This is a genomic window from Streptomyces sp. NPDC048481 (assembly GCF_043200075.1).
Lineage (GTDB): Bacteria > Actinomycetota > Actinomycetes > Streptomycetales > Streptomycetaceae > Streptomyces.
Window position 1 is genome coordinate 228,842 of record NZ_JBICXC010000011.1, and the last position, 52,487, is coordinate 281,328.

Consider the following 52,487-nt stretch of genomic DNA (forward strand, 5'->3'; position numbering starts at 1 on the left):
GACGACGGTGGTGCGGGAGAGGTCGTAGCGGCGGAAGTGCGCGGCCAGCTCCCGGTGGGCGTGCAGATGGTCCACCGGCATCGAGAAGAAGCCGTGCACCTGCGGCGAGTGCAGCGTCATGGTGAGGACGCGGTGGACGCCCGCCGCCGCCATCAGGTCGGCGACCAGCCGTCCGCCCAGCGAGATGCGGGGGGCGTCCTTCTTGTCGGAGCGCGCGTAGGAATAGTGCGGCATGACGACGGTGATCCGGCCGGCCGACGCCCCGCGGGCCGCGTCGCACATCAGCAGCAGCTCCACCAGATGCTCCTGAACGGGCCGGACCAGGGGCTGCACGAGGAAGACGTCGCGTTCCCGGCAGTTGGCCTGGAGCTGGACCTCCAGGCAGTCGTTGGCGAACCTGCTGAGGCGGGTGGGGCTCAGGGGCACGCCCAGGTGGGCGCAGACCTCGGCCGCGAGTTCGGGGTGGGCGCTGCCGCTGAACACGGAGATGTCTCGCACGGTCGGCTCCTCGCTGATCACGTCCGGCCGGGGGCGGGACCTCTCATGCTACGGACCACGTCCGATTTGCCCACCCGCGGGAACGCCGGGAGGCTCCCCACGCCCTCCTGCCCCGGCCGGCCGGCCTGCCCGGCCGCCCGGCGGGCGCCGCCGGGCGACGCCGCCGCACCGCCGTGTCACAGCACCTCAACAAGGCTGCCTGACACGGGGATTGGCGGGAATGCGGTCAGGAGGAAGAGAGGACCGTCCGCATGACGACTTCGATCGAGCCCACCAAGGAGACCAAGCCCGCCCGGCGTCCGCGCGGCCGTATGCCCGGCTGGGCCAAGGCGCTCACCGCCGTCGTGGTCGTGCTCGTCGTGATGTTCGCGGGGATCCGGCTGAGCCTGCTGCCGGGGCTGCGCGACTTCTTCGGCACCGAGACCCACGACCGCTCGGGCCCCACCCTGCTCCAGTCCATCCAGGACATGAGCCGCTACAACGCCGCGTCCGGCAACTTCCAGGTCGTCGTGGACCTGGAGAAGGACGCCAAGTACCTGCCCGACGCGATCCGCGGCACCCGCACCCTGTACGTCGGGGCGGGCACCGTCGACGCCTACGTCGACCTCGGTAAGGTCGGCGACAAGGACGTGACGGTGAACGGCGACCGCACCTCCGCCACGCTGCGGCTGCCGCACGCCCGGCTCGGCAAGCCGGCTCTCGACCCCGACCGCTCCTACGCCGTGTCCAAGCAGCGCGGTCTGCTCGACCGCCTCGGGGACCTCTTCTCCGACAACCCCGGCGGCGAGCAGGCCGTGCAGAAACTGGCGGTCAAGCACATCGGGGACGCGGCGAAGGACAGCGAGCTGACCGCGCGCGCCGAGTCGAACACCACCGGCATGCTCCAGGGACTGCTGCGATCCCTCGGTTTCACGGAGGTGAAGGTGTCCTACGGCTCCTGACGCCCGGGCCGCGGCGGGGCCCCAGCGGGCGCGTTCGGGACCCGTCCGGCCGCATCCCCGGACCGTTCGGGGGTAACCGCCCAACGACTTTTGGAAGTTGAAGACTGGAGGACCGCATGGCCCGTGCAGCGCTACGTCCGCTCACCACGTTCCGTCTGCGCACCGCCAAGCCCGCCGCGGGCGAGTCCGGGCCCGCCAGGGCCGACACGGCCGGGCGGGCGCCCACGGGCCGCGGGGCCTGGCGGGCGCGGAAGGCCGCGCGGGCCGAGAAGGCCGGGGAACGGGAGCCCGCGCGCCCCGAGCACCGGCCCCTGCCGTTCCCGCTCCGGCTGCTCGCGATGCTGGTGGCGTTCGCCTTCATGGTGGCGTTCGCCGTCGTCCTCGCCCGGATCACCCTGGAGCCCTCGCCCGCGTCGACGGCGCTGGTGCACTCCAACCTGCGCCCCGGCGACTCGCTGCGGGCCTATCTGGACCAGCCGGCGCTGCGCGACGCGGTGAAGCAGATCGGCGGGAACGTGCTGCTCGGCGTGCCCTTCGGGGTGCTGGTGCCGGTCGTCGCGCCCCGGGCGCGCGGGCTGGTGCGCGTGCTGCTGCTGACCGCCGCCGTCATGCTGCTCGTCGAGTTCGCCCAGGGCGCGCTGGTGACCGGCCGCGCCTTCGACATCGACGACGTCATCCTCAACACCACGGGCGCCCTGATCGGCTATCTGCTCCTGGGGCGCAGGGTGAGCCGCGCGGTGCACGCGCGCAGGCAGCGCGCCTGAGGACGGCCCGGGAGGGCGGCGGGGAGGGCGTCCGGGGCGGCGCCGGGCGGGCCGCTCAGTGCGGTCGCCAGGTGTACCGGTCGCCGCCCACCCAGCGGACGGCGTCCGGGTCGTCGAGGTCGTGGACCGTGATGCCGTAGGCGGCGGCGATCTCGAGGACGTCGGTCACGTCCCTCGCCTCGCCGACCACCTCTCCGTCGATCTCCACGATGCGGAACGGCGCCGGGCCCGGCTGCACCCCGAGCACCATGATCCGCGGCCGGGAGATGCGGAAGCCTGCGATTTCGGTCATGACATAGAGGGTAGAGCCGAACTGGCCGGGATGAATCACCATGATTCGGCACATCACGGTTCCCCCCGGAGCGCGATCGGCGCCGCTCGTCGTGCGGCCGGGAGGCCGGTGGGGAACTCTGGAGCCAGGAGGTGGCGATGGATCCCGTCGAGGCGCTGGACCGGATCGCCTTCCTGCTGGAACGGTCCCTGGCCCCGACCTACCGCGTACGGGCCTTCCGGACCGCGGCGCGGGTGCTGGCCGGACTGTCCGCGGCGGAGGTCGAGCAGCGGGCGGCGGCCGGGACGCTGGAGTCGCTGAAGGGCGTGGGTCCCAAGACCGCGCAGGCGGCACGCGAGGCCCTGGCCGGCCGGACACCCTCCTACCTGGAGAAACTTCAGGAGGAGGCGGGCGGCCCGCTGACCGACGGGGCGGGCTCGCGGCTGCGGGCCCTGCTGCGCGGCGACTGCCATCTGCACTCCGACTGGTCCGACGGCGGGAGCCCCATCGAGGAGATGGGGCGCGCGGCCGCGGAACTCGGCCACGAGTGGGCCGTGCTCACCGATCACTCACCGCGCCTGACGGTGGCGAGCGGGCTGTCCCCCGAACGGCTGCGCCGCCAGCTGGACGTGGTCGAGGAGCTCAACGCCTCCTGGGCGCCCTTCCGGCTGCTGACCGGCATCGAGTGCGACATCCTCGACGACGGGTCGCTGGACCAGGAGCCCGAGCTGCTGGAACGCCTCGACGTGGTCGTGGTGTCCGTGCACTCCAAGCTGCGGATGGAGTCGCGGGCGATGACGCGGCGCATGGTGAACGCCGTGCGCGACCCGCACGCCGACGTTCTCGGCCACTGCACCGGACGGCTGGTGACCGGACGCGGCCGGCCCGAGTCGGCGTTCGACGCGGACGAGGTGTTCGCGGCGTGCGCCGCATCGGGCACCGCCGTGGAGATCAACAGCCGGCCCGAGCGGCTCGACCCGCCGCGCCGGCTGCTGCGCCGGGCCGTCGAGGCGGGCACGCTCTTCTCCATCGACACCGACGCCCACGCGCCCGGCCAGCTGGACTGGCAGATCCTGGGCTGTGCGCGGGCCGAGGAGTGCGAGGTGCCCGAGGAGCGGATCGTGAACGCCTGGCCGGCGGACGACCTGCTGGCCTGGACGCGGGAGGGCCGGACGCCGGCGTGCGTGACCGGCCCGTGAGGTGGTACCCGCGGGAATCGCTCAGGGGTACGCGCCCGTGCCCGGGAACGGAGAGAGGACTCACATGACACGCGCCGCCGTGTTCGACGTCGACGGCACCCTCGTCGACACCAACCACCTGCACGTCGTCACCTGGTGGGAGGCCTTCCGGCAGGCGGGCCACCGGGTGCCGATGCACGCCGTGCACCGGGCCGTCGGGCTCGGGTCCGACGACCTGGTCGCGCGTCTGCTCGGCGACGACCGGGACAAGGACGAGGACGCCGCGCTGAGTGACGCCCACACGGTCCTCTACGCGCAGTACTTCGACCGGCTGCCGGCGCTGCGGGACGCCGGATCCCTGCTGCGCCGGCTGCACGAGGACGGCTGGACGGTCGTGCTCGCCACCTCCGCGAGCGGGCCCGAGCTGTCGGCCCTGCGCGCCGCCATCGACGCCGACGACGTCATCGCCGCGACGGCCAGCGCGGACGACGTGGAGGAGGGCAAGCCCGCGCCGGAACCGGTGCGCCACGCGCTCGAGCTGGCCGGCGCCCCTGCCGAGCGGGCCGTGTTCGTCGGCGACACCGTGTGGGACATGCAGGCCGGCCGCCGGGCCGGGGTGCGCTGCGTGGGCCTGCTCAGCGGCGGCATCCCGCGGGCCGACCTGCTGGAGGCGGGCGCGGAGGCGGTCTACGACGACCCGGCCGACCTCCTGGCCTCCCTGTCGTCGAGCCCGCTGGCGTGAGGTGACGGAGGTCACCCCATGACCTGCGGAACGGGGGAACACGCAAAGGTAGTTACCCGTTGAACCAACCGTGGGTGTGGACGGGACAGTGTCCCCGGGCCTCACCTTCTGCCCACAGGGACGATCGTCCGGCTGAAGCCCTGTGGAGCGTCTCGCCGAGAGGCGACCGCCGTCCGCACCCACGCACAGACCGCCCCGACCGTGATTCCCCCGTCCGGTCGGGGCTTCCCTCTGTCCGGCCGCGCCCGCCGCTCACGGCAGCCCGGGCCGGTCGCGGCGCGCAGCGCGCGGCGCGCGGCGCGCGGCGCGCGGCGCGCGGCGCGCGGCGCGCACTTGACTTCGAGCGCACTCCACTTCGTAGCGTCGTCGGCATGAGCACTGCACAGCACAAGATCGGTTCCGGATTCGACGCCCACAGCACCGCCGACGACGTCCTCGCCGGCATCGACCTCGGCGGAAAGCTCGCGATCGTCACCGGCGGCTACTCCGGACTGGGACTGGAGACCACCCGCTCGCTGACCAAGGCCGGCGCACGCGTCGTCGTCCCCGCCCGCCGCCCGGACGCGGCGCGCGAGGCCGTCGCGGGACTCGACGGCGTCGAGGTGGACGAGCTGGACCTCGCCGACCTGGACAGCGTGCGCGGCTTCGCCGACCGCTTCCTCGCCTCCGGCCGCGCCGTCGACCTGTTCATCGGCAACGCCGGCGTCATGGCCTGCCCCGAGACCCGCGTCGGTCCCGGCTGGGAGGCCCAGTTCGCCACCAACCACCTGGGCCACTTCGCGCTCGTCAACCGGCTGTGGCCGGCGATCGAGCCCGGCGGGGCCCGCGTGGTCTCGGTGTCCTCCCGCGGCCACCACTTCTCCGGCATGCGCTGGGACGACGTCCACTGGCAGCGCGGCTACGACAAGTGGGAGGCGTACGGCCAGGCCAAGACCGCCAACGCGCTCTTCGCCCTCCACCTCGACCGGCTCGGCCGCGACCACGGCGTGCGGGCCTTCTCGCTGCACCCGGGCGGGATCATCACGCCGCTCCAGCGCCACCTGCCCAAGGCGGAGATGGTGGAGCGCGGCTGGATCGACGAGGACGGCAACGTGATCAGCCAGCCCGGATTCAAGACCCCCGAGCAGGGTGCGGCCACCCAGGTCTGGGCGGCGACCTCGCCGCAGCTGGCGGGCCTGGGCGGCCTCTACCTGGAGGACTGCGACGTCGCCGAGCCCGCCGTCGACGCAGACGTCCGCTCGGGCGTCAGGGACTGGGCGACGGACCCCGGGCAGGCCGCGCGGCTGTGGGAGCTGTCCGCCGAACTGACGGGCGTGAACGCCTTCCCCGCCCAGCCCTCCCGGGCGTAGTCCGCCGCCCCGCTCCCCCGCCGGACGCTCACGTGCCCGACGCGAACGTGCGCAGGTCGGCGGTGAGCCGGTCGGCGTGGGTCGCGAAGAGGCCGTGGCCGGCGTTCTCGTACACCTTCAGGGTGGAGTCCGGGGCGAGGGCGGCGGCCCGGCGACCGGTCAGCTCGATCGGGCCGGAGGTGTCGTGGGTGCCGTGCACGACGAGCACCGGCAGGTCCAGCGCGGCCAGCTCCGGCGCGACGTCGAGGCCGGCGATCAGCTCGCCGATGGCGACGCCGGCCCGCGCCGTGGAGCCGTGACAGCGACGGATCATGGTCTCGACGTACGCGTCGGAGAGGTCGTTGCCCGGGCGGTCCAGCGCGAAGAAGGCGCGGGCGCCGTCGGCGAAGAACGCGGAGCGGTCGCGCCGGAAGGCTTCGACGCCGTCCAGCAGCAGCCGCGGGTCGACTCCACCTGGGTGGTTCGCCGCCCTCGCGGGGCCGGGCGTCATGCCGGCGACCAGCGCGAGCCGGGCCACCCGCCCGGCGCCGTGCCGGGTCAGGCAGCGGACCGCCTCGGCCGCCCCGACGGAGTGCCCGACCAGGGTCGCCTCCCGCAGGTCCAGGTGGTCCAGGAGGCCTTGGACGTCGTCGGCGAGGCTGTCGAGGTCGAAGCCGCCCCAGGTGTCGTCGGAGCGGCCGTGACCGCGCCGGTCGAAGCCCACGCAGCGAAACCCCTCCTCCGCCAGCGGGAGCATCTGGTACTCCCACATCTCGGACCCGAAGTACAGGCTGTTCACGAAGACGATCACCGGTCCGTCGGCCGGTCCGTGGTCGACGTGGTGCAGCCGGGCGCCGTCGACGGGGCTCGTGAAGTACGGCATGGACGTCCTCCTGCGATGCGTGCGGTGTGCGGGGCCGCGCGGCGTGAGCGGCGCCCGGTGACGTCGTCCATGCTCGCGACGCGCCCGGCGGGCGTCGATTACCCCGGGGGTCATGCGCCGGGGGCGGCGGCCGCGTGCGCCGGTGCGGGCCGGGTACTCGGTCGGCTCCCCCAGGACCCGAGAGGAGCCGATGGTGAGCAGCGCAACGGGCAGCAGGATCGTGGTCACGGGCGCCACCGGCAACGTCGGCACGAGTGTGGTGCGGCGTCTGGCGGACGATCCGGACGTCGCCTCGGTCCACGGGCTGGCGCGGCGGATCCCGGACCGGCCGCCGTCCGGCACCGAGTGGACGGCCGTCGATCTGGCCTCGCCACGGCTGGATCTCGCGGCGCTGTTCCGGGGCGCCGACGCGGTGGTGCATCTGGCGTGGGCGTTCCAGCCCACGCACGAGCCGGCGACGACCTGGCGGACGAACGTCCTCGGCAGCCTGCGCGTCTTCGACGCGGTGGCCGCCGCACGGGTGCCCGTCCTGGTGCACGCGTCGTCGGTGGGCGCCTACTCGCCGGGCCCGAAGGACCGGCCGGTGGACGAGTCCTGGCCGACGCACGGCTGGCCGGACGCCGCGTACTGCCGGGAGAAGGCCTATCTGGAGCGCGTGCTGGACACCTTCGAGCGTGACCGGCCGCAGACGCGCGTGGTGCGGATGCGGCCCGCGTTCCTGTTCAAGCGGGAGTCGGCGAGCGAACAGCGGCGCATCTTCGGCGGCAGGTTCCTGCCCGGCCCGCTCGCCCGGCCCGAACTGCTGCCCTGCCTGCCGGACGTCCCCGGTCTGCGCATGCAGGCGCTGCACACCGACGACGCCGCCGAGGCCGTCCGCCTGGCCCTGCGCACGGAGGTGCGCGGAGCGTTCAACCTGGCCGCGGAGCCGGCCGTGGACGTGCGGCTGCTCGGTGAGATGTTCGGCGCCCGCCCGGTGCGGCTGCCCCGCGCGGCGGCGCGCACGGCGCTCGCCGCGGCCTGGAACCTGCGCCTCGTGCCCGCCTCGCCCCACCTCTTCGACGCCGTCCTGCGGCTGCCCCTGATGGACTGCACCCGGGCCCGCGTGGAACTCGGCTGGCGCCCGGAGCACACGGCCCCCGAGGTGCTGGAGGAGTTCCTCCTCGGGCTGCGCGAGGGAGCGGGCGCGCCGACGGCCCCCCTCCACGGCGGCAAGGCGAGCTGACCGCGAGCACGGCGGCGGGCCGGCGAACCGGGGTGGCACGGTCGTCCGGCCCGCCCGCCGCCCCGGGCGTCAGGCGTCCCGGGCCGCCGGTGCGTTCCCGCGCCGGCGTTGCGGTTCCACCGTGTACTTCGGGTCCTCTGCCGAGGCGATGCCCGCCATGACGGCGGCGAGGCGCCGGTGACCCGGCACGGTCGCGGCCGCCGCGCCGGCCACGGTCAGCAGGCGACCGGTCCGCAGCAGGGCGCCGGCGCAACCTCGCGCCGGGTCTCGGCCACGGCTCCCCGACGCGGTGGGCGGGCGTGTTCTCGTGCGCCGGGGCTACCGCGAGGACCAGGCCGGACGCGGCGGCGACCGCCGACGCGGAAACAGGTACGGCAGTTCACGGTACGCGCCGTGCCAGGCCGGCAGGCGGTGTCCGCGGCCGGGACGGAGGTGCACGTGGTGAGCCGGGGCCGAGACCCGCGGCGGGCCGCCGTCGCCGCGGCCCCGAGCCGGAACCCCGCCATGCCGGCTCCTTCGAGGGTCAGGCGGTGGGCTCTTCGGGCTCAGGGTCGTCCGACTGGCCGTCGCCCGCGTGGGGGGCGCCCTTCGGGCCCGTCCCGGCCTCGTCGGTGTCGGGGACGTCCTGGGCGGCCCCCTGGTCCTTCCCGGACTCCCCCGACTGCTCGGGCTCGGCGACGTCCCACCGGTCGCCGCCCCCGTCGGCCTGCTGGTCCGGCAGGTCGCGCGGGACCGGGGCTCCGTTGCCGCCGGGGCCCTCCAGTCGCTGTTCCGCCACGACGTCCTCCTCTCGCGGTCGCACCGCGCCGGACGCGGGCGACGTCACCGGACGACGTTCGTCCGGGCGACTCGCGAGTACCTCCCGCACGCGCGCCGAAACGCCGGACGGCCGGACCGCGCCCCTGCGCCGGGCGCGGTCCGGCCGTCCGGGGGCGGGTTCAGCGGGGGGCGCGGTCCTCCAGGACCGTGCGCCAGGCGGGCGCCGGGCCCGCGGGGGCGGGCTCGGGGCGCCGGCCGCCGCGGCCGAAGAAGTCGGCGAGCGGCAGGATCGCCGCCCCCACGGTGACCGCGTCCGGGCCGAGCCGGCCCAGTTCGACGGTGACCTTCTGGGCGGGGTGGCGCAGCGCGTACGCGGTGGCGTGGCGGCGCACGGCGGGCAGGAAGCGGGCGCCCAGTTGCAGGCCGGCCCAGCCGCCGATGAGGATGCGCTCCGGCTGGAAGAGGTTGATCAGGTCGGAGAGACCGGCGCCCAGGTACTCGGCGGTCTCCTCCAGGACGGCGAGCGCGACGGGGTCCGCCGACCGGCCGGCGCCGGGGGCCACTCCGTCCCCGGGGGCCGTTGCGTCGCCTGCGGGCCGGGCGTCGTGGCCGGTTCCGTCGCCGTCCGGCGCGGGCGGGGGGTAGGCGGCGGTGAGCATCGCGGTCAGCGCGGTCTCCTCGTCGACGCCCTCGGGGGGCCGGCCCCCCTGCTCCCGCCAGCGCTCCAGCAGCGCTTCCGCGCCCGCGTACGCCTCCAGACAGCCCAGGGCTCCGCAGCGGCAGCGGCGGCCCCGCACCCGGACCGTCAGATGGCCCCACTCGACCGCCCGGCCGTGCTCCACCTCCGGGGTGACCAGACAGGCGCCGACGCCGGAGCCGAAGAGGACGACGACCGCGCTGTGCGCGCCGCGGCCGCCGCCGAACCACATCTCGGCCTGCCCGAGCGTCTTGGCGCCGTTGTCGATGAAGTACGCGACGCTCTCCGGCAGCAGGGCGCTCTCGCGCAGCAGCGCCTCCAGCGGGACGGCGTCCCAGCCGATGGTCTGGCCGTGCACGACGGCGCCGCGCTCGGGGGTGTGCTCGACGATGCCCGGAACGCCGATGCCGATCCCGAGAAGGTGCTCGGCGGCGACCCCGGCGCTCGCGAGCACCTCGGCGACGCCGTCGCGGACATGGCCGACGATCCCGTCGACCTCGTACCGGCTCTGCTCCAACGGTCTTTCGGCGCGGGCGAGTTCGGTGAGCGTGAGGTCGAACAGCTCGATGCGCACCCGGGTCTCGCCGATGTCGACGCCGATCATGTGGCCGCTGCCGGGGGCCACGCGCAGCAGGATGCGGGGGCGGCCGCCGTCGGAGTCGACGCTGCCGGCCTCCTCCACCAGTCCGTCGGCGATCAGATCGGCGACGACGTTGCTGATCGATCCGGAGCTGAGACCGGTGGCCGGCCCCAGCTCGAATCGGCTGAGGGGCCCGTCGAAGTAGAGCCGTTGCAGTACGGCCGTACGGTTGGCCCGCCTCAGGTCGCGTACCGTGCGCCCGTTCCGCCCCGTCATGTCGCTCCCCTCCGAGCCCTGCCCGACCTGCAAGATACCTCTGCGGAAGGGCCCGCGCGACATTCTCCAACCCTTAGTTCACGCTATGAGCTAAGAGCGCCCCGCATCGGCGATCTCGTCCAGCGCCGCGATCGGCTCCGGGGAGACCCGCTCCCGCAGCCGGCGCAGGTCCTCGGGCCCGCGCCCAGGAGTCCGTCATGCACCCCTCCCCTGTTCCGGTCGACCGCGCCGTGCACACGCCCCGCGCCTGCCCGCCCTCGACGCACCGGCCGCACACGCACGACCCGTCGGGCGCTCTCGGACGCGGTCACCGCGCGGCGGCGGTGGTACGCCGCCGGAACAGACTACGGAACGCGCCCCCGCAAGCCGTGCCCTACCGGCGCCCCGCGCACCCGCCCCTCGGGGGGCCGTCGGCGTCCCGTCGGTCGCGGTGCGGCCGGCTCTACGCGCCGGGGAGAGCCGCACGCGCCCGGCCGTCGTCCCCGGCCGGCGACGAGGGGCGCGCGTCCGTCTCCGCCCCCGCCGGGATGGCGCCGCCCGGCGCGCCCCGCACGGGCAGCCCCCGCGCTTCCCGCACCCCCCGCACGGGCTCGGCCGTGCCGGCTCCGGGCGCGCTCCGCGCGGCGACGTGCCGAATCGCCGCCCACGCCCGGGACGGCATCGCGCGCTCGTCGAAATCCACTGGCTTCCCCCCGCTTCGGCTACCTACCCTAGGTGAAAACCTAGAGCCCCTAGGCTGACTTTCGGAGCCGACCCGGATCGCCCGTGGGACCGCCCGCGGACCCCCTCGGACCACCCGTCGGCCCGTCGGCCCGCCCTCGTCAGGAGAGACTGCCATGAAGCCGCTCGACGAACGTTCCATCCGCCGTTCCTTCGTCAACTGTTCCAAGGGGGAGGCCGCGCGGATGACCGTCCCGCGCGATCTCGACCGGACGCCGTGGGACGACCTGGACTTCCTCGGCTGGCGTGATCCCGGCGCGCCCGACCGCAGCTGCCTCGTCGTCGAGCGGGACGGCGCTCTCGTGGGCGTCGCCCTGCGCTTCCCGTCCGCGCGGCGCACGCTCACACACCGCAGCATGTGCTCCCTGTGCCTGACCACCCACCCCGGTGGCGGGGTCTCGCTGATGACCGCGCGCAAGGCGGGCGCCGCGGGCCGGGAGGGCAACTCGGTGGGGCTGTACATGTGCACCGATCTCGCGTGTTCCCTCTATCTGCGCGGCCGGAAGCCGCTGGAGCCGGGCGCCCGCTTCGAGGAGAGCCTGACGCTGGAGGAGCAGATCGCCCGCACGACGGACAACCTGTCGGCCTTCCTCGACAGGCTCTACGCCTGACCGGCCCTCGGCGGCGGCCCGGCCCCGGCGGCCATACGGGGCATCACGACCCGTCGCAGGCGGTCGCGGGACAGAAGGGACGTTCGAGGCCGCCGAGGAAGGGGAACGGGTCTGGGGATGCAAGAAGTACGTCAGCGTGCGGCGCCGCTCGTGCGGCTGGTGCGGCGCCATCGGGAACCCGTCGTCCTCCAGGCTCTGCGGTCGGCCGCCGCGGCCTCGCTCGCCTATGTCATCGCACTGCGCCTGAGCCCCGAGGCGCTGCCGCTCACCGCGCCGCTGACGGCGCTGCTGGTCGTCCAGGTCACCCTGTACGCGACGCTCACCAACGGCGTCCGCCGGGTGACCGCGGTGGTCGCCGGTGTCGTCGTCGCCATCGTCTTCAGCCTGCTGGTCGGCCTGACCTGGTGGAGCCTCGGCCTGCTGATCGTGGCCTCGCTGGGAGTGGGACACCTGGTGCGGGTCGACGAGTACGTCCCGGAGGTGGCGATCAGCGCCATGCTGGTGCTGGGCGTCACCACCGTCGGGGACACGGCGTGGGCACGGGTGGTGGAGACGCTGATCGGCGCGGTCGTCGGGCTCGGCTGCAATCTGCTGCTGCCGCCGCCGGTGTGGGTGGAGGAGGCCGGCGAGTCCATCGAAGGGCTGGCCAGGCGGCTGCGGCAGCTGATGCTGCGCATCGGCGAGGAGGCCGCGGGCCGCACCCCGGCCGCACAGGCGGCGGCGCGGCTGCACGAGGCCCGGCGGCTGGACCACGACATCGTCGAGGTGGACGCGGCCCTGCGGCAGGCCGAGGAGAGCCTCAGGCTCAATCCCCGCGTCCGGGAGGGGCTGCTGCACCGCGTGGTGCTGCGCACCGGCCTGGACACGCTGGAGATCTGCACGGTCGTGCTGCGGGTGCTCGCCCGGTCCCTCACCGACCTCGCCAAGGAGCGCGAGCCGCACCCGCTGTTCCCGCCCGCGACCGGCGAGGTCGTCGAGCAGGTGCTGTCCGAGATGGCCGACGCGGTGGTCAGCTTCGCGGTGCTGGTGACCACGCACGTCAGCCTGAACGCGGACGCCGCCGAGGCCCGCCTCACCGCCGAGCTGCGGCAGGCCGCCACGACCCGCGACAAGCTCGCCCAGCTGCTGCTGGAGCAGCTCCAGCACGACGCCCGCCAGTGGCAGCTGCACGGCGCCGTGCTGACCGAGGTCACCCGCATCATCGACGAACTGGACACCGAGCACCGGTCCCAACGGCTGCTGGAGGAACTGGACCGCAACAGCCAGGAGCAGCGTGAGCGCCGGCCTTGGCTGTACCGGCTCAGGAGGCGGCTGCGGGAGCCGGGCCGCCTGCGCCGCAAGCGGTCCGAGGCCCGCCGCAGCGCCGGGTGACGCGGAGGCCGCTTTTGCGCGCACCGGCCGGTCCGGGTCAAGGTGGCTGTCACGGCGGAGGCGTACGACGACCTGAGGTGCGGGCATGGACAGTGGGACGGGCGCGGCGCGGCGGGGGTCCCCCGGCCCGCCGGGAGACGGCCGGCGGGAACGCTGGACGAGGCGCCGCTTCGTCGGAGCCGTCGGCGCGATCGGCGCCGTCGCCGCGGGACCGGCACTGGCCGGGTGCGGCGGCGACGGGGACGGCGGTCGGGCCGCCTCCGAGGAGGCGCGGCGGGGCGCGCCGCCCCGGCAGCCGCCGTCGTCCGCCGCGCCGCGGGCCTCGTCCGACCCCTCGCCGGGCCCGTCCGGGGTCCGTCCGCTGTACCTGGGCACGTACACCTCCACGGCGGGCGGCGGGAAGGGCATCGGCGTCGCCGCGTACGACGGCGCGTCGGGGCGGATCATCGGCAAGGGGACGATCACCGGGGTGCCGGACCCGTCCTACCTGGCGGTGCATCCGGACGGCGCGACCCTGTACGCGGCGAACGAACGCGAGCGGGGCGCGGTGACGGCGGTGCGGCTGTCGGACGGCAAGGTGCTGGGCAGCCGGGCCACCGGCGGGGCCGCCACCTGCCATCTGTCGGTCCATCCCGGCGGGCGGTGGCTGCTGAGCGCGGACTTCGGCTCGGGCACCGTGGCCGTGCACCCGATCGAGGCCTCGGGAGCCGTCGGCGAGCGCGCCGACCTGGTCCGGCACAGCCGCCCGGCGCCCCGGCCGGGCCAGCGGGGACCGCACGCCCACCAGGTCGTCACCGCTGCGGACGGCCGGCACGTCCTGGCCGTCGACTTCGGCACGGACACCGTGTACAGCTACCGGCTGGACGACAGGACGGGCGTCCTCACCGAGGTCGCCCAGGCGCACACCCGGACGGGTGCCGGTCCGCGTCACCTCACGTTCCATCCCGGCGGCCGGCACGCCTACCTGGCGAACGAGGCCGACGACACGGTGACGGTATGCGCGTACGAGCCGTCGAGCGGGCGGCTGACCCTGGGGCGGCCGCAGTCCACCGGCTCGAAGGCGGGCGTCAACTACCCGGCGCAGTTGGCGGTCACGCCGGACGGCGCGTTCGCCTTCCTCGCCAACCGGGGCGACAACTCCGTCGCGCGCTACGCCGTGGAGGCGGCCGGCGCCCGGCTGCGGCTGCTCGGCACCACGCCGGTGGCGGGCGACTTCCCGCGGCAGATCGCCCTGTCGCCGGACGGCGCCCTGCTGTTCGCCGCCAACCAGCGCTCCGGCACGGTCAGCGTGTTCCGGGTGGACGCCTCGAACGGCGGACTCCGGCTCGCGGGCGAGCCGTTCGCCTCACCGGTCGCCGTCTGCGCGCTGCCGTTGTAGGGCTCGGGGGCAGGCCGCGGCGGCCGCCTGACCGAGCAGGACGTGCACCCGTTCGGTGAGCCGGCCGACGTCGTCGGCGGGAGCGTGGAAGGGCAGCCGGACGTCGCCGTGGGCGCGGGCCCGTTCGACGCGCAGCGTCAGCCCGTGCCGGTCCACGGCGAGCGGCCGCACCCGGACGGCGCCGTGCAGGACGTCGGGCGGGAGGAGCCGGGTGAGCCGTTCCACCGCGTCGGGGTGGGCGTCGGCGAGATGCGTCAGGAGCCGGGCCTCGGCGTCGGCGAGGGGATCGGGCCGGGCCTGCGCGAAGTCGTCGAGGTCGACGACGACCGCGCCGGAGGGGGGCCCGAGGACGATGCGAGTGGCCCGGAAGGCGAGACGGTCGCCCTCGGGGGTGAACCAGCCGGCGAGCCAGAGCCGGGCGCGCACCCGGTGGCGCACCGGGACGGGCGCGACGTCGGCGAACTCCAGCACTGCGGACGGCTCGCCGCGGGGCGCGCACAGCGCCGCCGTGAGCAGGGCGCTGTCCTCGGGCACGCGCAGGACCACCCGGCCGTCGTCGTCGACGGTGTGGGCGCCGGCGAACTCCTCGCGCGCGCCGGCCGCTGTCACCGCGCAGGACCACGCGGTGGCGAGCACCGAACGGGCCCGCTCGGCGGCGGCGGGCGCCGCGGCCCAGCTCTGGCTGTCACCCATCCTGAAACCTCCTAAGGTAAGGCTTGCCTAACCTATCGGAGTTCCAGGACCACGCCAACCACCACTGCCGTCCACGGACGAGTCGGACACGGGTACGGATACGGATACGGGTGCGTCGATCGTCGGGGCGGGAGGCCGGAAGGCCGAAGGGCTCCGCCCCGGCGTGAGCGCGTCAGCGCGGAACGGCGATGACTCCCAGCAGCGCCCTGGCGCACAACTCCCGCACCTGCTCGCGGGACAGCTCCGAGCCGCGCAGCCACTCCAGGCAGACCGCCGTCGTGAACGCCAGCCAGCCGCGCACCGCGAGCCGTACGTCGGGACGCTCCTCGAAGACCCGGCCGAATTCGGGGTCGGCGCCCAGGGCCGCCAGCATCTGCTGCTCCTGCGCCGCCAGGGCCCGTTGGTAGACCTTGCGCACGGCCTGGTCCCCGGCGGCGTCCGCACGGTGGAACGCCCGGTAGCCGTGCGCGTGGGACTCCACGTACTCCAGATAGACGTCGAGACCGGACGCGAGCTGCTCACGGACCGGGACGCCGGGCACCGCCGCCGTCATGCGCAGCATCCGCTCGCTCTCGCGCTCGACCACCGCGGCGAAGAAGTCCCGTTTGGTGGGGAAGTAGTGGTACAGCAGCCCGCGGGAGACCCCGGCGATCTCGGCGACCTGCTCGATCCACACGTCGTCGTAGGGGCTCTCCGAGAACAGCCGCGCCCCGACCGACAGGAGCTGCTCCCTGCGCTCCGCGGTGCCTAGCCGGCGCCGGGCGCGCTCCTCCCCCTGCTTCGCGGCCATGGGCGCACCTTACTTGACGCCGGTTCGACGGCGGCACCAGACTGACGCACGTTATTGAACCCACGTACAACATGCTCAACCTGCCGGTGCATCAAGGGAGATCGCGTCATGGCGGAGACGGGGACGTCGGGCACGGCGGGCACGGCGAGGTCCGCGGAAGCGGCCGGACCGGCGCGGTCCACGCGGCCGACGGCGGAGAACGCGCCTGTGGACGCACTGCCGAAAGGCTTTCGCAGCGCGGAGCTGGGCTGGCCCGAGCTGGAGCGCATACCGCATCCGCCGCACCGGATCCCGCTGCTCGGTGACCTTCTGGGCGCGAGCCGGCGCACCCCGCTTCAGGATTCCCTGAAGTACGCCTCGCAGCTGGGGCCGATCTTCCGCCGCAAGGTGTTCAACCGGGAGTTCGTCTTCGTCGGGGGCGCGGAACTGGCCGCCGACATGGCGGACGAGACCCGGTTCGCCAAGCACGTCGGGCTGGGCATCGCCAACCTGCGCCCCGTGGTGGGGGACGCGCTGTTCACCGCGTACAACCACGAGCCGAACTGGCAGTTGGCGCACGACGTCCTCGCGCCGGGGTTCAGCCGGGAGGCCATGGCCGCCTACCACCCGATGATGGTGGACGTGGCGGAGCGTCTCACCGGTCACTGGGACGCGGAACTCGCCGCGGGCCGGGCCGTGGACGTCCCCGGGGACATGACCAAACTGACGCTGGAGACGATCGCGCGCACCGGCTTCGGGCACGACTTCGGCTCCTTCGAACGCGCCCGGCCGCACCCGTTCGTCACCGCGATGATCGGCACCCTCACCTACGCGCAGCGCCTGAACACCGTGCCCTCGCCCGCCCTGTTGCGGCGGGCCTCGCGCCGCAACGAGGCCGACATCGCCTTCCTCAACAGCACGGTCGACGACCTGGTGCGGGCGCGCCGGTCGGCGGGCGGCGGGGAGGGCGACCTGCTCGACCGGATGCTCGACACCGCCCACCCGGCCACGGGCGAACGGCTGTCGGCGACGAACGTGCGCCGTCAGGTCGTCACCTTCCTGGTGGCCGGTCACGAGACGACCTCGGGCGCGCTCTCCTTCGCGCTGCACTACCTCTCCCTCGACCCGCGCCTGGCGGCCCGCGCCCGCGCCGAGGTGGACCGGGTGTGGGGGGACACGGCCGTGCCCGGCTACGAGCAGGTCGCGAAGCTGCGCCTCGTACGCCGGGTGCTCGACGAGGCGCTGCGGCTGTGGCCGACGGCGCCCGCGTTCGCGCGCGAGGCCAGGGAGGACACCGTGCTGGGCGGCGAGCACCCGATGCGGCGCGGCGGGTGGGCGCTGGTCCTCACCGCCATGCTGCACCGCGACCCCGGGGTGTGGGGGCCCGACGCGGAGCGCTTCGACCCGGACCGCTTCGACGCACGGGCCGTGCGCGCGCGGGCCCCGCACACCTACAAGCCGTTCGGCACCGGCGCCCGGGCCTGCATCGGACGGCAGTTCGCGCTGCACGAGGCCGTGCTCGTGCTGGGGCTGCTGCTGCGCCGCTACGAGCTGCGGCCGGACCCCGCCTACCGGCTGCGGGTCACGGAACGGCTGACGCTGATGCCGGAGGGGCTGCGCATACGTCTGGAACGGCGCACACGGACGAGGGACGGCGACGCGGGCGGTGCCGCCGCCGGCGCTCAGGAACACGAGGGGCGTGAGGGCCGGGGCGGTCCGGGCTCAGCGTCCGGCTGTCCAGTGCGCGGGGCGGGCGACTGACTCCGGCAGACGGGTGCCCGCGCTCCCCCGGGCCGCGTTCACCTGCGGCTGGGTCAGGAAGAACGCGCCGGTCAGATCCGCGTCCGTCAGGTCGGTGTCGCGCAGGTCGGCGCCGATCAGGTCGGCCCGGCGCAGGTCCGCGCCGGTGAGGTCGGCGGCGATCAGACAGGCGCCGCGCAGATTCGCCCCGCGCAGGTCGGCGCCCTTCAGCCGGGCCCCCACCAGGTCGGCGCCCCGCCGGTCCTTCCGGCGCCCGGGGACGCCCGCACGGACCAGTTCGCTGGTCCTCAGCAGCAGCGCGTTGACGTCCTGACGGTGGGCGGGCACGTCGAGCGCGGTCAGCTCGTCCGGGGACAGCCGGGTGAGGGCGTCGGTGCGGTCCAGGAGCCGGCGCAGCTCGCCGCGGACCGGCCGGGCGGCGGGGAGGGCGAGCGCCTCGGTGAGATACCAGAGGAGTTCGTGGAGCTGGCGGACCACCGGGAACACCTCGGACATGCGCCGGGCCTCCTCGCGCGGGACCGTGTTCCGGTCCCGGCCGCCGAAGGTGACCTGGGAGACCTTCTGGCCGGCGCCGAAGCAGTCGTAGACCGTGCAGCCGCTGAAGCCGGACTCCCGCAGCCGGGCGTGGATACCGCAGCGGTGGTCCGCGCCCAGGTTCGGGCACGCCTTGCCGGCGGGCTTGTCGACGGCGAAGTCCGCGGAGCGGGCGAAGGGCAGGGCCACACAGCACAGTCCGAAGCAGTTCTCGCAGTCGCCGCGCAGTTCGGCCCGGTCCGTCGTCGTGTCTCGCATGCCGCCAGCCTACTGACCTGCCGGGCTACCGATCGAACAGCTCGAACGCGACGGCGGGCCGGCCGCCGAACCTCTCCCCCGCCGCCGTCGCCGTCCCGGTCAGGAAGCCCCGCGCATAGTCCTCGGGCGACTCGTCCGTCAACGCCTCGATGTACGTGCGGTGTTCGAGGAGGGAGGCCACGGCGCGCTCGAGACCCGGCGACGCGTCCACGGCGTGGGTGGGCGACGAGGACCCGGCGACCGCGACCCAGCGCACCCCGTTCCAGGGCTGGAGGCCCTGCTCCTCCAGTTCGGGGAAGATCCAGCGGTTGCCGGCGTCCCCCGCCGCGTCGAGGACGGCCCGGCCCACGGCGACATGATCAGGGGTGTTCCAGGCGACCCCGCCCCACGTGTCGCGGTGGTTGAGGGTGATCACCAGCTCGGGGCGGTGTCGGCGGATGGCGGCGGCGATGTCACGGCGCAGGGCCGGACCGTACTCGACGACGCCGTCGCGGTGGTCGAGGAACTCGACCGACGACACGCCCACCACGGCCGCGCTCGCCCGCTGCTCCCGCTCGCGCAGCGGGCCGCACTCGGCGGGCGCGAGGGTGTCGATGCCCGCCTCGCCGCGGGTCGCCAGCACATAGCCGACCTCGCGGCCGGCGTCGGTCCAGGCGGCGATCGCCGCGGCGCACCCGTACTCCAGGTCGTCCGGGTGCGCCACCACGGCGAGGGCGCGCCGCCAGTCCTCGGGCATGGGGCGGAGCTGAGGGGTCGTCGGCTCGGTCATGCCCGCAGACTATCCGGTGACCGCGGCGTCACACCTCGTCACGGGCCAGGGCGAGCAGGCGGTCCAGGACGCGCGGGCCGCCGGCCCGGACGCCGTCGTGCTCGAACTCGTCGGTGACCCAGGTGCGCAGTCCGCGGATCGCGTGCGCGGTGCGCAGCGAGTGGGCGGTGTCGACGTACAGGTCGTCGTGGTAGATCGCTGCCGCGACCGGCACCTCGTTGGCGGCCAGGCGCGCGGGATCGTAGAGCGCGGGCCAGTCGGTGCGGGCGGCGAGGACACCGGCGGTCTCGCGCAGCGGGCGCAGGGCGGGGTCGGCGTCGAACATCCAGGGGTGGATCGTTTCGCCGGTGAGCAGCAGCGGGCCGTCCCCGGTGAGCGTCTTGGCGGCATCGAACTGCGGGAACTCGGCGCGCACCCGCTCGGCCGCCCAGTCGGTGGGGCGGGTGCCCTGTGCGTAGACCGCTTCGTGGACGAGGGCGTAGAGGGGGTGGCCCGCGAAGGAGAGCTGACCCTGGATGTCCTCCTGGAAGGCGTCGGACAGCTCCGGGCCCCGGGGGGTGGTCACGAAGGCCTCTTCGAGGAGGTGGTGCAGCCGGTGGCTGCCTTCGCCGCCGCCGAGCAGGATGCCCAGCGTCTGGAACGCCTCCACGGTCAGCCGGTAGCCGTTCGGGAGGGTCACGTCGTGGTGCAGCAGGTGCTCGGCGATGCGGCGGGCGCGTTCGACGTCTTGCGGGTAGCGGGCGTAGTGCGCGGCGTTCTTGCGTTCCATGCGCGGGTAGGCGGCGCGGTAGACGTCGTCGGCGTGGGCGTCCAGGGAGGGCAGCCCGCCGGTGATCAGGGCGGCGGCCAGGCCCTCGGGGGCGAGCGAGAGGTACGTGACCGCGCAGAAGCCGCCGAAGCTCTGGCCGAGGACGGTCCAGGGGGCGCCGCCGGTGACCTCGCCGCGGATCAGTTCGCAGTCGCGGACGATGGAGTCGGCGCGGAAGTGCGCGAGGTAGGCGGCCTGTTCGGCCGGGCCGCCGCGCAGCGGGAGCGTCTGGCGGTTGGCCGGGGTGGAGTGGCCGGTGCCGCGCTGGTCGAGCAGCAGGACCCGGTACTCCTCCAGCGCGCGGCCGAGCCAGGCCGGCCTGCCGACGAAGCGGTGGGCGCCGAAGCCGGGGCCGCCCTGGAGGTAGACCAGCCACGGCAGGTCCCGGTCCGCCTTGTCGCTCGCGACGACCTCACGGGCGTAGAGCCCGATGGTCTCCCCCGCCGGGTCGGCGTGGTCGAGGGGCACGGTGAAACGGCGGTCGGTGAGGACGACGCCGGGCTGGCGGTAGCTGACGGACAACGAGGGCTCCCGGGACGATCGGTGTGCGGACCGCGGCCCAGTTCAGCACATGTCGGGACGGCTCCACAGCCCGGGGATCATGAACGGCGCGGAACCGCCGTCCGGGCGCGGTGCTGAACGGCTGCTCAGTACGCTGCTGAACGGCCGTTCAGCGGCTTCCGGCCGCCGCTCACCGGGCGGACAGGCTCGACCTGCGCACGACCAGTTCCGGCTGGAGCACGACGCGCCGGTGCTCGTGCGTCCGCTTCCCGCCCGCGCCGCCCCCCGCGTCCGACGTGTCGGCGGCGTCGGCGGCGTCCGCTTCGGTCTCCTCCAGCAGCATCTCGGCGGCCAGCGCGCCCATGGTCACGGCGGGCTGGCGCACCGAGGTGAGCGGGACGGCCGCGGCGGCGGCGAACTCGATGTCGTCGTAGCCGACGATGGCGAGGTCGTCGGGGACGGTGACGCCGGCCGCGTACATGGCCTGGAGGACGCCGAGGGCGAGCAGATCGTTGGCGCAGAACACGGCGGTCGGGCGGTCGGCGAGGCCGAGCAGCCGGGCGCCCGCGTCGCGTCCGGCGGCGACGTCGAGCCGTTCGGTGGGCAGTTCGCGCAGGTTGTCGGGGCCGAGGCCGGCCTCGGCCAGCGCGTTCAGCGCGCCGGTGCGGCGGTCGCGGACCTGGGTGAAGCCGGGCGGGCCGCTGACGTAGGCGATCGAGCGGTGGCCGGCGTCGATCAGATGCCGCACGGCGAGCGCGCCGCCCGCCACGTCGTCGACCGACACCGAGCACTCGGCGGTGCCCTCGGAGACCCGGTCGACCAGGACGAAGGGGATGCCGTGCCGGCGGAAGGACTCGATGTTGCGGCCGGTGGCGTCGGCCGGGGTGAGCAGCACGCCACGCACCCGCTGCTCGGCGAAGAGCGACAGGTACTCGGCCTCCTCGCCGGCGCTCTCGGCGCTGTTGCAGACCATCACGCCGAGGCCGGCGTCCCGGGCGGCGCGCTCGGCGCCGCGGGCGACGTCCACGAAGAAGGGGTTGCCCATGTCGAGGACGAGCAGCCCCATGATCCGGCTGCGCCCCGCGCGCAGCTGACGGGCGGACTCGCTGCGGACGTAGCCGAGGCGGTCTATCGCCGAGAGCACCCGGGCGCGGGTCTCCGTGGCGACCGTGTCCGGGCGGTTGATGACGTTGGACACCGTGCCGACGGAGACTCCGGCGGCACGGGCGACGTCCTTGATACCCACCGACTGGGCCATCAGGCGGGAACCTCCAGGTGGACGGTGCACGGCGGGACGGTCTTCACATTACCTTCATCCCGTCGGGCTCCCGGCCGGGCCGGTGCGACGGTCATGCGGGCAGCGCGAAGTCGACGACGTGGAGCGCGGAGGGGGTCGTCCCGGCCGACTTCTCCTGGTACATGAACGACAGCACGTTGTCGGCCCGGACGCGCAGTTCGTCGATGACGACCTCGCCGAAGGCGTTGAGGCCGCTGCCGTCGAAGAGGATCTTCCAGTCGGTGTACCCGGAGGCCTTCGAGGCGCCGGCGATCCGGCCGAACGGGAAGACCGCATAGGCGTTGTCGTACGTGTCGAGGACCAGTTTGGTGCGCTGGCTGGAGCCGAGGGCGACCGGGATCTCCGTCTTCTGCCAGCCGCCGGAGGCGTTCTTGCGCAGGTGGAAGGCGCGACCGTTGGCGGTGCGGTCGGCGACGTAGTTCGTGGTGCACTGGCCGAAGCGGCCGGGGACGTAGCTGATGATCGCGTGCGGCCGGCCCGCGGAGTCGGTGGCCTGGCTCTCCTGGTTCATCAGCGAGTGGTCCGGGTTGAGCGCGTCCACGACGAGGCCGCCGTCGGTCACGGCCACCTTGTCGGAGCCGCCGGTGACGCCCACGACGGCGCCCGCGTCGTTGCACCAGGTCCGGCCGCGGTCGTCGGAGTAGACGTAGCCGGTGTCGTGGTTGCTGATGCCGCCGCCGTTGCACATCACGGCGCCGTTCTGCTCGCGCCAGGTGAACAGCGAGTGCAGCCGGCCGTCGACGCCGTAGTCGATGCCGTGCAGGTACATGTTGCGGGCCGTGCTGGAGCCGTGCTCGCTGGTGTAGGTGCCGGTGGAGCCGGACCACTCGCCGAGGTTCGTCCACGTCGAACCGTCGTACTCGGCGAGGGCGTTGCGGCCGTTGCCGGAGATGCCCGCCCGGTAGCTGAGCTGGAGCCGGCCCTCCGGGGTCGGGACGAACTGCGGGTAGGTGAACTGGCCGGTGAGGGCGAGGCCGTCGAGGGTGGTCTGGACGGCGCCGAACACGGACGACGTCCAGGACGTGGTCGCCGGGTTGTCGAGGAGTCCGGCGGCCGACTTCACGTAGAAGAAGCCGTCGCTGTGGGAGTCCATGTTGAGGTGGAGGCGGCCGTCGGTCCGGGAGACGCCCATGGAGATGACGTTGTGCGAGTCGTCGGCCTTGAGCCGGTGCGGCAGGGTCACCGTGGACCAGGTGGTCCCGCCCAGGATCCGGCGTGCGACGACCGCGTTGCGGGTGGAGGTGTACCAGGTGGCGTACTGGTGGCCCTTGTAGGTGAGGAGCCCGTTCTTCTGGAACGAGTTGTTGTTGACCAGCCCGTCGTAGGACACGAAGAACACGGCCTGCGGGTCGAGCAGGGTGGTCGTCCGCCGCGTGACCGAGGGGCCGGGGTCGGCGGCGCGTGCGGTGCCGGCGGCGAGCACGGGAGAGGCTGCGGCGCTGAGGAGGGCGCCGGCCAGCAGGGTGCGTCGTCTCATCTCGGGGACTCCGTTGTCGTTCGAGTGCGGGGGGCGGGGCGGGCGGGGTGCGGGGGTTCAGGCGAGGTGGAAGATCTCCGTGAGCGGCTTCATGGCCTCGTCGGGCCGGGCGCCGTCGAGCGACTCGAAGAAGGGGCCCATCTCCGCCTGCCAGCGGGCGTTGACGTCGGTTGCCTCCATCGCGGCGCGGGCGGCCGCGAAGTCCTCGGTCTCCAGGTAGCCGACGAGGAGACCGTCGTCCCGCAGGAAGAGCGAGTAGTTGTGCCAGCCGGTGGCCGAGAGCGCTTCGCGCATCTGCGGCCACACGGCGGCGTGGCGGTCGCGGTACTCGGCGAGCATGTCCTGGCGGACCTTGAGCAGGAAACAGACGCGCTGCATGAAGTACCGCTCCTCGGTGGGGGTTGAGGCGGGGCTGACGGGCGGGGCCGGCTAGAAGTTGAACTGGTCGATGTTCTTGGCGTCGAACACGGTCGGCTTGCCGAGGCTGATCACGCCGTCCTTGCCGATGGTGTACGTGGTGCCGCCGGCCTTGAAGGTCTCGCCCTCCTTGCCGGTGATCTGGCCCGAGACGAGCGCGACGGCGGTCTGCGCGGCGAGCGCGCCGAGCTTGGCGGGGTCCCACAGCTCGAAGGCGTCGACGGTGCCGTTCTTGACGTAGGTGCGCATGTCGTTCGGGGTGCCCAGGCCGGTCAGCTTGACCTTGCCCTTGTACTTGGAGCCCGACAGGTACTGGGCGGCCGCCTTGATGCCGACGGTGGTCGGGGAGATGATCCCCTTCAGGTTCGGGTACTGCTGGAGCAGTCCCTGGGTCTGCTGGAAGGACTGCTGGGCGTCGTCGTTGCCGTAGGCGACCTTGACGAGCTTGACGTCCTTGTACTTCGGGTCGGCCAGCTCCTTCTTCATGAAGTCGATCCAGACGTTCTGGTTCGTCGCGGTCTGCGCGGCCGACAGGATCGCGATCTCGCCCTTGTAGCCGATCTGCTCGGCGAGCAGCTGCACCTCGGTGCGGCCCAGGTCCTCGGCGGAGGCCTGCGAGACGAAGGCGTTGCGGCAGCCGGGGTTGGTGTCGGAGTCGTAGGTGACGACCTTGATCTTGTTGTTCATGGCCTGCTTGAGCGCGGTGCACAGGGCGCCCGGGTCCTGCGCGGACACGGCGATCCCGTCGACCTGCTGCTGGGTGAGGGTGTTGACGTACGACACCTGGCCGGAGGTGTCCGTCGCGCTGGACGGGCCGACCTCCTTGTAGCCGGAGCCCAGCTCCTTCAGGGCCGCCTCGCCGCCCTTGTCGGCGGAGGTGAAGTAGGGGTTGTTGACCTGCTTGGGCAGGAAGCCGACGGTCAGGCCCTTCTTGGTGGGCGCGTCGGGGTCGGCCTTGCCGGCGGGGGCGGCGGCGCCGGTGCTCTCGTTCTTCACGTCCTCCTTGGTGGTGCCGCCGCAGGCGGTGGCGGCGAGGGCGAGTGAGGAGACGGCGGCGAGGGCCGCGCAGGCACGGCGGAGCGATGACTTGCGCATGATGGTGTGGTCCTTCGGGAGGGTGGACGGAGCGGGTTACGACGTCGGTGTCGAGGCGGCTGCCGCCTGGCGGCCCGCCCTCGCGACGGAGATCTGCCGTGCGACCCGGGGGCCGAGCACGGAGACGACGAGCAGGACGCCGGTGACGACGATCTGCGACTGGGCGGAGACGTCCTGGAGGCTCATCACGTTCTGCGCCGCTCCGAGGAGGAAGACCCCCGCGATCGCGCCGCCGAGCGTGCCCTTGCCCCCGTCGAAGTCGATGCCGCCGAGGAGGACGGCCGCGATGACGGAGAGTTCGAGGCCGGTGGCGTTGTCGTAGCGGGCGCTGGCGTAGTGCAGCGCCCAGAAGATCCCGGTGAGGGAGGCCATCAGCCCGGAAACGGTGAACAGGATCAGCTTGTTGCGCCTGACCCGGACGCCCGCGAAGCGTGCGGCCTCCTCACTGGCGCCGATCGCGAACAGCGAGCGGCCGAACGGGGTGGCGTGCAGGACGACGACGGCGATCGCGAACAGGGCGACGAAGGGCAGGAACGCCTGCGGGAGGAAGGTGTCCCCGAGGCGTCCGGCCGCGAAGTCCAGGTACTGGGTGGGGAAGTCGGTGACCGCGTCGGAGCCGAGCACGATCTGCGCGATGCCCCGGTAGGCGGCCAGGGTGCCGATGGTGACGGCGAGGGAGGGCAGCCCGAGCCGGGTCACCAGGAGGCCGTTGACGAGTCCGCAGACCACGCCGAGCAGCAGGCAGACGGGGATGATCGCCTCGATGGTCATGCCCTGGTTCCACAGGGCTCCCATGACGGCGCCGGACAGTCCGGCCGTGGAGGCGACGGACAGGTCGATCTCGCCGGAGACGACGAGGAGGGTCATCGGCAGCGCGACCAGCGCGATCGGCAGGGTGTTGCCGATCAGGAAGGACAGGTTCAGCGCGTTGCCGAAGCCGTCCACGAAGGTGAAGGAGAACAGCAGCAGGACGATCAGGAGGGCGCCGACGACACCGTCCCACCGGAAGGCGGGCCGGCGGCTCGTGCGGGTGGGCGGCTCAGCCATCGTGAGCGTCTCCCTTCGTGACGGGGGTCTCCGCGGCGGGGGTCTTCGCGGCGGTGGTGGTCACGGCGGCGGTCCTGGCCGCGGCCGACTTCTTCTTCAGCGCGGACGCCACGCGCACGGCCACGACCCGGTCGACCGCGATGGCCAGCAGGAGCAGGACGCCGTTGATGGCGAGCACCCAGACCGAGCTGACGCCGAGGGCGGGCAGGACGCTGTTGATGGAGGTGAGCAGCAGCGCGCCGAGGGCGGCGCCGTAGACGCTGCCGGAGCCGCCGGTGAAGACCACACCCCCGACCACGACCGCGCTGACGACGGTCAGTTCGTAGCCGTTGCCCGTGCCGGAGTCGACGTTTCCGAACCGGGCGAGGTACATGGCTCCGGCGAGTCCGGCGAGGCCGCCGCAGAAGGTGTAGGCGGCGAGGATCCGCCTGCGTACCGGGATGCCGGCGAGCCGGGCGGCCTCGGGGTTGGAGCCGAGCGCGTACAGCTCGCGCCCGCTGCCGTAGTGCTTGAGGTAGTAGGCGGTGGCGATCAGGACGGCCAGGGCGATCAGTGCCAGGTACGGCACCGCCGAGATGCCGCCGGAGCCGAAGTCCACGAAGGAGCCGGGCAGGTCGGCAGCGGTGATCTGCCGGGAGCCGACCCAGATGGAGTCGATGCCGCGGATGATGTAGAGCGTGCCGAGGGTGACGACGAGCGCGGGCACCTGGCCGAGGCTGACCAGCAGGCCGTTGAGGAGTCCGAAGCCGACGCCCAGCAGGACGGCCAGCACGATCGCGGTCACCGGGTCGCCGCCGCCGTGCAGATACGTGCCGGCGGCGAAGGCGCTGATGCCGAGAGTGGAGCCGACCGACAGGTCGACGTTGCGGGTGATGACGACCAGGGACTGGCCGGTGGCGACCAGCACCAGGATGGTCGCGTTCAGCAACAGGTCCTTGATTCCCTGCTCGGACAGGAACTCGCTGTTGCCGGCCTGGGTGACGGCGATCATCACCAGGAAGACGACCAGGATGGCGAGTTCGCGCATCTTGAACACGCGGTCGACGAGCCGGGTGCCGCCGGACCGGGGCGCCTCGGCGACGGGGGCGTGTTCGGAGGTGGTCACCGTCATGCGGCGGCCCTCCCGGTGGCTGCGGCCATCACGGTTTCCTCGGTGGCGTCGGTGCGGGCGATCTCGGCGGTGAGCCGGCCCTCGTGCATCACCAGCACGCGGTCGGCCATGCCGAGGATCTCGGGCAGGTCGGAGGAGATCATCAGGACGGCGACCCCGTCGGCCGCCAGCTCGGACAGCAGCCGGTGCACCTCGGCCTTGGTGCCGACGTCGATGCCGCGGGTCGGCTCGTCGACGATCAGCACCTTGGGGCCGGTGGCCAGCCACTTGGCGAGGACGACCTTCTGCTGGTTGCCGCCGGAGAGCGTGTTGACGGTGTCGGCGATCCTGGCGTACTTCACCTGGAGCCTGACCGCCCAGTCGAGGGAGCGGCTGCGTTCGGCGCCGCGGTCCATCAGTCCGGCCCTCACGGTGGTGCGCAGTCCGGTGAGGCCGATGTTGCGCTCGATGGACATGTTCATCACCAGGCCCTGGGCGCGCCGGTCCTCGGGGACCAGGGCGAGGCCGGCGGCCATCGCGGTGGAGGGAGCGCCGTTGGTGAGCAGGCGGCCGTCCACGGCGACCTCGCCGGCGTCCCAGCGGTCGATGCCGAAGACCGCGCGGGCGACCTCGGTGCGGCCGGCGCCCACGAGTCCGGCGAGGCCGACGATCTCACCGCGGCGGACCTCGAAGGAGACGTCGGTGAAGACGCCCTCACGGGTCAGCCGGCGCACGCTCAGGGCGACCTCGCCGGGCGTGACGTCCTGCTTGGGGTAGAGCTCGTCGAGGTCGCGGCCGACCATCCGGCGGACCAGGTCGTCCTGCGTCATGCCCGCGACCGGTTCCGTCGCGATCCAGGCGCCGTCGCGCAGGGTGGTCACCCGTCCGCAGATCTCGAAGATCTCCTCCAGCCGGTGCGAGATGAACAGGACCGCCGCGCCCTGCTCGCGCAGGGCGCGCACCACGCCGAAGAGGCGGGCGACCTCGCTGCCGGTGAGGGCCGCTGTCGGCTCGTCCATGATCAGGACGCGGGCGTCGAAGGAGAGCGCCTTGGCGATCTCGACGATCTGCTGGTCGGCGATGGACAGGCCGCGCGCCGGGCGGTCGGGGTCGAGCCGGACGCCGAGGCGCTTCATCAGGGCCGCGGTGGCCGCGTGGGTGGCCTTGTGGTCGATGCGGCCGAGGGCCCGCCGAGGGCGGCGGCCCATGAAGATGTTCTCGGCGATCGACAGGTCGGGGAAGAGCGTGGGCTCCTGGTAGATCACGGCGATGCCGGCGTCGCGGGCGTCGCCGGGACCGTGGAAGACGACGGGCTCGCCGTCGAGCAGCACCCGGCCGGCGTCCGGTCGGTGCACCCCCGCGAGGGTCTTGATCAGGGTCGACTTGCCCGCGCCGTTCTCCCCGGCGAGGGCGTGGACCTCGCCGGGGAACAGCTCCAGGGAGACGCCCCGCAGGGCGCGCACGGCGCCGAAGGACTTGGCTACGTCCTCGAGCGCCAGCACCGGGGCAGGTCCCGTGTCGGACGGGTGGGTCATGGGTGGCTCCTCGACGACGACCGCGCATCGATGCCCCCCGGGGGACCGTCACGGTGTCGTGAAAGGTTTCAACTGGATGGCCGGGACGTTAGGCATGGCGGCCATGTCACGTCAATGGGTCTGTCTCGAAAAGTTTTCGATAGCCGAAGGTCACACGGTGGTCACGGACAACGAGCCAGGCCCGGGGGGTTGACACTCCTTCCACGGGCTCATAGCTTCCCGTTCTGAATCGTTTCATCAGCAGCGTTTCCAGAAGCGTCCCCGGAAGGCTCTGGCAGCCGCTGCGGATGTTCTTCCGGACCGATGTCACAGGAGCCCGAAGTGACCGACCTCGCAGCGGTGAAGGCCGCGCTGAAGACCCAGGCCGTCGAGACACCGTCGTGGGCGTACGGGAACTCGGGGACCCGGTTCAAGGTGTTCGCCCAGCAGGGCGTCCCCCGCACCCCGCAGGAGAAGCTGGACGACGCCGCCCAGGTCCACGCGTTCACCGGAGCGGCCCCGACCGTCGCGCTGCACATCCCGTGGGACAAGGTGGAGGACTACTCCGCACTTGCGAAACACGCCGAGGACCGGGGCGTGAAGCTCGGGACGATCAACTCCAACACCTTCCAGGACGACGTCTACAAGCTCGGCAGCGTCTGCCACCCGGAGGCGGCGGTCCGACGCAAGGCCGTCCGCCATCTGCTGGAGTGCGTCGACATCATGGACGCGACCGGCTCGGCCGACCTGAAGCTGTGGTTCGCGGACGGGACCAACTACCCCGGCCAGGACGACCTCCGCGCCCGGCAGGACCGGCTGGCCGAGGCCCTGGCCGAGGTGTACGAGCGGCTCGGCGACGGGCAGCGGATGCTGCTGGAGTACAAGTTCTTCGAGCCGGCCTTCTACTCGACGGACGTGCCCGACTGGGGCACGGCGTACGCGCACTGTCTGAAGCTGGGCCCGAAGGCGCAGGTCGTGGTCGACACCGGGCACCACGCGCCCGGAACCAACATCGAGTTCATCGTCGCCACGCTGCTGCGGGAGGGCAGACTCGGCGGGTTCGACTTCAACTCGCGCTTCTACGCCGACGACGACCTCATGGTGGGCGCCGCCGACCCCTTCCAGCTGTTCCGGATCATGTACGAGGTCGTGCGCGGCGGCGGCTTCACCGCCGACGTGGCCTTCATGCTCGACCAGTGCCACAACATCGAGGCGAAGATCCCGGCGATCATCCGCTCCGTGATGAACGTGCAGGAGGCGACGGCCAAGGCGCTGCTCGTCGACCGCTCGGCGCTGGCCGCCGCGCAGGCCTCGGGGGACGTGCTGGAGGCCAACGCCGTCCTGATGGACGCGTACAACACGGACGTGCGGCCGCTGCTGCGCGAGGTGCGCGAGGAGACGGGGCTGGACCCCGACCCCATGGCCGCGTACCGGGCGTCCGGGTACGCCGAGAAGATCGTCGCCGAGCGGGTCGGCGGGGAGCAGGCCGGGTGGGGGGCGTAGGCGTCCGCCGTCACCCGTCCGTCGCGGACTGCGGGCCCGTTGCGGCTGGTCGCGCAGTTCCCCGCGCCCCTTCCGGGCGCACCCCGTCGCCCGTTTTCGAGAAGTGAGGGAATCCGCATGTCCACCCACCCCGAAGCCGCCGCTCTGCTCGCCCGGTCGCACCGGCTCGGCGCCGATCCCCGCAACACCAACTACGCCGGCGGCAACGCCTCCGCCAAGGGAACCGCCACCGACCCCGTCACCGGCGGGGACGTCGAGTTGATGTGGGTGAAGGGGTCGGGCGGCGACCTCGGCACGCTCACCGGGTCCGGGCTCGCCGTGCTGCGGCTGGACCGGCTGCGCGCACTCGTCGACGTCTATCCCGGCGTCGAGCGCGAGGACGAGATGGTCGCCGCGTTCGACTACTGCCTGCACGGCAGGGGCGGGGCCGCCCCCTCCATCGACACCGCCATGCACGGGCTCGTCGACGCCGCCCACGTCGACCACCTGCACCCCGATTCCGGGATCGCGCTCGCCTGCGCGGCGGACGGGGAGAAGCTGACCGCCGAGTGCTTCGGCGACGCGGTGGCCTGGGTGCCGTGGCGGCGGCCCGGCTTCCAGCTCGGCCTGGACATCGCCGCCATCAAGGCGGCCGACCCGCAAGCGATCGGCGTGGTGCTCGGCGGCCACGGGATCACCGCGTGGGGCGACACCGCCGAGGAGTGCGAGCGCAACTCGCTGCACATGATCCGCACCGCCGAGGCGTTCCTCGCGCAAAGGGGCAGGGCCGAGCCGTTCGGGCCGGTCGTCGCCGGGTACGAGGCGCTGCCCGAGGTCGAGCGCCGGCGGCGGGCCGCCGCGCTCGCCCCGCACGTGCGGGCCCTCGCCTCGCAGGACCGGCCGCAGGTGGGCCACTTCACCGACTCCGAGGCCGTGCTGGACTTCGTGGCACGGGCCGAGCACCCCCGTCTCGCCGCGCTCGGCACCTCCTGCCCGGACCACTTCCTGCGCACCAAGGTGCGGCCGCTGGTCCTGGACCTGCCGCCGAGCGCGCCGCTGGAGGAGGCCGTCGCCCGGCTGGCGGAGCTGCACACGGAGTACCGCGAGGAGTACGCCGCCTACTACGCCCGGCACGCCGAGCCCGGCTCCCCCGCGATGCGCGGCGCCGACCCGGCGATCGTGCTGGTGCCGGGCGTGGGGATGTTCTCCTTCGGCAAGGACAAGCAGACGGCCCGGGTCGCCGGCGAGTTCTACGTCAACGCGATCAACGTGATGCGGGGCGCCGAGTCGGTGTCGTCGTACGCGCCGATCGAGGAGTCGGAGAAGTTCCGCATCGAGTACTGGGCCCTGGAGGAGGCCAAGCTGCGGCGAATGCCGAAGCCCAAGCCCCTGGCCACCCGGGTGGCGCTGGTGACGGGCTCCGGAAGCGGGATCGGCAGGGCGATCGCGCACCGGCTGGCCGCCGAGGGCGCCTGCGTCGTCGTCGCCGATCTGAACGGCGAGAACGCGGCCGCCGTGGCCGAGGAGCTCGGCGGGTCCGACCGGGCCGTCGCCGTCACCGTCGACGTGACGTCCGAGGAGCAGATCGCCCGCGCCTTCGAGGCCGCCGCGCTCGCCTTCGGCGGGGTCGACCTGGTGGTCAACAACGCCGGCATCTCCGTCTCCAAGCCGCTGCTGGAGACCTCGGCCCGGGACTGGGACCTCCAGCACGACATCATGGCCCGCGGTTCCTTCCTCGTGTCCCGCGAGGCGGCCCGCGTGATGATCGCGCAGAGGCTGGGCGGCGACATCGTCTACATCGCGTCGAAGAACGCCGTCTTCGCCGGCCCGAACAACATCGCCTACTCCGCCACCAAGGCCGACCAGGCCCACCAGGTCCGGCTGCTCGCCGCCGAACTGGGGGAGCACGGCATCCGCGTCAACGGCGTCAACCCCGACGGCGTGGTGCGCGGGTCCGGCATCTTCGCGGGCGGCTGGGGCGCGCAGCGGGCGGCCGTGTACGGGGTGGAGGAGGAGAAGCTGGGCGAGTTCTACGCCCAGCGGACCATCCTCAAGCGCGAGGTGCTGCCCGAGCACGTCGCCAACGCCGTGTTCGCGCTGACCGGCGGAGAGCTCACCCACACCACCGGGCTGCACGTCCCCGTCGACGCGGGTGTGGCGGCCGCTTTCCTCCGGTGACGGGCGTGAGGAGGTACGCCGCGGTCGACCTCGGCGCGTCCAGCGGGCGTGTCATGGCCGGCCGGGTGGGCCCGGACTCCCTGGAGCTGACCGAGGCCCACCGCTTCCCCAACCGGCCGGTCAGGGTGCCGGAAGGGCTGCGCTGGGACGTGCTGTCCCTGTACGCGGGCGTGCTGGACGGGCTGCGGGCGGCAGGGCGGGTGGACTCCGTCGGCATCGACAGCTGGGCCGTGGACTACGGCCTGCTGGACGCCGACGGGGCCCTGCTCGGCAACCCGGTGCACTACCGCGACACGCGCACCGAGGGCGTGGCCGAGAAGGTGTGGGCCAGGATGCCGGCGGCCGAGCTGTACGCGGCGACGGGTCTTCAGTACGCGCCCTTCAACACCCTGTACCAGCTCACCGCCGCCGCCTCCACGGCCCAGCTGGCGCAGGCGCGACGGCTGTTGCTCATCCCCGACCTGCTGTCCTACTGGCTGACGGGCGAGCAGGGCACCGAGTTGACGAACGCCTCGACGACCCAGCTGATCGACCCCCGCACCGGCGACTGGTCCCGCGCCGTCGCCGCGCGGCTCGGCGTCGACCTGGAGCTGTTCGCTCCGCTGCGGCGGCCCGGCGACCCGGCGGGGCTGCTGCGGCCCCAGGTGCTGGAGGAGACGGGACTGACCGGTCCGGTGCCGGTGACCACCGTCGGCTCGCACGACACGGCGTCCGCCGTGGTCGCCGTGCCCGCCGCCGGCGCGCATTTCGCCTACATCTGCACCGGCACCTGGTCGCTGGCCGGGCTGGAGCTGGCGGCGCCCGTGCTCACCGAGGCGGGCCGGGCCGCGAACTTCACCAACGAGCTGGGACTGGACGGCACGGTCCGCTATCTGCGCAACATCATGGGCCTGTGGTTGCTCCAGGAGTGCGTGCGGGCGTGGGGCGGTCCCGAACTGGGCGCCCTGCTGGGGGACGCGGCCGCCGCGCCCGCGCTGCGGTCGGTCGTGGACGCGGGCGACGCCGACTTCCTCGCGCCGGGCCGGATGCCCGAGCGGATCGCCGAGGCGTGCCGGGCGTCGGGGCAGCCGGTTCCGCGCACGCCCGGGGAGGTCACCCGCTGCATCCTCGACTCCCTGGCCCTCGCGCACCGTCGGGCGGTCGCCGACGCCCAGCGGCTCGCGGACCATCCGGTCGACGTCGTGCACGTCGTCGGCGGCGGCACCCGCAACGCGCTGCTGTGCCAGCTGACCGCCGACGCCTGCGGGCTGCCGGTGGTGGCCGGTCCCACTGAGGCCGCGGCGCTCGGCAACGTGCTCGTCCAGGCGCGGGCGCACGGGCTGGTCGGCGACCGCGCCGACATGCGCCGGCTGCTGGCCCGCACGCAGCCGCTGACCCGCTACGAGCCGCGGGGGGACGCCGCGCGATGGCGGGAGGCGGAGGCCCGGCTCGCCGCGCGCTGACCCGGGGCTCCCCCGGACCGCCGGTCCGCACTTCCCCCCACTACGCTGCACGCGTATGGGTGGTGCCCCCAGCACTCATCCGATGACCTACCCCGAGGAGCCGCGATGCGTGTCGCACTGTTCCTGACCTGTGTCAACGACACGCTCTATCCGGACACCGGCCGTGCCGTGGTGAAACTGCTGACCAGGATGGGCGTGGAGGTCGACTTTCCGAGGGCGCAGACCTGCTGCGGGCAGGCGCACTACAACACCGGGTACCGCCATGCGGCCGAGCCGCTGGCCCGCCATTTCTCCGATGTATTCGGCGGGTACGAGGCGATCGTGACGCCGTCCGGATCGTGCGGAGCGATGGTGCGCGAGCTGTATCCGCGGATGGGCGAGCGGGCTCTGGCCGAGGGGCGCGGCGGCACGCTGGCCGCCACGGTGGCCCCCGTCGTCCCGAAGACCTACGAGCTGACCGAGTTCCTGGTGGACGTGCTCGGGGTGACCGACGTCGGCGCGTACTACCCCCGCACGGTGACCTACCACCCCACGTGCCACGGACTGCGCGGGCTGGGCCTCGGGGACCGGCCCCTGCGGCTGCTGCGGGCCGTGCGGGGCCTGGAACTGGTCGAGCTGCCGGGGGCCGACGAGTGCTGCGGCTTCGGCGGCACCTTCGCGGTGAAGAACGCGGACGTCTCGGCGGCGATGGGCGCCGACAAGGTGCGCAACGCCGAGTCGACGGGCGCGCAGGTGCTGTGCGCGGCCGACAACTCCTGTCTGATGCACATCGGCGGGACCATGTCCCGGCTGCGGACCGGGATGCGGCCGGTGCACATCGCGGAGATCCTGGCCAGCACGGAAGCGGAGCCGGCGCTGTGAGCGGGACGTTCGTCGGGATGCCGGCGTTTCCGAAGGCCGCGCGCGAGGCGGTCGCCGACCCGACCCTGCGCCGCAACCTGCGGCACGCCACGCACACCATCCGCGCCAAGCGGGCGGCGGCGGTGGCGGAGGTGTCCGACTGGGCCGCGCTGCGCGAGGCCGGCAAACAGATCAAGGACCATACGCTGCGCCATCTGGACCGCTATCTGGTGCAGTTGGAGGAGGCAGTCACCGCGGCCGGGGGCACGGTCCACTGGGCGGCGGACGCGGACGAGGCCAACCGGATCGTCACCCGGCTGGTGAAGGAGACGGGCGAGTCGGAGGTCGTCAAGGTCAAGTCCATGGCGACACAGGAGATCGGGCTCAACGAGGCGCTGGAGGCCGAGGGCGTACGGGCCTACGAGACCGATCTCGCCGAGCTGATCGTGCAGCTGGGCAGGGACCGCCCCTCGCACATCCTGGTCCCGGCCATCCACCGCAACCGGGGCGAGATCCGGGACATCTTCCGGGCGGAGATGGGCGCGTGGGGACGCCCGGCCCCGGAGGGCCTCACGGACACGCCCGCCGAACTCGCCGAGGCGGCCCGGCTGCATCTGCGCGAGAAGTTCCTGCGGGCGAAGGTCGGGATCTCCGGCGCCAACTTCATGGTCGCCGAGACCGGCACCCTGGTCGTCGTCGAGTCCGAGGGCAACGGGCGTATGTGCCTCACCCTGCCGGAGACGCTGATCTCCGTCGTCGGCATCGAGAAGATCGTGCCGACCTGGCGGGACCTGGAGGTCTTCCTCCAGACCCTGCCCCGCTCCTCGACGGCCGAGCGCATGAACCCGTACACGTCGATGTGGACCGGCGCGGGGGGCGGGGCGGCGGGGGAAGGGGACGGCCCGCGCACGTTCCACCTGGTGCTGCTGGACAACGGCCGTACCGACACCCTCGCCGACGAGGTGGGCCGCCAGGCGCTGCGCTGCATCCGCTGCTCGGCCTGTCTGAACGTGTGCCCGGTGTACGAGCGGGCCGGCGGCCACGCCTACGGTTCGGTGTACCCGGGCCCGATCGGCGCGATCCTCAGCCCTCAGCTGCGGGGCACCGGGAGCGAGATCGACGCCTCGCTGCCGTACGCGTCCTCGCTGTGCGGCGCCTGCTACGAGGTGTGCCCGGTCGCGATCGACATCCCGGAGGTGCTGGTGCATCTGCGGGAGCGTGTCGTCGAGGGAGGTCCGGTCACCCGGGCCGGCAACAGGGTTGTGCTCAAGCCCGCCAAGGGGCACGCCGCCGAGCGGGCGGCGATGCGCGCGGCGGGCTGGGCGTTCGCCCGCCCCGGCGTCCTGCGCGCCGGGCAGCGCCTCGCGTCCCGCACGCGCGGCCTGCACCCGCGGACCCTGCCCGGCCCGGGCAGGGCGTGGAGCGCCACGCGCGATCTGCCGGCGGTGCCCGCCGAGCCGTTCCGCGACTGGTGGCAGCGGACGAACGGCGGCGCCACCGAGGGAAGGACGGCGAAGTGAGCAGCAGGGAACTGATCCTGGGCCGGGTGCGGCGCGCGCTGGCCGACGTCCCACCGGACGACACCCCGTACGAGGACGCCGTCGACCGCGGCTATCTGCGCGAGCACGGCGAGCGCACCGGGGCGCAGGACGTGGAGCTGCTCGCGGAGAACCTGGCGGACTACCGGGCGCTCGTGCACCGGTGCGGCGAGAGCGAACTGCCCTCCCTGCTGGCCCGGTTGCTCGCGGAGCGCAAGGCGGCGACCGTGCTGGTGCCGCCCGGCCTCGACCCCGCGTGGCTCGCGGAGTCGGACGTCACGCGGGTGGCGGACCGGCCGGAGAGCGGGCCGCACGAACTCGACGCGGTGGACAGCGTGGTCACGGCGTGCGCGGTGGCCGTCGCCGAGACCGGGACGATCGTGCTGGACGCCGGGCCCGGCCAGGGCCGGCGCCGGATCACCCTGGTACCCGATCACCACGTGTGCGTGGTGCGCGCGCCCGCCCAGGTGGTGTCCTCCGTGCCGCAGGCCCTCGAACGGCTCGATCCGCGGCGTCCCTCGACATGGATCTCGGGCCCGTCGGCGACCAGCGACATCGAGCTGGACCGGGTGGAGGGGGTGCACGGCCCGCGCACCCTGGAGGTCGTCATCGTCGGCTGAACCTGCTCGTGTGCGGCGGCCGGTTCCCGCGCCGGACCGGGCCTCACCGTCGCCGCCGCCCGCCGTGCGGCGGCCGCGGTCAGCAGTAGACCATCGGGCATCCGTGCCGCAGGGAGTACTGGGCGGCCCGCAGGTACACCGCCACGTAGAAGGCGGTGTCCAGGTCCTCGGCCCAGCGGCCGGGCCGGGCCTGGGCGACCTCGCGTCCCTCCCCGTCCAGGAACCACAGGGTCAGTTCCAGGTTGCCGGTCTGCGGTATCGCGTCCAGCGGCAGGCCGAGGACGGCGGCCAGCCGCTCCGCGATCGCGAGGACCTGCGGCGCTCCCGCGACCAGTGTCTCGTCGCTGTACGGCGTCCCGACCGGCAGCTCGATCTCCCGGTCGAGGAAGAGCGGCACCAGGACGGACCACCCGGAGAGTGTCTCCTCCTCGGCCCGGGTCAGATGCGCCCGGCACAGCGCGGAGAACCCCTCCATGGACGGGCTCATCTTCTCCTCGAACCAGCCGCCGCCGGGGCGCGAGGGCTCCCCCGGCAGGTACGGCGGCTGGCCGCGCCGCCGCAGTTCCGCGTTCAGTGCGACGGCCGTCTCGCCGTGCCCGCCCTCGTGGCGCCCGAGCCACTCCCGCGCGTCCACGCTCACCAGATACACACCCATGATCCGCAACGTACCGCCCGCCACCGACAGCGGCCCCCGATCGGGTGACAAAGCCGGTGAACAAGCGCTTAGATAGTGAGCGGATCACGTCCGCAGCCCGCGCCACCGCTCGGAGGCCCCGTTGTTCACGTCCGTCGACGATGTCTCCGCCCGCCTGGCGCGGAGCGGCTACCTGGCCTCCCCCGCCGTCGCCACGACCGTCTTCCTCGCCGACCGGCTCGGCAAGCCGCTGCTGGTCGAGGGACCGGCCGGGGTCGGCAAGACCGAACTCGCCAAGGCCGTCGCCGAGGTGGCGCGGGCCCGCCTGGTGCGACTCCAGTGCTACGAGGGCGTCGACGAGTCCCGGGCGCTGTACGAGTGGAACCACGCCAAGCAGCTGCTGCGCATCAGCGCCGCCCGCGACGAGACGTGGGACGAGACCCGCACCGACATCTTCAGCGAGGAGTTCCTCCTCCCCCGCCCCCTGCTGACCGCGATCCGCGGCGACGAGCCGACCGTCCTGCTGATCGACGAGACCGACAAGGCCGACGTCGAGGTGGAGGGGCTGCTCCTGGAGGTGCTCAGCGACTTCCAGATCACCGTCCCGGAGCTGGGCACCGTCACCGCCGCCCGGCGCCCCTTCGTCGTCCTCACCTCCAACGCGAGCCGGGAGCTGTCCGAAGCGCTGCGCCGGCGCTGCCTGTTCCTGCACATCGGCTTCCCCGAGGAGGAGCTGGAGCGGCGGATCGTCCGGCTGAAGGTGCCCGGGATCGGGGCGGCGCTGGCCGAGTCGGTGGTCCGGGTGGTCGGCGCGCTGCGCGCGATGGACCTGCGCAAGGCGCCGTCCGTGGCCGAGACGATCGACTGGGCGCGGACCCTGCTCGCCCTCGGCGCGGACGCCCTCGACGAGGACGTCGTGCGCGAGACCCTCGGCGTGATCCTCAAGCACCAGGACGACATCCTCAAGGCCGGCGCGAAGCTCGACCTGGACGCCGGGTGAGCGCCGAGGTCGCCGACCGCCTCGTCGGCTTCGTCGCCGCGCTGCGCGCGCACGGCGTCCGCGTCGGCACCGGCGAGACGGTCGACGCGGCCGAGGCCGCCGCGGCCCTCGGATTCGCCGACCGCGGTCTGCTGCGCGAGGGCCTGGCCGCGACACTCCTGCACTCCGCCGGCCAGCGGCGGGTGTTCGACACCGTCTTCGACCTGTACTTCCCCCACGGCGTCGGCGCCCCGCAGGACGAGGCCGGCGACCGGGACGACCTGCGCGACCGGCTGGCCGACGCGCTCGCCGCGGACGACGAGGCGATGCTGGCCCGCCTGGCGATCGAGGCGGTCGACGGGCTGGGCGGGTACGGGAGTTCACCGGGCGCCGACGGCTGGTCGTCGCACCGGACCCTCGAACGGCTGCGCCCGCAGACACTGCTGGCGCGGGTGCGCGACGACGTCCGGGCCCGCGGCGGCGCGTCCGGCTTCGCCGACCGGCTGCTGGAGGACGAGATCCGGCGCCGCATCGAGGCCTTCCGCGCCCTCGTCGCCCGGGAGGCGCGGCGCCGGGTCGCGGAACGCAGGGGGCGCGACGAGATCGCCCGGCGCGCGGTGGCGCCCACCGCCGACCGCGTCGACTTCCTGTACGCGGGCAAGGACCGGCTGGCCGAACTGCGGCGGACGGTGCAGCCGCTGGCCCGCAGACTGGCCACCCGCATGGCGGCGCGCCGCCGCCGGGCGGCCCGCGGCACGATCGACCTGCGGCGCACCGTGCGCGGCTCCCTCTCGACGGGCGGGGTGCCGATGCGGCCCGTGCTGCGCCGCCGTCGCCCGGTCCGCCCCGAACTGGTGCTGCTGTGCGACGTGTCGGGCTCGGTGGCGGGCTTCTCCGACTTCACGATGCTGCTGGTGCAGGCGCTGCACGACCAGTTCAGCAAGGTCCGCGTGTTCGCCTTCGTCAACCGGATCGACGAGGTGACACGGCTGCTGGAGCACGGCGCCGCCGATCCCGGGGGCCTCGGCGCCCGCATCCGCGCCGAGGCCGCGGTGACGGGCTACCACGGCAGCAGCGACTACGGCATGGCGCTGGGCGAGTTCGCGGAGCGGCACGGCGCGGCCGTCGGCCCCCGCACGACGGTGTTCGTCCTCGGGGACGCCCGCACCAACATGAGCGACCCGAACCTGCCGGCCGTCCGCGAGATCGCCGAACGCGCCCGCTTCCTCCACTGGCTGAACCCCGAGCCCCGTTCGCTGTGGGGCACGGGTGACTCGGCGGCGCCGGAGTACGCCCGGCTGGTGCCGATGCACGAGTGCCGCAACGCCCTCCAGCTCGCCGAACTCACCGGCCGCCTGCTCCCCGTCTGACGCCCGGCCGTCCGGGCGCGGCCGCCGGGTCTAATCGGCCTTCGCGTAGTCCTTGGCCATCGCCCCGGCGAAGTCGTACACCACGCACTGGTCGTCGCCCACCACCCAGGCGTCGTGGCCCGGCGGGATCACGAAGACGTCGCCCGGGCCCACTTCGGCCTCGCCGCCGTCGTCCATGGTGACGTGCATGCGTCCGGAGACGACATAGCCGTTGTGGTGGATCATGCAGGTGGAGGTGCCCGCGACGGACGCGAGCGACTCGGTCCAGCGCCAGCCGGGCTCGAAGGTCGCCACGGCGAAGTCCAGCCCCGTCATATGGACGGCCTCGATGTGACCGCGGGGGAAATCGCGGCGCTCGTCCGGCTTGTCGAGCGTCTTCACTTCCATCATGACGCTCCTCCCTTCCGGCCGCGCTCCACCACGGCCGTGGCTCGGCTCCCCGGCGGACCTGGACGTCGCCGGTGCGAGCCGCGCCCCTACGCCTCCATCGTCCGCCTGTCCACCGGGGGCCGCCATCCGGGCGGCACGGGTCTCAGACGGCGCCGCCGCACAGCTCGGCGAACCGGGCCGCGTCGACGTTGCCGCCGGAGACGATGACGCCGATCCGGCCGCCCGTGACGGTGACCCGGCCCGCGAGCAGGGCGGCCAGACCTGAGGCGCCGCTGGGCTCCGTGACGATCTTCAGGCGCTCGAACGCGAAGCGCATGGCCGCGCGGATCTCGTCGTCGGAGACCAGGGTGATCTCGTCCACGAGCCGCCGGTTGACCGAGAAGGTCAGCTCTCCGGGGATGTGCACGGCCTGGCCGTCGGCGATGGTGCGCGGCACCGGGATCCCGACGCGGCGGCCCGCCTCCAGCGACCGCTTGGTGTCGTCCCCCTCCTGCGGCTCCACGCCGACGACCCGGACGCCCGGCCGCACCCCCTTGACCGCGGTGACGCTGCCGGCGAGGAGCCCGCCGCCGCCGACCGGCACGAGCAGTGCGTCCAGCTCCCCCGCCTCCTCCAGGAGTTCCAGCGCGGCGGTGCCCTGGCCCGCCATGACGTGCGGGTGCTCGTAGGGCGGGATCAGGGCCAGACCACGGTCGGCGGCCAGCGCCTCGGCGACGGCCACCCGGTCGCCGGTGTAACGGTCGTACGTCACGATCTCGGCGCCGTAGGCCTCCGTGGCCGCGCGCTTGGAGCGCGGCGCGTCCTCGGGCATCACGATCACGGCGGTCGTGCCCAGTTCGCGCGCGGCCAGCGCGACGGCCTGGGCGTGGTTGCCGGAGGAGTACGCGGCGATGCCCCGGGCGAGCTGCTCGGGGCTCAGCCGCGAGGCCGCGTTGTAGGCGCCGCGGAACTTGAAGGCGCCGACGCGCTGAAAGTTCTCGCACTTGAGGAGGACCTCGGCGCCGACGGCCCGGTCGAGGGTCCGGGAGCGGAGCACGGGGGTGCGGTGGGCGACCCCTTTGAGCCGGACGGCCGCGTCGCGCACGTCGTCGAGGGTGATCGGCAGGGGGGTGGTCGTCACGTGTGTGCTCCCTCGGGGGTGCCGCCGGCGCCGTCGGCGGCGTGCGCGGCTCTGGACCGGGACAGGTAGTGGTAGGCGGAGGCGCGGGAGATGCCGAGGCGGGCGGCGATCTGCTCGACGGCGCGGCGCACGGCGAACACCCCGCGTTCGTCCAGGCCGCGGAAGAGGGCCAGCCGGGCCGGACCGTCGAGACCGGCCCAGGTCTGTTCCTGCCGTGCCAGGTGGGCGTCGAGCAGGGCCTCGACGACGGAGTCGATGTCGTCGCCGAATGCGGTCACCGGTGGGTCGGACCGCCCTCCGGCCGCCCCCGCGAGCGCGGCCAGCAGGCCCTGCACCCGGTCGACCTCCGTGACGTCCACGTTGACGCACAGGGCGCCGAACACCGCGCCCGCGGAGTCCCGCAGCACCATCGTGGACGACTTGACGAGCTTTCCCGCTCCGGTGCGGGTGACGTAGTTCAGCTCGTCGGCCGCGTCGTCGCCGCGGGCGAGGACGCGCAGGCCGATCTCGCTCATCGCGCCGCCCGCCGTCCGCCCCGTCACCGCTCCGGCGACGGCGACCACCGAGCGTTCGGGGCGCCGGTAGTCGTGCAGGACGACCTCGCACACGGGCCCGAAGGTCGCCGCGATCCCCTCCACGAGGGGAGTCAGCGCGCGCAGGATCGCGTCCCGCTCGGCCTCCCGGCCCCGGCTTTGCGTGACGGCTTCCATACCGCCATTAGACCAGCGGTTGGACCAGGAGTCCAGTGGCTGGATTTCTGGTCCATGACCGACGGTCCGTGCGCGGACGCCCGGGGGGGAACTGCGGATCAAGGGGTGGTGCCGTCAATTGCCGTTTCCCTAGGATGGGTTGCCGGTCGCGCCCGTCCGTGGCACGGCAGGGAGCTGGGGGAAGAGATGCAGCCTGGAAATCAGCTGTCCACGTCGATCGACGCGTCGGTTCCGACGGCCGCGCGCATGTACGACCACTACCTGGGCGGCAAGGACAACTACGCGGCCGACCGCGCCGCCTGCGAGGAACTCGACAAGGTCGTCCCGAGCACCCGCGCCCTCGCCCTGAACAACCGGCGCTTCCTCCAGCGGGCGGTGCGCACCCTGAGCCGGGAGTACGGGATCCGGCAGTTCCTCGACCACGGATCCGGCCTGCCCACGCAGGACAACGTGCACCAGGTCGCCCAGCGCGTCGAGCCGGACACGCACGTCGTCTACGTCGACAACGACCCGATGGTCCTCGTGCACGGACGGGCCCTGCTGGAGCAGGACGAGCGGACCACCGTCATCCACGCCGACATGCGCGACACCGAGACGATCTTTGCGCACCCGGAGACCCGGCGCCTGATCGACTTCTCCCAGCCGGTGGCCGTGCTGTTCAACTCGGTGTTCCACTGCATCCCCGACAGCGAGACCGACGGCCCGCAGGCGCTGGTGCGCCGGGTGACCGAACGCCTCGCCCCCGGCAGCTTCGTGCTGATGTGCCAGCTCGTCAGCGAGGACCCCGAGGTCAGGGAGTTCGTCACCGACTTCATGGACAAGGCCACCCAGGGCCACTGGGGCCGGGTCCGCCAGGAGAAGGACGTCGCCGCGCTCTTCGACGGCCTGGACATCCTCGACCCGGGGCTGGTCGAGGTCTCCACCTGGCGCCCCGACACCGAGGTCGCGCCCCGCCAACTCACGCAGGAGTGGATCGAGTTCGGCGGCGTGGGCCGCCTGCCTTAAGGAGCCGTCCGGCCGCTCGCGCCCCGCGGCCGGGGCGCGGTCCCCCCGTCAGGGGTAGCGCTGCCGCACGGTCGCCTCCAGCAGCGCCACGGACTCACGCGGGTTGAGCGCCTCGTCGGCCAGCCGGTCGAGGGCCACCCGGTACTCCTCCGTCTCGTCCCGGTCCTCCAGGAAGGTGGCGCTGCGGATCTGCTCCAGGTAGACGACGTCGGGCAGATCGGCGCCGCCGAAGCGCAGGTAGGTGACCGGTATGGCCGGCGCCGAGGCGTGCGTGACGTCCAACGGCACCACCTGCACGGTGACGTGGGGCAGCGCGGCCAGCTCCACAAGGTGGGTGAGCTGCTCGCGCATCACGTCCCGGCTGCCCAGCACCCGCAGCAGCACCGACTCGTCGAGGACGGCCCAGACCCGTGGAGCGTCCGGCCGCCGCAGCAGTTCGGTGCGTCTGGTCCGCAGCTCGACCCGGCGCTCGACCTCCCGTGACGTCGCCGACGGGAGCCCGCGCTCCACCACGGCACGCGCGTACGCGGGAGTCTGGAGGAGTCCGGGCACGTACTGGATCTCGAAGGTACGGATCGCCGTGGCCGCCTCCTGCAGTCCGACCAGCCGGTCGAACCACTCGGGCATCAGCCGCTTGTCGTAGCGCTGCCACCACCCCGGCTGGCCCGCCTGCCGCAACAGCTGGACCAGCACCGAGGCCTCATGGTCGTCGGTGCCGTACAGCGACAGCAGGGCGCGCACGTCGGCCTCGACCGGGGGCTTGCGCCCCTTGCCCGCCTCGATCCGCGACAGCTTGGCCGGGCTGAACCCGAGGGCGCGCGCGGCCTGGTCCTGCGAGTAGCCGGCGTCCTCGCGGATACCGGCCAACTGCACGCCGACCAGCATTTTCAGCAAGGTCGGCGCGGGCTCGGCCCGGTTCAGATACGGTTCGAGGCGGGACACGCGAGGCGACTCGACAGACATCCTGACTCCCCGTGGACCGGCAGACGACAGACCGCAGTATCGCATCCGAACCCCTCCGGCCGCACGCGGCAGGGGAATTGAGGTTCAGTCGAGCATCAACGCGCCCCATCGAACCCCTTCGCGCTCGGCGGTCCCCCCGCACAACCCCCCGGGCCGGCACGGGACCGCCGGGCCGACGGTTTCCCCACCGGGTCCTCACGCCGTTCGCACGCGACGTTCACACCAGATGGTCGAACTCCCCGCCCTTCGCCCCCGCCACGAACGCGGCGACCTCGGCCGGCGTGTACACCAGCGCCGGACCGTCGGGATCACGGGAGTTGCGCAGGGCCACCCCTCCGCCCTCCAGGGCCGCGACCTCGACACAGTTGCCCTCGGCGTTGCTGTGACTGCTCTTGACCCAGCGGACGCCCAGCGAGCTCGCCCGCACTCCGTTCGGCACTGACGACATTGCACTCTCCTCGCTCCGTGCGCGCAATTTCCCGTGAAATTGCACGAGGACCTCTTCAGCGTGGATAATAGCCATGCCGTCAACCGCACTTCCGGTCCACTGTCCTGACGTCGTCTCAGGGAGATGCCCCGTGCCATCACCTGCGCAGTTCCGGAGTCCCGAGTCCGCATCCGTCCGCGACTCGCCCAGAACCGCCGCCCTGGACCTCGCGGGCAGCCGTGAGGAGTTCGCCCAGGCCCGCGACTTCACCCACCGCACGCTCGACCGCTGGTCCTTGGACCACTGCACCGACGACGCGGTCACCGTCGTCACGGAACTGGCCGCCAACGCGGTGCTGCACGGGCTCCCGCACACCTCGGCGGACCGGTTCCGGGTACGGCTCAGGCTCACCCTGCGCCGCTCCCATGTCGTGTGCGCCGTCACCGATCCGAGCGACAGCCTGCCCGTCTACCCGCACCCCGGGGACAGCCTCCTGGAGCACGGCCGCGGACTGCACATCGTCGAGGCCCTCTCCGAGCACTGGGGCTGGACCCGGCGCTGCCCGGTCGGCAAGACCGTCTGGGCCATGCTGCCGACCCGCCACCAGCCCTGATCCCCGACCCCCACCAGACACCGGACATGACTGCCACGAAGAGAACCGCACCGCTCGCGGACCTGGGACACGTGCCGTGGCCCGAGATCAAGGACTCCACCGGATCCGCCGCGGGCATCCCCGTCCTGCTCACCACCCTGGCCCGGGGCGACGCCGACAGCGCCGACTCCGCGTTCGGCCAACTCCGCAGGCGGATCTGCCAGTTCGGATTCGTCGTGGACGAGGCGACGGCGGCGACGGTGCCCTTCCTCTGGGAACTCGTCCGCCTCCCCCAGGTCACCTGCCGTGCACAGATCCTGCGCCTGCTGAAGAGCATCGCCGACGCCCGCCAGTGGGAGACCACGGCCGTCGCGTACCCCAAGCTGCTGCACCACCCGGACAACTACGTGGCCTGGGAGCGCGCGGCCCGTCGCGCCGTCCGCGCCCAGCGCGACGTCCTGCGCCAGCTGCTGGCCGAACCCGACACCGAGATACAGCGCGCGACCACGGAACTCGCCGCCGCCCTGACCGACTGACGGGCGGTGGACCGGTGGGCTCACCGGCCGCCCGGGACGGCCGGCCCGTCCCCGGCGTTCCCGCGCGAGCGCTAGGTTGACCGCATGAGCAACCTTGACCGCTCGCCCGTGCCGAGTGTGTGCGGCGGCCGCGGATTCGTCGTCGCCGAACCCGTCCGCGAGCTGCTGAGCCCCCGCCATGTGAAACTCGGCGCGTCGACCGAGGTACGCCGGCTGCTGCCCAACCTCGGCCGTCGCATGATCGGCGCCTGGGCCTTCGTCGACCACTACGGCCCCGACGACATCGCCGACGAACCCGGCATGCAGGTACCGCCGCATCCCCACATGGGCCTCCAGACGGTCAGCTGGCTCCACGAGGGCGAGGTGCTGCACCGCGACTCGACCGGAAGCCTCCAGACCATCCGGCCGCGCGAACTCGGCCTGATGACCTCGGGGCGCGCCATCAGCCACTCCGAGGAGAGTCCGCGGGCCCACGCCCGCCTGCTGCACGGCGCACAGCTGTGGGTGGCGCTGCCGGACGCGCACCGTCACACGGACCCCCGCTTCGAGCACCACGCCGCCCTGCCCACCGTCGACGCGCCCGGCCTCACGGCCACGGTCCTCCTGGGCGACCTCGACGGGGCCACCTCGCCCGGAACCGCCTACACCCCCATCGTGGGCGCCGACCTCGCCCTCGCCCGGGGCGCCGACGTCCGGCTGCCGCTGGAGCCTGACTTCGAGTACGGCGTGCTGTCCATGTCCGGCGAGGTGCACGTGGACGGCGTCCCCGTCCTCCCCGGCTCCATGCTGTACCTCGGCTGCGGCCGCACCGAACTGCCCCTGCGGGCCGAGTCGGACGCGGGCCTGATGCTGCTCGGCGGCGAGCCCTTCGAGGAGGAGCTCGTCATGTGGTGGAACTTCGTCGGCCGCACCCAGGCCGAGATCGAACAGGCCCGCGAGGACTGGACGAAGGGCACACGGTTCGGCGAGGTGACCGGCTACGACGGAGCCCCGCTGCGCGCTCCGGAACTCCCGCCGGTGCCCCTGAAACCCCGCGGCCGGGTGCGCTGACCGGGTCGGGGGCGGGTGGGGAGCGGACGGGCCGTCGCGCCAAGACGGCGTGAAGACGGCCGGGGGCGGCGTCAAGGAGGCGCAAAGATTCGGGCGCCACGTCGCGAAGCGCGTTGGCTGCCGGTCGTGTCGACATCGTTCAAGCGGCTGATCGTGGGCCGCCCCCTCAGCAGCGACCGTCTGGGTGAGCAGATGCTGCCCAAGCGGATCGCCCTGCCGGTTTTCGCGAGTGACCCCTTGTCGTCGGTGGCGTATGCGACGCAGGAGATCCTGCTGGTGCTGACCCTCGGCGGGTTGGCCTGTCTGCACCTGGCGCCGTGGGTCGCGGCCGGCGTGGTGGTGCTGCTGGCGGTGGTGGTGCTGTCCTACCGGCAGGTTGTGCAGGCCTACCCCTCCGGCGGTGGGTCGTACGAGGTGGCCTCGCGCAATCTGGGGCCCTGGGCGGGGCTGGTGGTGGCGTCGGCGCTGATGGTGGACTACGTGATGACGGTGGCCGTGTCGGTGGCAGCCGGTGTGGACAACATCATTTCAGCGGTGCCGGCCCTGGGCCCTCACCGGGTGGCGGCGAACCTGGCTTTCGTGGCGCTGCTGACGGCGATGAATCTGCGAGGGATCCGCGAGTCGGGGCGGCTGTTCGCGGTGCCGACCTATCTGTTCATCGCCGGCGTCCTGGCCATGGTCGCGACGGGACTGCTGCAGACGGCACTCGGCCACGCCCCGGTCGCCGAGAGCGCCGGCTGGCAGGTCCACGCCGAGCCCGGCAGCACGGGGCTGACCGGGATGGCGTTGGTGATGCTGGCGCTGCGGGCGTTCTCCTCCGGCTGCACGGCGCTGACCGGTGCGGAGGCGATCTCCAACGGGGTGCCGGCGTTCAGGCCGCCCAAGGCACGCAACGCGGCGACCACGATGGTGGTGATGGGAGGCCTGTCGATCACCATGTTCGCCGGCATCACGGCGCTGGCCATGATCGCCCACGTACGCTACGTCGACGACACCTGCCGGCTCGTCGGCTTTCCCGGGAACTGTGCGACCGGCTCCCAGCGCACGGTGATCGCGCAGATCGCGGCGGCGGTCTTCGGCGGCACGCACTCGGCGATGTTCTATTACATCCAGGCCGCGACCGCGCTGATTCTGATCCTGGCGGCCAATACCGCCTTCAACGGCTTCCCCCTGCTGGCGGCGATCCTGGCGGAGCACCGTTACCTGCCCCGCCAGCTGCACACCCGCGGTGATCGTCTGGCCTTCTCCAACGGCATCGTCATCCTGGCCGTGGTCGCCGCAACCCTGATCTATGTCTTCCACGGGTCGGTGACGCGTCTGATCCAGCTCTACATCCTGGGTGTGTTCACCTCCTTCACCCTCTCCCAGGCCGGCATGGTCCGGCACTGGAACCGTGAGCTGGCCGTCGTGGCCGACCGTGTGCCGCGCCGGCGCGTCCACCGCTCCCGAGCGATCAACGCGGTGGGCGCGTGCCTGACCGCCGTGGTGCTGGTGGTCGTGCTGGTCACCAAGTTCTCGCACGGCGCGTACCTGGTGGTGATCGCCATGCCGGCGCTGTACGCCATGATGCGCGGCATTCGCCGTCACTACGAGCGGGTGGCCGTCGAGCTGCGCCCCCGGCCGGGCGGCATCGTCCTGCCCAGCCGGATCCACGCGGTGGTGCTGGTCTCGCAGCTGCACCAACCCACCCTGCGCGCGCTGGGCTACGCCAAGGCCACCCGCCCGGACACCCTCACCGCGCTCACCGCCGAGATCAGCGACGAGGAGGTGGGTGCCCTGCGCGCCGACTGGGAAGAGCGGCGGATCGCGATGCCGCTGACGGTGATGACCTCCCCGTACCGGGACATCACCGGATCGGTGCTCGAGTACATCGCCCACCTGCACCGCGAGCATCCGCAGGATCTGATCGCCGTCTACATCCCCGAGTACGTGGTCGGCCACTGGTGGGAGCAGCTGCTGCGCAACCAGTCCGCGCTGCGGCTGAAGGCACGGCTGCTGTTCCAGCGGGGGGTGATGGTGACCAGCGTGCCGTGGCAGCTGGATTCCAGTGACCGCGTCCTCTCGCACGAGGAGCCGCGCGGCGCCGGGTCCGAAGTCGGCTAGCGTTTCGATGGTGAAGGGCTTGGATCTGCCGCACCACGGTGGCGGGCACCGCAGGAGCACGCGCCGCCGGCTGGCCACGGCCGGCGCCGCCGCGGCGGGGCTGGCCGCCCTGACCGTGGCCCTGGTGCCCGTGAGGAACTCGCTGTCGCTGGCGAGCATCGTGCTGATCTACCTCACGGCGGTGGTCGTCGTGGCCGCTACCGGCGGCCTGCGCCTCGCGCTGGCGGCCGCGGTGGCCTCCGACGTGCTGGTCAACTTCTTCTTCGTTCCGCCCTTCCATACGCTGACGGCGGAGAACCGGGACCTGGTCATCACCCTGGTCGTCTACGTGGTGGTCGCCACCACCGTCAGCGTCGCGGTCGACCTGGCCGCCCGCCAGCGAGCCGCCGCCGCTCGTAGCGGCGTCGAGGCCGCCCTGCTGGCCCGGATCACCGAAGCGCCCTTGGAGGAACGGCCGCTGGACGCGGTGCTGAGGCATGTCAGGGACACCTTCGGCATGACCGGCGCCGCACTGCTCGAGCATCACGGCGACGGCGAACGCCTGGTCACCGCCGTCGGCGAACCGCCCTCAGCTGATCCGACGCTGTCCGCGCCGGCGGGAGAACATCTGCGGCTGGTGGCGGACGGGCCGGCCGTCTTCGCCCCCGACCAGCGCTTCCTCACCCTGCTCGCCACCGCCGCCGCCCGAGCGCTGCAAGCCGAGCGGCTCACCGCCCAGGCCGCCCGCGCACGTGAGTTGGCCGAGATCGACAAGCTGCGGGCGGCCCTGCTGGCCGCCGTCGGCCACGACCTGCGCACCCCGCTCGCCGGCATCAAAGCGTGCGTCTCCAGTCTGCGCGAGGCCGACCTGGATCTCACGGACGCACAGCGGGCCGAACTCCTGGCCACCGTGGACGCTTCCGCCGACAAGATGAACGACCTGGTCGAAAACCTTCTCGCGCTCAGCCGCCTGCAAGCCGGCGTCCTCAGCGTCCACTTGCGCCCCACCGCGCTGGACGAAGTCACCGCCGCCGCCCTCCTGCACACCCCGCCGCCCTCCGGCCGCACCCTGGACATCGACGTGCCGGACGACCTGCCGGCCGTCCGGGCAGACCCGGGACTGCTGGAACGCGTCATCGCCAACCTGGTCGCCAACGCGCTCACCGCCGGACCACCAAACCGGCCCGTCCACGTACACGCCCGCCAGGAAGGAAGCGTCATCCGCCTGAAAGTCACCGACCACGGCCCCGGCATCCCGGCCGAGGAGCGCGAACGCGTCTTCGCTCCCTTCCAGCGCATGAACGATCACCCCACCCACCAGGGGCTCGGCCTCGGCCTGGCCATCGCCCGCGGCTTCACCGAAGCCATGAACGGCACCCTCACCCCCACCGGCACCCCGGGCGGCGGCCTGACCATGATTCTCGACCTCCCCACCACGCCATGACCCGCATCCTCGTCGTCGACGACGACCCCCACCTGCTGCGCGCGCTGACCATCGCGCTGACCGCCCGCGGCTATCGGACCGACGCCGCGCCCGACGCCGTCAGCGCCCTCCAGGCAGCCGCCACCGCCGCACCCGACCTGGCCCTCGTCGACCTCGGCCTGCCCGACCTCGACGGGATCAACATCATCGAAAGCCTCCGCGGCTGGTCCACCGCGCCGATCATCGTCCTGTCCGCACGCCACGACGAGACCGCCAAGATCAACGCCCTCGACGCCGGAGCCGACGACTACGTCACCAAACCCTTCGGCATGGGGGAGCTCCTGGCCCGCATCCGCGCCGCCCTACGCCGAGCCGTCCCCGCCGACGAACAGCCCTTGATCGCCACGGCCGCCTTCACCGTCGACCTGGCCGCCAAACGCGTCACCACCGCGGCCGGTGAAATCCGCCTGACCCCCACCGAGTGGCATCTGCTGGAGATCCTCGTCCGCCACCCCGGTCTTCTGGTCAGCCAACGTCAGCTCCTCCAGGAGGTCTGGGGGCCCCGCTACGTGAAGGAGACCAACTACCTGCGGGTGCACCTCGCCAACCTCCGCCGCAAACTCGAACCGGAACCCTCCCGGCCTCGCTACCTCATCACCGAACCCGGTATCGGCTACCGCTTCACACCCGATCCCCCCGCCTGAGGGCGCGGCCGCTCACGGACGCGCTCGACCCGCAGCACGCCCGCGGGCGGAGGCCGCCGGCCGCCGGCCCGCCGGGATCAGCCCGCCTTACGGAAGACGAGGACCTCGGTGGTGGCGACGCCCATGGGCGCCAGGAAGCCGGCCTCCAGGGTGCAGTCGAGGGTCGCGAAGAGGTCCACGCAGGCCCGGCGGGGCATGGCGGCCGGGTAGGAGCCGTGCCCCTCGCCGCCCCGTGTCGCCCAGGTGCGCACTGCTTCCGGGTCGAGGCAGGTCTCCGTCATGACGTCGAAGACGATGCGGCCGCCGGGGCGCGTGACACGTGCCATCTCGAAGAAATAGCGGGAGGCGCAGAGGAAGGTCACGGTGTTGAACACCTTGTGCGCCTGCACGAGGTCGACGCTTGCGTCGGGTGTCGGGGCGAGGCTGCATCCCGCGGTCGGCCTGGCGATCACGCCGAAGGTCTCCACCAGGTACTCGGCCCAGGGCGCCGCCGTCTCGTAGATCTCGTAGCGGTCCGGTGAGCACTCCTTGAGCGTCTTCTCCAGGTACCGCCCGGATCCGGGGCCGATCTCCAGCACCGAGGCCGGGCGGTCGGCGTAGACGCCCAGGGCGCGCAGTTCGTCGATGGTCGACTGGGTGGCGCCGGGCGTCCCGTTCATCACCGTGTCGATGTGGTCGCCGACCGACAGACCGGACGCCCGGGCCGCCCGCATCGTGGGCTCGAAGGGGAGGAAGTCATCGACGCCGCCCCGGTTGTCGCCGCTGCGCACGATGTCGAATCCGGCGCGTCCCAGGAGCCGCCTGGCTCCGGACTTCACTGCCCTGCCTGCTGCCTGCATCGGGCAACCCCCCAGATCGTCCTATTTCGTGGTCAGCATAGGATCTCCGAATCGAAGCCGCAGGGATACGGACAATTCGCTACGCCATGAAGATTCCACGCACCGACGCACATCGCGGCGGCGTGCTCACGCCCGGCGTGCACGCCCGCGCGCCGAGGCCGCCGAAGAACGCGGGAACCGGAAAGGCCTCCGGCGCGCTCTGCGTGTTGTAGTCCCTTCACGTAAAAGGATGAGCCACAGATGATCACCCTCACCAAGGAAGACGGCCCGGCCGACCTGGACGGAGTCACGCGCCTGACCATCGGGGTCTCCTGGGACCCCACCGCCGGCAGCAGCGGCGGAGTGCTCGGCAAGCTGCGCCGCAAGTCCGGCACCGACCTGGACCTGATCGCCGTGGCCATGCAGGGCGGCGATCCGGTGCGCCTCGCCGGTCTCGACTCCCTCGACCCGATGGGCAACGGCTCGCTCGTGCACAGCGGCGACAACCAGACGGGCCACGGCGACGGGGACGACGAGACGGTGACCGTCGAGTTCGCGCGGATACCGTCGCAGATCACGTCGATCGTGTTCGTCGCCGCCGCGTACAAGAAGGGCAGCTCCTTCCAGAAGGCCCGCAACATCAGCTTCAAGGTCTACGACGCGACCGGGGGCAGCTCCCAGCAGGTCGCCGACATCTGGCCGAGCCTGCTGACCCAGGACAACGGCTGCGCCGTGGCCAAGGCCGTCCGTGACGGGGCCAGTTGGAAGCTCGAAGTCGTCAACGTCACGGGAAAGATCAAGCAGGGCGACGAGCACGCCCTGATGCGCTTCGCCGTCAGCAAGTAGGGCGAGCCCGTGCCGGCCGTCCGGGATCGTCCCCCGTGCGCTTCGCGCGCGGTCTCGGAAGCGCGTTCCCGGACCGGCCCGCCCCCGTGACGGGGTGTCGCACGGGTGTGTGAAGGTGGGGCCGGTGAACAGCACGCGTATACGGGGGCAGTGGTGGACGAGGTGCTTTACGGCGAACGGTCCTGGAACCCGCTGGCACGCCTGGTGGAACTGACCGAGGACCGGTTGCGCGACGGCGGCAGGACGACGCCGTCGACCGAGCTGAACCTCGCCGCCATGGCCGAGGCGTTCCAGCGCGGTCGCTGGCTCGGAGGCGGCGGGACCGAGCGTGCGCTGGACGGGCTCGCGGAGGGCGCGGGGGTGGGGGGGGGGGGGGGCGGGCCCCCCCCCCCCCCCCCCCCGCCCCGGGGGGGCGGCCGCCCCGGGCGCCCCCCCCCCCCCGCGCGGGGGGGGGGGGCGGGGGGGGGGGGCCCCCCCCGGGGGCGGGCG

Annotated in this window: 50 protein-coding genes (1 of these 50 cut by a window edge); 26 read left to right on the plus strand and 24 right to left on the minus strand. The window is 73.1% G+C overall.

Annotation, left to right across the window (positions count from 1 at the left end; translation table 11 throughout):
• Positions 1-498, minus strand: the 5' portion of a protein-coding gene (locus ACGFSH_RS28595; RefSeq protein ID WP_393353519.1) for a ribose-phosphate diphosphokinase. It extends 456 nt beyond the left edge of the window; 498 of the gene's 954 nt are visible here — the first part of the coding sequence; the start codon lies at positions 496-498; the stop codon falls past the left edge of the window.
• Between the two features lie 251 nt (positions 499-749).
• On the opposite strand from ACGFSH_RS28595, the gene ACGFSH_RS28600 reads away from it, so the two are divergent.
• A complete protein-coding gene (locus ACGFSH_RS28600; protein ID WP_393353520.1) occupies positions 750-1,439 on the plus strand; it encodes a DUF4230 domain-containing protein in 690 nt (229 codons plus the stop codon).
• A gap of 116 nt (positions 1,440-1,555) precedes the next feature.
• Positions 1,556-2,203, plus strand: a complete 648-nt coding sequence (locus ACGFSH_RS28605; protein WP_393353521.1) for a VanZ family protein — start codon at positions 1,556-1,558, stop codon at positions 2,201-2,203.
• A gap of 55 nt (positions 2,204-2,258) precedes the next feature.
• On the opposite strand, the gene ACGFSH_RS28610 is transcribed toward ACGFSH_RS28605, so the two are convergent.
• Entirely contained in the window at positions 2,259-2,495 is a 237-nt protein-coding gene (locus tag ACGFSH_RS28610; protein WP_393353522.1) for a hypothetical protein, read from the minus strand.
• Between the two features lie 137 nt (positions 2,496-2,632).
• Here ACGFSH_RS28610 and ACGFSH_RS28615 point away from each other — a divergent pair, with 137 nt between their 5' ends.
• The 3 genes from ACGFSH_RS28615 (at position 2,633) to ACGFSH_RS28625 (ending at position 5,743) form a co-directional block, all read left to right on the plus strand.
• The gene (locus tag ACGFSH_RS28615; RefSeq protein WP_393353523.1) at positions 2,633-3,673 is read left to right on the plus strand and encodes a PHP domain-containing protein; all 1,041 of its coding nucleotides are present in this window, start codon (positions 2,633-2,635) and stop codon (positions 3,671-3,673) included.
• Positions 3,674-3,737: 64 nt separating this feature from the next.
• On the plus strand, positions 3,738-4,394 hold the full coding sequence (locus tag ACGFSH_RS28620) for an HAD family hydrolase (protein WP_393353524.1): 657 nt from the start codon (positions 3,738-3,740) through the stop codon (positions 4,392-4,394).
• 371 nt (positions 4,395-4,765) lie between these two features.
• Complete coding sequence (locus tag ACGFSH_RS28625; RefSeq protein WP_393353526.1) at positions 4,766-5,743, plus strand: SDR family NAD(P)-dependent oxidoreductase; 978 nt, start codon at positions 4,766-4,768, stop codon at positions 5,741-5,743.
• A 28-nt stretch (positions 5,744-5,771) separates the two neighbouring features.
• Here the strand turns inward: ACGFSH_RS28625 and ACGFSH_RS28630 are convergent, their stop codons facing one another.
• Complete coding sequence (locus ACGFSH_RS28630; protein WP_393353527.1) at positions 5,772-6,605, minus strand: alpha/beta fold hydrolase; 834 nt, start codon at positions 6,603-6,605, stop codon at positions 5,772-5,774.
• 193 nt (positions 6,606-6,798) lie between these two features.
• On the opposite strand from ACGFSH_RS28630, the gene ACGFSH_RS28635 reads away from it, so the two are divergent.
• Entirely contained in the window at positions 6,799-7,827 is a 1,029-nt protein-coding gene (locus ACGFSH_RS28635) for an SDR family oxidoreductase (RefSeq protein ID WP_393353528.1), read from the plus strand.
• Between the two features lie 523 nt (positions 7,828-8,350).
• Here ACGFSH_RS28635 and ACGFSH_RS28640 read toward each other — a convergent pair.
• Both ACGFSH_RS28640 and ACGFSH_RS28645 read right to left on the minus strand, forming a co-directional pair.
• Entirely contained in the window at positions 8,351-8,605 is a 255-nt protein-coding gene (locus ACGFSH_RS28640) for a hypothetical protein (RefSeq protein WP_393353530.1), read from the minus strand.
• A 160-nt stretch (positions 8,606-8,765) separates the two neighbouring features.
• Complete coding sequence (locus ACGFSH_RS28645) at positions 8,766-10,139, minus strand: ROK family protein (protein WP_393353531.1); 1,374 nt, start codon at positions 10,137-10,139, stop codon at positions 8,766-8,768.
• 836 nt (positions 10,140-10,975) lie between these two features.
• Between ACGFSH_RS28645 and ACGFSH_RS28650 the strand changes: the two genes are divergently transcribed.
• The 3 genes from ACGFSH_RS28650 to ACGFSH_RS28660 all read left to right on the plus strand — a co-directional run bounded on the left by ACGFSH_RS28650 (position 10,976) and on the right by ACGFSH_RS28660 (position 14,219).
• Positions 10,976-11,470, plus strand: coding sequence for an FBP domain-containing protein (locus tag ACGFSH_RS28650; protein ID WP_393353532.1), 495 nt, complete (start codon positions 10,976-10,978; stop codon positions 11,468-11,470).
• Positions 11,471-11,587: 117 nt separating this feature from the next.
• A complete protein-coding gene (locus ACGFSH_RS28655; RefSeq protein WP_393353534.1) occupies positions 11,588-12,841 on the plus strand; it encodes an aromatic acid exporter family protein in 1,254 nt (417 codons plus the stop codon).
• Between the two features lie 85 nt (positions 12,842-12,926).
• Complete coding sequence (locus tag ACGFSH_RS28660) at positions 12,927-14,219, plus strand: lactonase family protein (protein WP_393353536.1); 1,293 nt, start codon at positions 12,927-12,929, stop codon at positions 14,217-14,219.
• Here ACGFSH_RS28660 and ACGFSH_RS28665 read toward each other — a convergent pair.
• The gene (locus ACGFSH_RS28665) at positions 14,187-14,912 is read right to left on the minus strand and encodes a DUF2470 domain-containing protein (protein WP_393353537.1); all 726 of its coding nucleotides are present in this window, start codon (positions 14,910-14,912) and stop codon (positions 14,187-14,189) included. The genes ACGFSH_RS28660 and ACGFSH_RS28665 overlap by 33 nt on opposite strands.
• A 172-nt stretch (positions 14,913-15,084) precedes the next feature.
• Entirely contained in the window at positions 15,085-15,702 is a 618-nt protein-coding gene (locus tag ACGFSH_RS28670) for a TetR/AcrR family transcriptional regulator (RefSeq protein WP_393353539.1), read from the minus strand.
• Positions 15,703-15,810: 108 nt separating this feature from the next.
• Between ACGFSH_RS28670 and ACGFSH_RS28675 the strand changes: the two genes are divergently transcribed.
• A complete protein-coding gene (locus tag ACGFSH_RS28675) occupies positions 15,811-17,442 on the plus strand; it encodes a cytochrome P450 (protein WP_393353540.1) in 1,632 nt (543 codons plus the stop codon).
• On the opposite strand, the gene ACGFSH_RS28680 is transcribed toward ACGFSH_RS28675, so the two are convergent.
• From ACGFSH_RS28680 to ACGFSH_RS28725, 10 genes are all read right to left on the minus strand, one after another.
• Positions 17,404-18,234 carry a pentapeptide repeat-containing protein gene (locus ACGFSH_RS28680; protein ID WP_393353541.1) on the minus strand — a complete coding sequence of 277 codons (831 nt, stop codon included), beginning with the start codon at positions 18,232-18,234 and terminating at the stop codon, positions 17,404-17,406. The two genes, ACGFSH_RS28675 and ACGFSH_RS28680, sit on opposite strands and share 39 nt — an antisense overlap.
• Before the next feature lie 25 nt (positions 18,235-18,259).
• Positions 18,260-19,003 (minus strand): PIG-L deacetylase family protein, encoded by a 744-nt coding sequence (locus tag ACGFSH_RS28685; protein ID WP_393353543.1) that lies wholly within the window; start codon positions 19,001-19,003, stop codon positions 18,260-18,262.
• Between the two features lie 28 nt (positions 19,004-19,031).
• On the minus strand, positions 19,032-20,333 hold the full coding sequence (locus ACGFSH_RS28690; RefSeq protein ID WP_393353544.1) for an alpha/beta fold hydrolase: 1,302 nt from the start codon (positions 20,331-20,333) through the stop codon (positions 19,032-19,034).
• 169 nt (positions 20,334-20,502) lie between these two features.
• Positions 20,503-21,570, minus strand: a complete 1,068-nt coding sequence (locus ACGFSH_RS28695; RefSeq protein ID WP_393353546.1) for a LacI family DNA-binding transcriptional regulator — start codon at positions 21,568-21,570, stop codon at positions 20,503-20,505.
• Between the two features lie 91 nt (positions 21,571-21,661).
• Positions 21,662-23,086, minus strand: coding sequence for a BNR repeat-containing protein (locus ACGFSH_RS28700; protein WP_393353547.1), 1,425 nt, complete (start codon positions 23,084-23,086; stop codon positions 21,662-21,664).
• Positions 23,087-23,143: 57 nt separating this feature from the next.
• The gene (locus tag ACGFSH_RS28705; protein ID WP_393353548.1) at positions 23,144-23,464 is read right to left on the minus strand and encodes an L-rhamnose mutarotase; all 321 of its coding nucleotides are present in this window, start codon (positions 23,462-23,464) and stop codon (positions 23,144-23,146) included.
• Between the two features lie 51 nt (positions 23,465-23,515).
• Entirely contained in the window at positions 23,516-24,598 is a 1,083-nt protein-coding gene (gene rhaS, locus ACGFSH_RS28710) for a rhamnose ABC transporter substrate-binding protein (protein ID WP_393353550.1), read from the minus strand.
• 36 nt (positions 24,599-24,634) lie between these two features.
• Positions 24,635-25,645, minus strand: a complete 1,011-nt coding sequence (locus ACGFSH_RS28715) for an ABC transporter permease (protein WP_393353551.1) — start codon at positions 25,643-25,645, stop codon at positions 24,635-24,637.
• Positions 25,638-26,756 (minus strand): ABC transporter permease, encoded by a 1,119-nt coding sequence (locus tag ACGFSH_RS28720; protein WP_393353552.1) that lies wholly within the window; start codon positions 26,754-26,756, stop codon positions 25,638-25,640. The genes ACGFSH_RS28715 and ACGFSH_RS28720 overlap by 8 nt, the downstream gene beginning before the upstream one ends.
• A complete protein-coding gene (locus tag ACGFSH_RS28725; protein WP_393353553.1) occupies positions 26,753-28,270 on the minus strand; it encodes a sugar ABC transporter ATP-binding protein in 1,518 nt (505 codons plus the stop codon). Before ACGFSH_RS28725 ends, ACGFSH_RS28720 begins: the two co-directional genes overlap by 4 nt.
• 321 nt (positions 28,271-28,591) lie before the next feature.
• Here ACGFSH_RS28725 and rhaI point away from each other — a divergent pair, with 321 nt between their 5' ends.
• The 6 genes from rhaI (at position 28,592) to ACGFSH_RS28755 (ending at position 36,349) form a co-directional block, all read left to right on the plus strand.
• Positions 28,592-29,752 (plus strand): L-rhamnose isomerase, encoded by a 1,161-nt coding sequence (rhaI, locus tag ACGFSH_RS28730; protein WP_393353554.1) that lies wholly within the window; start codon positions 28,592-28,594, stop codon positions 29,750-29,752.
• 117 nt (positions 29,753-29,869) lie between these two features.
• Entirely contained in the window at positions 29,870-31,909 is a 2,040-nt protein-coding gene (locus ACGFSH_RS28735; RefSeq protein WP_393353556.1) for a bifunctional aldolase/short-chain dehydrogenase, read from the plus strand.
• 5 nt (positions 31,910-31,914) lie between these two features.
• Positions 31,915-33,351 carry a rhamnulokinase family protein gene (locus ACGFSH_RS28740; RefSeq protein ID WP_393353558.1) on the plus strand — a complete coding sequence of 479 codons (1,437 nt, stop codon included), beginning with the start codon at positions 31,915-31,917 and terminating at the stop codon, positions 33,349-33,351.
• A gap of 105 nt (positions 33,352-33,456) precedes the next feature.
• A complete protein-coding gene (locus tag ACGFSH_RS28745) occupies positions 33,457-34,212 on the plus strand; it encodes a (Fe-S)-binding protein (RefSeq protein ID WP_393353560.1) in 756 nt (251 codons plus the stop codon).
• The gene (locus tag ACGFSH_RS28750) at positions 34,209-35,711 is read left to right on the plus strand and encodes a LutB/LldF family L-lactate oxidation iron-sulfur protein (protein WP_393353561.1); all 1,503 of its coding nucleotides are present in this window, start codon (positions 34,209-34,211) and stop codon (positions 35,709-35,711) included. Before ACGFSH_RS28745 ends, ACGFSH_RS28750 begins: the two co-directional genes overlap by 4 nt.
• On the plus strand, positions 35,708-36,349 hold the full coding sequence (locus ACGFSH_RS28755; RefSeq protein ID WP_393353562.1) for a lactate utilization protein C: 642 nt from the start codon (positions 35,708-35,710) through the stop codon (positions 36,347-36,349). Before ACGFSH_RS28750 ends, ACGFSH_RS28755 begins: the two co-directional genes overlap by 4 nt.
• A 79-nt stretch (positions 36,350-36,428) precedes the next feature.
• Here the strand turns inward: ACGFSH_RS28755 and ACGFSH_RS28760 are convergent, their stop codons facing one another.
• A complete protein-coding gene (locus tag ACGFSH_RS28760) occupies positions 36,429-37,004 on the minus strand; it encodes a hypothetical protein (RefSeq protein ID WP_393353563.1) in 576 nt (191 codons plus the stop codon).
• Between the two features lie 121 nt (positions 37,005-37,125).
• Between ACGFSH_RS28760 and ACGFSH_RS28765 the strand changes: the two genes are divergently transcribed.
• Both ACGFSH_RS28765 and ACGFSH_RS28770 read left to right on the plus strand, forming a co-directional pair.
• Complete coding sequence (locus ACGFSH_RS28765; protein ID WP_329415878.1) at positions 37,126-37,983, plus strand: MoxR family ATPase; 858 nt, start codon at positions 37,126-37,128, stop codon at positions 37,981-37,983.
• The gene (locus tag ACGFSH_RS28770) at positions 37,980-39,332 is read left to right on the plus strand and encodes a VWA domain-containing protein (RefSeq protein WP_393353564.1); all 1,353 of its coding nucleotides are present in this window, start codon (positions 37,980-37,982) and stop codon (positions 39,330-39,332) included. The genes ACGFSH_RS28765 and ACGFSH_RS28770 overlap by 4 nt, the downstream gene beginning before the upstream one ends.
• A gap of 30 nt (positions 39,333-39,362) precedes the next feature.
• Here the strand turns inward: ACGFSH_RS28770 and ACGFSH_RS28775 are convergent, their stop codons facing one another.
• The 3 genes from ACGFSH_RS28775 to ACGFSH_RS28785 all read right to left on the minus strand — a co-directional run bounded on the left by ACGFSH_RS28775 (position 39,363) and on the right by ACGFSH_RS28785 (position 41,552).
• Positions 39,363-39,722, minus strand: coding sequence for a cupin domain-containing protein (locus ACGFSH_RS28775; RefSeq protein WP_393353565.1), 360 nt, complete (start codon positions 39,720-39,722; stop codon positions 39,363-39,365).
• Positions 39,723-39,864: 142 nt separating this feature from the next.
• Positions 39,865-40,842, minus strand: coding sequence for a pyridoxal-phosphate dependent enzyme (locus ACGFSH_RS28780; protein WP_393353566.1), 978 nt, complete (start codon positions 40,840-40,842; stop codon positions 39,865-39,867).
• The gene (locus tag ACGFSH_RS28785; protein WP_393353567.1) at positions 40,839-41,552 is read right to left on the minus strand and encodes a transcriptional regulator; all 714 of its coding nucleotides are present in this window, start codon (positions 41,550-41,552) and stop codon (positions 40,839-40,841) included. The genes ACGFSH_RS28780 and ACGFSH_RS28785 overlap by 4 nt, the downstream gene beginning before the upstream one ends.
• A gap of 186 nt (positions 41,553-41,738) precedes the next feature.
• Between ACGFSH_RS28785 and ACGFSH_RS28790 the strand changes: the two genes are divergently transcribed.
• Positions 41,739-42,557: an SAM-dependent methyltransferase gene (locus tag ACGFSH_RS28790; RefSeq protein WP_393353568.1), complete on the plus strand. Its 819-nt coding sequence runs from the start codon at positions 41,739-41,741 to the stop codon at positions 42,555-42,557.
• 48 nt (positions 42,558-42,605) lie between these two features.
• Here the strand turns inward: ACGFSH_RS28790 and ACGFSH_RS28795 are convergent, their stop codons facing one another.
• Together ACGFSH_RS28795 and ACGFSH_RS28800 are read right to left on the minus strand one after the other, a co-directional pair.
• Positions 42,606-43,520, minus strand: coding sequence for a helix-turn-helix domain-containing protein (locus ACGFSH_RS28795; protein ID WP_393353569.1), 915 nt, complete (start codon positions 43,518-43,520; stop codon positions 42,606-42,608).
• Positions 43,521-43,737: 217 nt separating this feature from the next.
• On the minus strand, positions 43,738-43,968 hold the full coding sequence (locus ACGFSH_RS28800) for a DUF397 domain-containing protein (RefSeq protein ID WP_393353571.1): 231 nt from the start codon (positions 43,966-43,968) through the stop codon (positions 43,738-43,740).
• A gap of 130 nt (positions 43,969-44,098) precedes the next feature.
• Here ACGFSH_RS28800 and ACGFSH_RS28805 point away from each other — a divergent pair, with 130 nt between their 5' ends.
• The 6 genes from ACGFSH_RS28805 (at position 44,099) to ACGFSH_RS28830 (ending at position 50,334) form a co-directional block, all read left to right on the plus strand.
• A complete protein-coding gene (locus ACGFSH_RS28805; RefSeq protein ID WP_393353573.1) occupies positions 44,099-44,560 on the plus strand; it encodes an ATP-binding protein in 462 nt (153 codons plus the stop codon).
• Between the two features lie 26 nt (positions 44,561-44,586).
• Entirely contained in the window at positions 44,587-45,075 is a 489-nt protein-coding gene (locus ACGFSH_RS28810; RefSeq protein ID WP_393353575.1) for a hypothetical protein, read from the plus strand.
• 84 nt (positions 45,076-45,159) lie between these two features.
• A complete protein-coding gene (locus tag ACGFSH_RS28815) occupies positions 45,160-46,125 on the plus strand; it encodes a pirin family protein (RefSeq protein WP_393353576.1) in 966 nt (321 codons plus the stop codon).
• 126 nt (positions 46,126-46,251) lie between these two features.
• Positions 46,252-48,228, plus strand: a complete 1,977-nt coding sequence (locus tag ACGFSH_RS28820; protein WP_393353577.1) for an APC family permease — start codon at positions 46,252-46,254, stop codon at positions 48,226-48,228.
• Between the two features lie 10 nt (positions 48,229-48,238).
• Complete coding sequence (locus tag ACGFSH_RS28825) at positions 48,239-49,651, plus strand: ATP-binding protein (protein WP_393353578.1); 1,413 nt, start codon at positions 48,239-48,241, stop codon at positions 49,649-49,651.
• Complete coding sequence (locus ACGFSH_RS28830) at positions 49,648-50,334, plus strand: response regulator (RefSeq protein ID WP_393353580.1); 687 nt, start codon at positions 49,648-49,650, stop codon at positions 50,332-50,334. The genes ACGFSH_RS28825 and ACGFSH_RS28830 overlap by 4 nt, the downstream gene beginning before the upstream one ends.
• Before the next feature lie 77 nt (positions 50,335-50,411).
• Here ACGFSH_RS28830 and ACGFSH_RS28835 read toward each other — a convergent pair whose 3' ends face one another.
• Entirely contained in the window at positions 50,412-51,173 is a 762-nt protein-coding gene (locus ACGFSH_RS28835; RefSeq protein ID WP_393353581.1) for a methyltransferase domain-containing protein, read from the minus strand.
• Positions 51,174-51,413: 240 nt separating this feature from the next.
• On the opposite strand from ACGFSH_RS28835, the gene ACGFSH_RS28840 reads away from it, so the two are divergent.
• Positions 51,414-51,998, plus strand: coding sequence for a TerD family protein (locus ACGFSH_RS28840; protein ID WP_393353582.1), 585 nt, complete (start codon positions 51,414-51,416; stop codon positions 51,996-51,998).
• The last annotated feature ends 489 nt before the right edge of the window (positions 51,999-52,487 follow it).

What these genes read in the sequence shown, in the direction of transcription:
- ACGFSH_RS28665 (WP_393353537.1), bottom strand. Translation starts at nt 14,912, where the DNA reads ATGGGTGACAGCCAGAGCTGGGCCGCGGCGCCCGCCGCCGCCGAGCGG.
- ACGFSH_RS28800 (WP_393353571.1), bottom strand. Translation starts at nt 43,968, where the DNA reads ATGTCGTCAGTGCCGAACGGAGTGCGGGCGAGCTCGCTGGGCGTCCGC.
- rhaS (WP_393353550.1), bottom strand. Translation starts at nt 24,598, where the DNA reads ATGCGCAAGTCATCGCTCCGCCGTGCCTGCGCGGCCCTCGCCGCCGTC.
- ACGFSH_RS28700 (WP_393353547.1), bottom strand. Translation starts at nt 23,086, where the DNA reads ATGAGACGACGCACCCTGCTGGCCGGCGCCCTCCTCAGCGCCGCAGCC.
- ACGFSH_RS28830 (WP_393353580.1), top strand. Translation starts at nt 49,648, where the DNA reads ATGACCCGCATCCTCGTCGTCGACGACGACCCCCACCTGCTGCGCGCG.
- ACGFSH_RS28685 (WP_393353543.1), bottom strand. Translation starts at nt 19,003, where the DNA reads ATGACCGAGCCGACGACCCCTCAGCTCCGCCCCATGCCCGAGGACTGG.
- ACGFSH_RS28660 (WP_393353536.1), top strand. Translation starts at nt 12,927, where the DNA reads ATGGACAGTGGGACGGGCGCGGCGCGGCGGGGGTCCCCCGGCCCGCCG.
- ACGFSH_RS28615 (WP_393353523.1), top strand. Translation starts at nt 2,633, where the DNA reads ATGGATCCCGTCGAGGCGCTGGACCGGATCGCCTTCCTGCTGGAACGG.
- ACGFSH_RS28760 (WP_393353563.1), bottom strand. Translation starts at nt 37,004, where the DNA reads ATGGGTGTGTATCTGGTGAGCGTGGACGCGCGGGAGTGGCTCGGGCGC.
- ACGFSH_RS28790 (WP_393353568.1), top strand. Translation starts at nt 41,739, where the DNA reads ATGCAGCCTGGAAATCAGCTGTCCACGTCGATCGACGCGTCGGTTCCG.
- ACGFSH_RS28810 (WP_393353575.1), top strand. Translation starts at nt 44,587, where the DNA reads ATGACTGCCACGAAGAGAACCGCACCGCTCGCGGACCTGGGACACGTG.
- ACGFSH_RS28600 (WP_393353520.1), top strand. Translation starts at nt 750, where the DNA reads ATGACGACTTCGATCGAGCCCACCAAGGAGACCAAGCCCGCCCGGCGT.
- ACGFSH_RS28645 (WP_393353531.1), bottom strand. Translation starts at nt 10,139, where the DNA reads ATGACGGGGCGGAACGGGCGCACGGTACGCGACCTGAGGCGGGCCAAC.
- ACGFSH_RS28795 (WP_393353569.1), bottom strand. Translation starts at nt 43,520, where the DNA reads ATGTCTGTCGAGTCGCCTCGCGTGTCCCGCCTCGAACCGTATCTGAAC.
- ACGFSH_RS28815 (WP_393353576.1), top strand. Translation starts at nt 45,160, where the DNA reads ATGAGCAACCTTGACCGCTCGCCCGTGCCGAGTGTGTGCGGCGGCCGC.
- ACGFSH_RS28785 (WP_393353567.1), bottom strand. Translation starts at nt 41,552, where the DNA reads ATGGAAGCCGTCACGCAAAGCCGGGGCCGGGAGGCCGAGCGGGACGCG.
- ACGFSH_RS28650 (WP_393353532.1), top strand. Translation starts at nt 10,976, where the DNA reads ATGAAGCCGCTCGACGAACGTTCCATCCGCCGTTCCTTCGTCAACTGT.
- ACGFSH_RS28720 (WP_393353552.1), bottom strand. Translation starts at nt 26,756, where the DNA reads ATGACGGTGACCACCTCCGAACACGCCCCCGTCGCCGAGGCGCCCCGG.
- ACGFSH_RS28695 (WP_393353546.1), bottom strand. Translation starts at nt 21,570, where the DNA reads ATGGCCCAGTCGGTGGGTATCAAGGACGTCGCCCGTGCCGCCGGAGTC.
- ACGFSH_RS28655 (WP_393353534.1), top strand. Translation starts at nt 11,588, where the DNA reads ATGCAAGAAGTACGTCAGCGTGCGGCGCCGCTCGTGCGGCTGGTGCGG.
- ACGFSH_RS28670 (WP_393353539.1), bottom strand. Translation starts at nt 15,702, where the DNA reads ATGGCCGCGAAGCAGGGGGAGGAGCGCGCCCGGCGCCGGCTAGGCACC.
- ACGFSH_RS28705 (WP_393353548.1), bottom strand. Translation starts at nt 23,464, where the DNA reads ATGCAGCGCGTCTGTTTCCTGCTCAAGGTCCGCCAGGACATGCTCGCC.
- ACGFSH_RS28715 (WP_393353551.1), bottom strand. Translation starts at nt 25,645, where the DNA reads ATGGCTGAGCCGCCCACCCGCACGAGCCGCCGGCCCGCCTTCCGGTGG.
- ACGFSH_RS28620 (WP_393353524.1), top strand. Translation starts at nt 3,738, where the DNA reads ATGACACGCGCCGCCGTGTTCGACGTCGACGGCACCCTCGTCGACACC.
- ACGFSH_RS28630 (WP_393353527.1), bottom strand. Translation starts at nt 6,605, where the DNA reads ATGCCGTACTTCACGAGCCCCGTCGACGGCGCCCGGCTGCACCACGTC.
- ACGFSH_RS28605 (WP_393353521.1), top strand. Translation starts at nt 1,556, where the DNA reads ATGGCCCGTGCAGCGCTACGTCCGCTCACCACGTTCCGTCTGCGCACC.
- ACGFSH_RS28625 (WP_393353526.1), top strand. Translation starts at nt 4,766, where the DNA reads ATGAGCACTGCACAGCACAAGATCGGTTCCGGATTCGACGCCCACAGC.
- ACGFSH_RS28675 (WP_393353540.1), top strand. Translation starts at nt 15,811, where the DNA reads ATGGCGGAGACGGGGACGTCGGGCACGGCGGGCACGGCGAGGTCCGCG.
- ACGFSH_RS28745 (WP_393353560.1), top strand. Translation starts at nt 33,457, where the DNA reads ATGCGTGTCGCACTGTTCCTGACCTGTGTCAACGACACGCTCTATCCG.
- ACGFSH_RS28735 (WP_393353556.1), top strand. Translation starts at nt 29,870, where the DNA reads ATGTCCACCCACCCCGAAGCCGCCGCTCTGCTCGCCCGGTCGCACCGG.
- ACGFSH_RS28835 (WP_393353581.1), bottom strand. Translation starts at nt 51,173, where the DNA reads ATGCAGGCAGCAGGCAGGGCAGTGAAGTCCGGAGCCAGGCGGCTCCTG.
- ACGFSH_RS28775 (WP_393353565.1), bottom strand. Translation starts at nt 39,722, where the DNA reads ATGATGGAAGTGAAGACGCTCGACAAGCCGGACGAGCGCCGCGATTTC.
- ACGFSH_RS28680 (WP_393353541.1), bottom strand. Translation starts at nt 18,234, where the DNA reads ATGCGAGACACGACGACGGACCGGGCCGAACTGCGCGGCGACTGCGAG.
- ACGFSH_RS28840 (WP_393353582.1), top strand. Translation starts at nt 51,414, where the DNA reads ATGATCACCCTCACCAAGGAAGACGGCCCGGCCGACCTGGACGGAGTC.
- ACGFSH_RS28725 (WP_393353553.1), bottom strand. Translation starts at nt 28,270, where the DNA reads ATGACCCACCCGTCCGACACGGGACCTGCCCCGGTGCTGGCGCTCGAG.
- ACGFSH_RS28610 (WP_393353522.1), bottom strand. Translation starts at nt 2,495, where the DNA reads ATGACCGAAATCGCAGGCTTCCGCATCTCCCGGCCGCGGATCATGGTG.